54 protein-coding genes and 7 pseudogenes (2 of these 61 only partly in view) are annotated in these 57523 nt (G+C 49.4%); 31 read left to right on the top strand and 30 right to left on the bottom strand.

Annotated elements, in window-relative coordinates:
* A pseudogene (gene putA, locus O3W44_RS02200) lies at positions 1-1290 on the top strand (trifunctional transcriptional regulator/proline dehydrogenase/L-glutamate gamma-semialdehyde dehydrogenase) (it extends 2657 nt beyond the left edge of the window).
* 23 nt (positions 1291-1313) lie between these two features.
* Here putA and O3W44_RS02195 read toward each other — a convergent pair.
* From O3W44_RS02195 to O3W44_RS02130, 14 genes and pseudogenes are all read right to left on the bottom strand, one after another.
* Positions 1314-1706 (bottom strand): hypothetical protein, encoded by a 393-nt coding sequence (locus O3W44_RS02195; RefSeq protein ID WP_269291821.1) that lies wholly within the window; start codon positions 1704-1706, stop codon positions 1314-1316.
* A gap of 962 nt (positions 1707-2668) precedes the next feature.
* Positions 2669-3753: pseudogene (locus O3W44_RS02190) on the bottom strand (acyltransferase family protein).
* 623 nt (positions 3754-4376) lie between these two features.
* The gene (tcyN, locus tag O3W44_RS02185; protein WP_269291820.1) at positions 4377-5129 is read right to left on the bottom strand and encodes an L-cystine ABC transporter ATP-binding protein TcyN; all 753 of its coding nucleotides are present in this window, start codon (positions 5127-5129) and stop codon (positions 4377-4379) included.
* Complete coding sequence (gene tcyL, locus O3W44_RS02180) at positions 5126-5794, bottom strand: cystine ABC transporter permease (protein ID WP_269291819.1); 669 nt, start codon at positions 5792-5794, stop codon at positions 5126-5128. Before tcyL ends, tcyN begins: the two co-directional genes overlap by 4 nt.
* Positions 5794-6594 carry a cystine ABC transporter substrate-binding protein gene (tcyJ, locus tag O3W44_RS02175; RefSeq protein WP_269291818.1) on the bottom strand — a complete coding sequence of 267 codons (801 nt, stop codon included), beginning with the start codon at positions 6592-6594 and terminating at the stop codon, positions 5794-5796. The genes tcyL and tcyJ overlap by 1 nt, the downstream gene beginning before the upstream one ends.
* A 106-nt stretch (positions 6595-6700) precedes the next feature.
* On the bottom strand, positions 6701-7687 hold the full coding sequence (locus O3W44_RS02170; protein WP_269291817.1) for a D-cysteine desulfhydrase: 987 nt from the start codon (positions 7685-7687) through the stop codon (positions 6701-6703).
* A gap of 198 nt (positions 7688-7885) precedes the next feature.
* A complete protein-coding gene (gene fliZ, locus O3W44_RS02165) occupies positions 7886-8389 on the bottom strand; it encodes a flagella biosynthesis regulatory protein FliZ (protein ID WP_269291816.1) in 504 nt (167 codons plus the stop codon).
* A 50-nt stretch (positions 8390-8439) separates the two neighbouring features.
* Positions 8440-9162 carry an RNA polymerase sigma factor FliA gene (locus tag O3W44_RS02160; RefSeq protein ID WP_269291815.1) on the bottom strand — a complete coding sequence of 241 codons (723 nt, stop codon included), beginning with the start codon at positions 9160-9162 and terminating at the stop codon, positions 8440-8442.
* Between the two features lie 142 nt (positions 9163-9304).
* On the bottom strand, positions 9305-10276 hold the full coding sequence (locus O3W44_RS02155; RefSeq protein WP_269291814.1) for an HNH endonuclease signature motif containing protein: 972 nt from the start codon (positions 10274-10276) through the stop codon (positions 9305-9307).
* A gap of 1155 nt (positions 10277-11431) precedes the next feature.
* Positions 11432-15652 (bottom strand): FkbM family methyltransferase, encoded by a 4221-nt coding sequence (locus tag O3W44_RS02150; protein ID WP_269291813.1) that lies wholly within the window; start codon positions 15650-15652, stop codon positions 11432-11434.
* 151 nt (positions 15653-15803) lie between these two features.
* Entirely contained in the window at positions 15804-16754 is a 951-nt protein-coding gene (locus tag O3W44_RS02145; protein WP_269291812.1) for a flagellin N-terminal helical domain-containing protein, read from the bottom strand.
* A gap of 187 nt (positions 16755-16941) precedes the next feature.
* Positions 16942-17895: a flagellin N-terminal helical domain-containing protein gene (locus O3W44_RS02140; RefSeq protein WP_269291811.1), complete on the bottom strand. Its 954-nt coding sequence runs from the start codon at positions 17893-17895 to the stop codon at positions 16942-16944.
* A gap of 190 nt (positions 17896-18085) precedes the next feature.
* Positions 18086-19018, bottom strand: coding sequence for a flagellin N-terminal helical domain-containing protein (locus O3W44_RS02135; RefSeq protein ID WP_269291810.1), 933 nt, complete (start codon positions 19016-19018; stop codon positions 18086-18088).
* 469 nt (positions 19019-19487) lie between these two features.
* A complete protein-coding gene (locus O3W44_RS02130; protein ID WP_269291810.1) occupies positions 19488-20420 on the bottom strand; it encodes a flagellin N-terminal helical domain-containing protein in 933 nt (310 codons plus the stop codon).
* A gap of 871 nt (positions 20421-21291) precedes the next feature.
* Here O3W44_RS02130 and fliD point away from each other — a divergent pair.
* The 4 genes from fliD to amyA all read left to right on the top strand — a co-directional run bounded on the left by fliD (position 21292) and on the right by amyA (position 25057).
* Complete coding sequence (fliD, locus tag O3W44_RS02125) at positions 21292-22692, top strand: flagellar filament capping protein FliD (protein ID WP_269291809.1); 1401 nt, start codon at positions 21292-21294, stop codon at positions 22690-22692.
* 13 nt (positions 22693-22705) lie between these two features.
* Positions 22706-23116, top strand: coding sequence for a flagellar export chaperone FliS (gene fliS, locus O3W44_RS02120; RefSeq protein WP_269291808.1), 411 nt, complete (start codon positions 22706-22708; stop codon positions 23114-23116).
* A complete protein-coding gene (fliT, locus tag O3W44_RS02115; protein ID WP_269291807.1) occupies positions 23116-23475 on the top strand; it encodes a flagella biosynthesis regulatory protein FliT in 360 nt (119 codons plus the stop codon). Before fliS ends, fliT begins: the two co-directional genes overlap by 1 nt.
* Before the next feature lie 100 nt (positions 23476-23575).
* Positions 23576-25057, top strand: coding sequence for an alpha-amylase (amyA, locus tag O3W44_RS02110; protein ID WP_269291806.1), 1482 nt, complete (start codon positions 23576-23578; stop codon positions 25055-25057).
* A gap of 78 nt (positions 25058-25135) precedes the next feature.
* Here the strand turns inward: amyA and yedD are convergent, their stop codons facing one another.
* The gene (gene yedD / locus O3W44_RS02105; protein WP_269291805.1) at positions 25136-25606 is read right to left on the bottom strand and encodes a lipoprotein YedD; all 471 of its coding nucleotides are present in this window, start codon (positions 25604-25606) and stop codon (positions 25136-25138) included.
* Positions 25607-25795: 189 nt separating this feature from the next.
* On the opposite strand from yedD, the gene O3W44_RS02100 reads away from it, so the two are divergent.
* Positions 25796-26119 carry a DUF6388 family protein gene (locus tag O3W44_RS02100; protein WP_269291804.1) on the top strand — a complete coding sequence of 108 codons (324 nt, stop codon included), beginning with the start codon at positions 25796-25798 and terminating at the stop codon, positions 26117-26119.
* A 191-nt stretch (positions 26120-26310) separates the two neighbouring features.
* Here the strand turns inward: O3W44_RS02100 and iraP are convergent, their stop codons facing one another.
* Positions 26311-26604 (bottom strand): anti-adapter protein IraP, encoded by a 294-nt coding sequence (iraP, locus tag O3W44_RS02095; protein WP_269291803.1) that lies wholly within the window; start codon positions 26602-26604, stop codon positions 26311-26313.
* Positions 26605-26783: 179 nt separating this feature from the next.
* Between iraP and O3W44_RS02090 the strand changes: the two genes are divergently transcribed.
* Positions 26784-27023: a DinI-like family protein gene (locus tag O3W44_RS02090; protein ID WP_215846551.1), complete on the top strand. Its 240-nt coding sequence runs from the start codon at positions 26784-26786 to the stop codon at positions 27021-27023.
* Positions 27024-27058: 35 nt separating this feature from the next.
* Here O3W44_RS02090 and O3W44_RS02085 read toward each other — a convergent pair whose 3' ends face one another.
* The 3 genes from O3W44_RS02085 to O3W44_RS02075 form a co-directional block, all read right to left on the bottom strand.
* Positions 27059-27325: a hypothetical protein gene (locus O3W44_RS02085; protein WP_269291802.1), complete on the bottom strand. Its 267-nt coding sequence runs from the start codon at positions 27323-27325 to the stop codon at positions 27059-27061.
* A gap of 99 nt (positions 27326-27424) precedes the next feature.
* The gene (locus O3W44_RS02080; RefSeq protein ID WP_331283429.1) at positions 27425-27763 is read right to left on the bottom strand and encodes a hypothetical protein; all 339 of its coding nucleotides are present in this window, start codon (positions 27761-27763) and stop codon (positions 27425-27427) included.
* A complete protein-coding gene (locus O3W44_RS02075; protein WP_269291801.1) occupies positions 27744-28130 on the bottom strand; it encodes a hypothetical protein in 387 nt (128 codons plus the stop codon). The genes O3W44_RS02080 and O3W44_RS02075 overlap by 20 nt, the downstream gene beginning before the upstream one ends.
* Before the next feature lie 135 nt (positions 28131-28265).
* On the opposite strand from O3W44_RS02075, the gene O3W44_RS02070 reads away from it, so the two are divergent.
* Entirely contained in the window at positions 28266-28898 is a 633-nt protein-coding gene (locus O3W44_RS02070) for a helix-turn-helix domain-containing protein (RefSeq protein ID WP_269291800.1), read from the top strand.
* A gap of 135 nt (positions 28899-29033) precedes the next feature.
* Positions 29034-29267 (top strand): hypothetical protein, encoded by a 234-nt coding sequence (locus tag O3W44_RS02065; protein WP_269291799.1) that lies wholly within the window; start codon positions 29034-29036, stop codon positions 29265-29267.
* On the opposite strand, the gene O3W44_RS02060 is transcribed toward O3W44_RS02065, so the two are convergent.
* Both O3W44_RS02060 and fliE read right to left on the bottom strand, forming a co-directional pair.
* Positions 29264-29482: a hypothetical protein gene (locus O3W44_RS02060; RefSeq protein ID WP_269291798.1), complete on the bottom strand. Its 219-nt coding sequence runs from the start codon at positions 29480-29482 to the stop codon at positions 29264-29266. The genes O3W44_RS02065 and O3W44_RS02060 overlap by 4 nt on opposite strands.
* 63 nt (positions 29483-29545) lie before the next feature.
* Positions 29546-29857 (bottom strand): flagellar hook-basal body complex protein FliE, encoded by a 312-nt coding sequence (gene fliE, locus O3W44_RS02055; RefSeq protein ID WP_269291797.1) that lies wholly within the window; start codon positions 29855-29857, stop codon positions 29546-29548.
* 231 nt (positions 29858-30088) lie between these two features.
* Between fliE and fliF the strand changes: the two genes are divergently transcribed.
* The 15 genes from fliF (at position 30089) to O3W44_RS01980 (ending at position 43893) form a co-directional block, all read left to right on the top strand.
* Complete coding sequence (gene fliF, locus O3W44_RS02050) at positions 30089-31792, top strand: flagellar basal-body MS-ring/collar protein FliF (RefSeq protein ID WP_269291796.1); 1704 nt, start codon at positions 30089-30091, stop codon at positions 31790-31792.
* A complete protein-coding gene (gene fliG, locus O3W44_RS02045) occupies positions 31789-32781 on the top strand; it encodes a flagellar motor switch protein FliG (RefSeq protein ID WP_269291795.1) in 993 nt (330 codons plus the stop codon). The genes fliF and fliG overlap by 4 nt, the downstream gene beginning before the upstream one ends.
* Positions 32774-33466 (top strand): flagellar assembly protein FliH, encoded by a 693-nt coding sequence (gene fliH, locus O3W44_RS02040; protein ID WP_269291794.1) that lies wholly within the window; start codon positions 32774-32776, stop codon positions 33464-33466. The genes fliG and fliH overlap by 8 nt, the downstream gene beginning before the upstream one ends.
* On the top strand, positions 33466-34827 hold the full coding sequence (gene fliI, locus O3W44_RS02035) for a flagellar protein export ATPase FliI (RefSeq protein ID WP_269291793.1): 1362 nt from the start codon (positions 33466-33468) through the stop codon (positions 34825-34827). The genes fliH and fliI overlap by 1 nt, the downstream gene beginning before the upstream one ends.
* Positions 34828-34854: 27 nt before the next feature.
* Complete coding sequence (gene fliJ, locus O3W44_RS02030; RefSeq protein WP_269291792.1) at positions 34855-35298, top strand: flagellar export protein FliJ; 444 nt, start codon at positions 34855-34857, stop codon at positions 35296-35298.
* A complete protein-coding gene (locus O3W44_RS02025) occupies positions 35295-36560 on the top strand; it encodes a flagellar hook-length control protein FliK (protein ID WP_269291791.1) in 1266 nt (421 codons plus the stop codon). The genes fliJ and O3W44_RS02025 overlap by 4 nt, the downstream gene beginning before the upstream one ends.
* 129 nt (positions 36561-36689) lie before the next feature.
* Positions 36690-37175: a flagellar basal body-associated protein FliL gene (gene fliL / locus O3W44_RS02020; RefSeq protein WP_269291790.1), complete on the top strand. Its 486-nt coding sequence runs from the start codon at positions 36690-36692 to the stop codon at positions 37173-37175.
* A 4-nt stretch (positions 37176-37179) separates the two neighbouring features.
* Positions 37180-38187: a flagellar motor switch protein FliM gene (fliM, locus tag O3W44_RS02015; RefSeq protein ID WP_269291788.1), complete on the top strand. Its 1008-nt coding sequence runs from the start codon at positions 37180-37182 to the stop codon at positions 38185-38187.
* A complete protein-coding gene (gene fliN / locus O3W44_RS02010; protein WP_269291787.1) occupies positions 38180-38587 on the top strand; it encodes a flagellar motor switch protein FliN in 408 nt (135 codons plus the stop codon). The genes fliM and fliN overlap by 8 nt, the downstream gene beginning before the upstream one ends.
* Positions 38588-38589: 2 nt before the next feature.
* A complete protein-coding gene (gene fliO, locus O3W44_RS02005; RefSeq protein WP_269291786.1) occupies positions 38590-38988 on the top strand; it encodes a flagellar biosynthetic protein FliO in 399 nt (132 codons plus the stop codon).
* On the top strand, positions 38988-39719 hold the full coding sequence (fliP, locus tag O3W44_RS02000) for a flagellar type III secretion system pore protein FliP (RefSeq protein WP_269294344.1): 732 nt from the start codon (positions 38988-38990) through the stop codon (positions 39717-39719). Before fliO ends, fliP begins: the two co-directional genes overlap by 1 nt.
* 28 nt (positions 39720-39747) lie before the next feature.
* Positions 39748-40017, top strand: a complete 270-nt coding sequence (gene fliQ / locus O3W44_RS01995; RefSeq protein WP_269291785.1) for a flagellar biosynthesis protein FliQ — start codon at positions 39748-39750, stop codon at positions 40015-40017.
* Positions 40017-40802, top strand: a complete 786-nt coding sequence (fliR, locus tag O3W44_RS01990) for a flagellar biosynthetic protein FliR (RefSeq protein WP_269291784.1) — start codon at positions 40017-40019, stop codon at positions 40800-40802. The genes fliQ and fliR overlap by 1 nt, the downstream gene beginning before the upstream one ends.
* Before the next feature lie 615 nt (positions 40803-41417).
* Positions 41418-42053 (top strand): transcriptional regulator RcsA, encoded by a 636-nt coding sequence (gene rcsA, locus O3W44_RS01985; RefSeq protein WP_269291783.1) that lies wholly within the window; start codon positions 41418-41420, stop codon positions 42051-42053.
* A gap of 136 nt (positions 42054-42189) precedes the next feature.
* Entirely contained in the window at positions 42190-43893 is a 1704-nt protein-coding gene (locus O3W44_RS01980; protein WP_269291782.1) for a methyl-accepting chemotaxis protein, read from the top strand.
* Between the two features lie 92 nt (positions 43894-43985).
* Here the strand turns inward: O3W44_RS01980 and dsrB are convergent.
* Together dsrB and O3W44_RS01970 are read right to left on the bottom strand one after the other, a co-directional pair.
* A pseudogene (gene dsrB / locus O3W44_RS01975) lies at positions 43986-44179 on the bottom strand (protein DsrB).
* 61 nt (positions 44180-44240) lie between these two features.
* Positions 44241-44399, bottom strand: a complete 159-nt coding sequence (locus O3W44_RS01970) for a YqaE/Pmp3 family membrane protein (protein WP_014605562.1) — start codon at positions 44397-44399, stop codon at positions 44241-44243.
* A gap of 317 nt (positions 44400-44716) precedes the next feature.
* Here O3W44_RS01970 and O3W44_RS01965 point away from each other — a divergent pair, with 317 nt between their 5' ends.
* The 3 genes and pseudogenes from O3W44_RS01965 to O3W44_RS01955 all read left to right on the top strand — a co-directional run bounded on the left by O3W44_RS01965 (position 44717) and on the right by O3W44_RS01955 (position 47343).
* Positions 44717-44950, top strand: a complete 234-nt coding sequence (locus O3W44_RS01965) for a DUF2525 domain-containing protein (protein WP_269291781.1) — start codon at positions 44717-44719, stop codon at positions 44948-44950.
* A 348-nt stretch (positions 44951-45298) separates the two neighbouring features.
* On the top strand, positions 45299-46081 hold the full coding sequence (locus O3W44_RS01960; RefSeq protein ID WP_269294343.1) for a mannosyl-3-phosphoglycerate phosphatase-related protein: 783 nt from the start codon (positions 45299-45301) through the stop codon (positions 46079-46081).
* A 43-nt stretch (positions 46082-46124) separates the two neighbouring features.
* A pseudogene (locus O3W44_RS01955) lies at positions 46125-47343 on the top strand (glycosyl transferase).
* 118 nt (positions 47344-47461) lie between these two features.
* On the opposite strand, the gene O3W44_RS01950 reads toward O3W44_RS01955, so the two are convergent.
* From O3W44_RS01950 to O3W44_RS01930, 5 genes and pseudogenes are all read right to left on the bottom strand, one after another.
* Positions 47462-47641, bottom strand: a complete 180-nt coding sequence (locus tag O3W44_RS01950; protein ID WP_269291779.1) for a YodC family protein — start codon at positions 47639-47641, stop codon at positions 47462-47464.
* Between the two features lie 176 nt (positions 47642-47817).
* Positions 47818-47949 carry a hypothetical protein gene (locus tag O3W44_RS01945; RefSeq protein WP_269291778.1) on the bottom strand — a complete coding sequence of 44 codons (132 nt, stop codon included), beginning with the start codon at positions 47947-47949 and terminating at the stop codon, positions 47818-47820.
* A 76-nt stretch (positions 47950-48025) separates the two neighbouring features.
* Positions 48026-48935: pseudogene (locus O3W44_RS01940) on the bottom strand (DUF808 domain-containing protein).
* A gap of 21 nt (positions 48936-48956) precedes the next feature.
* Positions 48957-49232: a hypothetical protein gene (locus O3W44_RS01935; protein ID WP_269291777.1), complete on the bottom strand. Its 276-nt coding sequence runs from the start codon at positions 49230-49232 to the stop codon at positions 48957-48959.
* Between the two features lie 69 nt (positions 49233-49301).
* A complete protein-coding gene (locus tag O3W44_RS01930; RefSeq protein ID WP_269291776.1) occupies positions 49302-49778 on the bottom strand; it encodes a very short patch repair endonuclease in 477 nt (158 codons plus the stop codon).
* A 332-nt stretch (positions 49779-50110) separates the two neighbouring features.
* Here O3W44_RS01930 and O3W44_RS01925 point away from each other — a divergent pair, with 332 nt between their 5' ends.
* The 3 genes and pseudogenes from O3W44_RS01925 to O3W44_RS01915 all read left to right on the top strand — a co-directional run bounded on the left by O3W44_RS01925 (position 50111) and on the right by O3W44_RS01915 (position 55175).
* Positions 50111-51994 (top strand): hypothetical protein, encoded by a 1884-nt coding sequence (locus O3W44_RS01925; RefSeq protein ID WP_269291775.1) that lies wholly within the window; start codon positions 50111-50113, stop codon positions 51992-51994.
* Positions 51995-52067: 73 nt separating this feature from the next.
* Positions 52068-53455, top strand: a pseudogene (gene dcm / locus O3W44_RS01920) (DNA (cytosine-5-)-methyltransferase).
* A 121-nt stretch (positions 53456-53576) separates the two neighbouring features.
* A complete protein-coding gene (locus O3W44_RS01915) occupies positions 53577-55175 on the top strand; it encodes a methyl-accepting chemotaxis protein (protein ID WP_269291774.1) in 1599 nt (532 codons plus the stop codon).
* A gap of 46 nt (positions 55176-55221) precedes the next feature.
* On the opposite strand, the gene O3W44_RS01910 is transcribed toward O3W44_RS01915, so the two are convergent.
* A complete protein-coding gene (locus O3W44_RS01910) occupies positions 55222-55473 on the bottom strand; it encodes a hypothetical protein (protein WP_269291773.1) in 252 nt (83 codons plus the stop codon).
* A gap of 77 nt (positions 55474-55550) precedes the next feature.
* Positions 55551-56248, bottom strand: a pseudogene (locus O3W44_RS01905) (phosphohydrolase).
* A gap of 606 nt (positions 56249-56854) precedes the next feature.
* Between O3W44_RS01905 and O3W44_RS01900 the strand changes: the two are divergent.
* Positions 56855-57523, top strand: the 5' portion of a protein-coding gene (locus O3W44_RS01900; protein ID WP_269291772.1) for a hypothetical protein. It continues 9 nt past the right edge of the window; the window shows 669 of its 678 coding nt (coding positions 1-669); it begins with the start codon at positions 56855-56857; its stop codon lies off the right edge, out of view.

Genomic DNA, 57523 nt, shown 5'->3' with positions numbered 1-57523 from the left:
ATGATCGTAGATTCTTCTGCTCTGACCGAACAAGTCGTGGTGGATATTGTCGCCTCCGCCTTCGATAGCGCAGGACAACGCTGTTCAGCGTTACGTCTGTTGTGTGTGCAGGCTGACGTTGCCGATCACACTATCAAAATGCTGCGCGGCGCGATGGCAGAATGCCGCATGGGTAACCCAGAACGCCTGTCGACCGATATTGGTCCGGTAATTGATGCTGAAGCGAAAGAGAACATAGAGCGCCACATCCAGGCGATGCGTAATAAAGGCTTCAATGTCTATCAGGCGGTACAGGAAAACCCGCTCGACAGTAAAGAGTGGTCAACCGGCACCTTCATTAAACCCACGCTGATTGAGCTGGATCAGGTGAGCGATCTGGATAAAGAGGTGTTTGGTCCGGTGCTGCATGTGGTGCGCTTCACCCGTAACGAACTGCCCGAGTTGATTGCGCAGATCAATGCCTCTGGCTATGGTTTGACGCTGGGCGTACACACCCGCATTGATGAAACCATTGCGCAGGTCACTGCGAACGCCAAAGTCGGCAACCTGTACGTTAACCGCAATATGGTGGGCGCAGTGGTTGGTGTGCAGCCGTTTGGTGGTGAAGGGTTGTCGGGCACAGGGCCGAAAGCAGGTGGTCCGCTTTATCTCTATCGCCTGTTGGCTAACCGTCCTGATGGTGCATTACGCCTGACATTTGATCGTCAGGATGCGGAACGTCCGGTAGACAATTCGCTGCGTCAGGCGCTGCTTGAGCCGCATCAGGCGCTGAGCGAATGGGCGAAGGAGAAACCAGAGCTGGCTGCGCTGTGTCAGCAATATGCTGCAATGGGACAAGCCGGGACAGTGCGACTGTTACCTGGTCCGACGGGTGAGCGCAACACTTTCTCTCTGTTACCGCGTGAGCACGTGCTGTGTCTGGCCGATAATGAGCAGGATGCGTTAATCCAGCTTGCCGCTGTCACCAGCGTCGGCAGTAAAGCGTTGTGGCAGGATGATGAGCTGCACCGTTCGCTGCTGGCGAGCCTGCCGGCTGCGGTAAAAGCCCGCATTAGCCTGGCAAAAGATCCTCTCGTCGGTGAGTTTGATGCAGTGATTTATCACGGCGATGCAGATCAGTTACGCAACCTGTGTGAGCAGATTGCCACCCGTAACGGTGCCATTGTTTCCGTGCAGGGATTTGCTCGCGGTGAAACCAATTTGCTGCTGGAGCGTTTATTGATTGAGCGTTCATTAAGTGTCAATACCGCAGCAGCAGGCGGTAACGCCAGCCTGATGACCATTGGTTAAGTGCCTTCGGTAGATTGAGCGGGTTAACGGGTTGCGGCCCGTTTATCCGCTTTTTTTCTGCTGTTCAGTGAGGGTTTTGTTCGCTGCGCGAACCGGGCGCTGATTTCGTTCGCTGCGCGAACCGGGCGCTGAGAAGGTTTCGTTCGCTGCGCCAACTGGCGCTGATTTCGTTCGCTGCGCGAACCGGGCACGGAGAAGGTTTCGTTCGCTGCGCCAACGGACGCTGATTTCGTTCGCTGCGCGAACCGGGCGCTGAGAAGGTTTCGTTCGCTGCGCCAACGGACGCTGATTTCGTTCGCTGCGCGAACCGGGCGCTGAGAAGGTTTCGTTCGCTGCGCCAACGGACGCTGATTTCGTTCGCTGCGCGAACCGGGCGCTGAGAAGGTTTCGTTCGCCCGGCAGCCGGGCAGTTTCATTTTCCCCGCTGCAGGCGACCGACAAGGGTTGCTGAGCGGCAACCCTTGACCCGCGCTTCCGGCCTGCCCGCCCGCCGCTCCGCGGTCCCTTCGCTCTTTCTGGATTTCTGACGGAACGGCTGAATTCACCCTCCGTGGTTCATTCCAGCCTCTTCGCGGCATCCATGCCGCTCGTCCTGAAATCCCTCATCCGCTCAGCGTGCAGGAAGGCCTCTGACAACCCCCGCTGCACCCGCAGCTTCCGTTCTTTACAGACTTCATGGCGGTGAGTTTTGAGTTTTGAGTTTTGCGTTTTGCGTTTTGCGTTTTGCGTTTCACAATCTCAGACAACACCTTGTTAAGGCATTAATTCAGAAATCACAGGCGGGGGTTGGTGGAGGCATCCGGCGCGCTGAGGAAAGAGCGCAGGCCAGGATGAGCCGACAGGACGTCGGCGAGAGGCCGGAACGCGCCAGGGACTGGCAAGTCCGGGCGGTCCGTCAGGCCGCAGCGAGAGACGAAGGTACAGCAGAGGCTGCCGGGCGCGGGGATTGTCAAGGGGGCCGCGACGCCCCCTTGACACGTCCGCCTGCACGGAGGTGCTGAAACTGCCGCACGCCTGGCGGGCGGAACCTGCACGGAGCGTGTTTACCCGCACGGAGTGTGTTTACCCGCACGGCGGGCGGAACCTGCCCAGAGTGTATTTACCCGCACGGCGGGCGGAACCCGCACAAAGTGTGTTTACCCGCACGGCGGGCGGAACCTGCCCAGAGTGTGTTTACCCGCCTGGCGTGCGGAACCTGCACGGAGCGTGTTTACCCGCACGGCGGGCGGAACCTGCCCAGAGTGTGTTTACCCGCACGGCGGGCGGAACCCTCACGGAGTGTGTTTCCCCGCCTGGCGGTCGGAACCTGCACGGAGTGCAGGCGACAGGCGCCCGTCCTGGGCGCACTTTAGCGGTTGTCGGCCGCATACCGACTCGTCTACACCGTCGGCGTACGGCTTCGTTTCATCGCGATAAGCGTCGGGAATATAAACAGTGATTGCCCCAACCCGCGATTGGTCAAAGACCACACCGCGATGGAACAAAGAGAACAGATCCCGACAATGACCAGCGGATAGAAACAGGCCCACATAAAGGAAAACCAGGCTTGCTCAAACAGATGATGACGCTGAGCAAACAGAATGGCGGACATGCCAAAAAACTCAATAAAGATGCGATGAATAACATATATTTGCAGCGTGTTACGGCCAATCCAGTTCATAAAAGACATATTAAAATGCTCATTCAACCAGCGGCAGGCGGCAACACTGACTAATACAGCAATAATGCACATGAAAAGACTTCTGTCGAGGCCAAATATGACATGAATGCCTGCCAATGCCACTAGCATTGCCCAGGGACAGCATTCTCACGACGCCATTCACTTAACCGGAGCATGGTGGTGCTGAAAAAAGCCCCCAGCAAGAAGAACAGGAAATATTGCGCTACACTTTGCGGCCCCCAGTAAGGAATGATTTTTTCTACAGCCAGATAATTCAGGACGACTGCTGCAATGATTAACGCCATTTTATATTGGCGGAAAAACTTCGCACACAGAAAATAGAGGGCTAATCCATATAAATACCATGACGTACTCATAGCCATAAAAGTCAATTTCAGAAATTCAAACAGCGAGCCAGCATAAGCTGCATTTAAGTTTTGTGAAATACGCTGCCCCGTAATTTCAGTTGATATGCCGACTATCGACCACCACTGAATGAATCCCCATAAAATATAGAGATAAAACAGGTTAGTAATGCGACTGGTAAACACTTGTTTCCAGGGTTTATTCAGAATACCGTTAGCCGCCAGCAGGCCTGAAACAAAGAAAAATGCTGGCATTCTCAGTGGCGACAGAACCGTATTGAATTGCACCCAAATTTCAGCAGGGATCCATCCCGCAGAGAGATATTTTAGCGTTCCTTCAAATCCAGGCAGCACAGTGTGATAGAGTACCACCAGTAATATACAGGCGCCTTTCAGGGTGTTAACCCATAATATTTCATCTGACTTGGTATTATTCATTAGTCGACTCCCGCTGTGTAGGTCACATTTTTTAACAGGCAAATGCGAGGAAATTAATCTGGCTTTTATGGTTATCAATCGATTATTCGCCTTTGAATGACATCTGAATGTAGCGAAAATCTTAAAACACTTAGCCTGGCCCTGTAACAGACATTTATTTACCTCAGCAGGATTTTCTTTACATTTAAAAAAAAAAAAAGATGTGACTGTTAATTAGACGATAAAATCAAAATGCCGGCGTGACTTATTGAGCAACAGCGCAAATTAAATAAGATAATGCTAAGGCCTGCGTGACCAGAATAAAGTTGACTAAAAAGAAAAATATTGTCAAATGTGGCAAAACGTTTAACGCGTCAGATAAATATGTGTTAAATGACCATTAGTTAATTTAATTTGATAAACAAACGAAAATTAATGGTGCTGATAATAATCCTGACGCGGCGCTATTATCATTTTTTATTACTGTTTTTAGCCGGTATCGGCAAATAAGCCCTGCATAACCTGTACCACAGGTGAGCAGTGAGTTCGCGATAAGTGATGGAAAATGCTAATCGTTACAGCCCTGACTGGCAAAAACAGCGCAGTTTTAAAGAAAAACGCCTTCAGCGATGAAGGCGAGAGGATTACTGATTGAGGAATTTTTCAAGGAACTGACGGGTGCGGGCCTGCTGTGGATTACTGAACAACGCTTTGGCTGCGCCCTGTTCAACAATGCGTCCCTGATCCATGAAAATAGCCCGATCGGCGACATCGCGAGCAAAGCTCATCTCATGGGTAACGATCACCATGGTGCGTTTCTCTTCAGCCAGTGCGCGAATCGTATTCAGCACTTCACCGACTAATTCAGGATCCAGCGCAGAAGTAGGTTCATCAAACAGAATGACTTCAGGACGCATAGCCAGTGCGCGAGCAATAGCGACACGCTGCTGCTGCCCGCCCGAAAGACGACGCGGATAGCTCTCTTCTTTACCCTGCAATCCCACTTTTTCCAGCAATTCACGGGCACGGGCTATCGCTTCTGCTTTCGGCTCGCCTTTAACAATCACCGGGCCTTCAATGATATTTTCCAGCACCGAGCGATGCGGGAACAGATTGAAGCTCTGGAAAACAAAGCCAACCTGCTGTCGCAAGCGACGCACCTGCTCTTTTTGTTTGCCCTGCGCCAGTGTGGCGTCGATGGTGATATCACCGACTTTAATCTGGCCGCTGTCGGGTACTTCGAGTAAGTTTATGCTACGCAGTAAGGTGGTTTTACCTGAGCCGCTGGGACCAATAATGGCGACCACTTCACCTGAGGCAACCTCAAGATCAATGCCGTGCAACACGGTTTGTCCGTTGAAGGCTTTAACCAGTTTGCTCACTTCAATGGCGCTCATTTCGACTCCCGATCCTGACGATTAACGTGATTTTCCAGGCGATTTTGCAGTGCTGACAACACGGTTGCCATTACCCAGTAAATCAGTGAAGCCGCCAGATACATCGTAAAAACCTCCAGCGTACGTGAGGTAATCAGCTGCGCCTGACGAAACAGTTCCGGCACCTGAATGGTTGCCGCCAGCGATGTATCTTTGACCAGGCTGATAAAACTGTTTCCCAGCGGCGGCAAGGCGGTGCGTGCTGCCTGCGGTAAAATGACCCGACGCAGCGTTTGCCAGCGTGTCATACCGATACTGGCGGCAGCTTCCCATTGTCCGCGTTCAATGGCTGATATCGCGCCACGCAGCGATTCCGACGCGTAGGCCGCGGTATTAAGCGACAGGCCAATCATTGCGGAAGGAATCGGATCCAGCTCAATACCAAACTGAGGCAGGCCGTAATAGATCATGAACAGTTGAGCAATCAGCGGCGTGCCGCGAAAAATCGAGACATAGATACGCGACAGCCAGCTAACCGGCCAAAAATGCGACAGACGCATTAATGCCAGGATGAAGCCCAGCACCAGGCCGAAAAACATCCCGCCGATGCTGAGCTGCAACGTAAACAACGCGCCTTTAAGTAAAAAAGGTGCTGAATCCAGCACCAGTTGGAGGCTTTCCTGCATTATTTAGTTACGTCCGCGCCAAACCATTTTTCAGACAGCTTGCTGAGCGAACCGTCTTTCTGCATATCCGCGATGGCCTGATTAATTGCCTTCAGCAAATCGTCATTGCCTTTACGCAGCGCCACCCCGGATTCCAGACGGGAAAAGGCATTGCCTGCCACCGCCATGGTATTGCCGGTTTTTTTCACCAGATCCAGCGCAGCCAGTCGATCAACTAAAATGGCATCGAGACGGCCTGAGCGCAGATCCTGATATTTAGTAGGATCGTCGTCATAAGTACGGATATCGACGCCCTTCACGTTGTCACGTAACCATTGCTCGTAGTTAGAACCCAGCCCTACACCCACTTTTTTGCCTGATAAATCTTCGGGCTTAGTGATGGCGCCGGCTTTGGCTTTCATGGTCAGCGCCTGAACCCCAGAAATGGTGTATGGCGTTGAGAAATCATATTTCTTTTTACGTTCATCGGAGATGGTGACCTGATTGATCACAACATCGATACGTTTTGAATCCAGTGAGGCCAGCATGCCGTCCCATTTAGTGGGTTTCAGATTCGCTTTCACCCCTAAATGTTGTGCTAACTGCTGAGCAAACTCCACTTCGAAGCCGGTAAGTTTGCCGTTTTCGTCCTGATAGCTAAATGGCGGATAAGTGCCTTCCAGTCCCACCAGCAGTGTGCCGCGCTCTTTCACTTTGCTCAAAAGATTTTCAGCAGCGAATGTTTTAACGTTAAAACCCGCGATCAGTGCCATCGCCATAACGCCCATCGCCAGCTGGCGACGTACACGAGAAAAGACCATATTCACCCCAATTTTTAGTGTCTGTTGTGTTTGCGACTGCGACGCTAAACCGCAGCCGTGTGTAGCGTAATAACTGATGAATTATAAACTGTTTTTTAACGACCTATCAGACCGAAGGATGATAAGCAAATAATGCCGGCGCACCGCCGGTATGAATAAACAACAATGGACCTTCACGGCGAAAACGGTGTTGACTGATACCGTCCAGCAATCCTGCCATCGCTTTGCCGGTATAAACCGGATCAAGGAAGATACCTTCAAGGCGAGCCAGCAGTTTGACCGCTTCCATGCCCTCTTCATTTGGTTCGCCATAGCGCGGCGCAAAGTAGTCATCCCACAGCGTAACGGGTGCCGTTGCACTGACTTCCAGCTGCGAGGCCAGTGACGTACGAATCCGTTCAACGACAGGCAACTGGGCATCGGCCTTACGCGAAACGGTTACGCCAATAAGGTCGGTATCAGGAAGAAGCTGCTCCAGCCCGACCGCCAGGCCAGCATGAGTTCCGGCACTTCCGGAGGCCACAATCACGGCGGCAAAATCTACAACCCCTTCACTTTGGTGCGCAATTTCCTGGGCGCACTCTACGTAGCCCAGCGCACCGAGTGCATTAGAGCCGCCAACGGGCACAACATAGGGGCGAAATCCCTGCGCTTCAAGGCGTGTTGCCTGTTCAGCCAGTTGCTCAGCAGGATTGTTTAAGGCATCAACCATGATGATTTCAACATCCATATAATCCAGTAACAGGCGATTGCCGTTGCTGAGATAATTTTCTGATGCAGTGCCAAGAGGATTTTCTAACAGCGCAACGCACTTCAGGCCAAGTTTCGCTGCAACAGCTGCCGTCTGGCGGACATGGTTTGACTGAATGGCACCGGCAGTAAGCAGTACATCTGCACCTTCTCGCAGCGCATCAGCGGCCAGAAATTCCAGTTTGCGTAGCTTGTTTCCGCCCATAGCAACTGGCGTGACATCGTCACGTTTTATAAAAATATCCCGGCCAAGAAAATCGGAAAGACGAGGAAGATGCTCAAGCGGGGTTGGTGCGCCCAGCAATTCCAGACGAGGAAACTGATGCAAGAGATGTAAAGACAATGCTGCCTCCAGGGCAATTCACAATTATCTTTATAGTGTTGCAGAAGATAGGAAAAGGATCACCTGGATTTCCTTTTATGGGGTTGTGCCTTGCCTGACGTTAATGCCCGCTGTCCCCGACCACGGTCTTCCCCCATAAAGGGAAAAGCTGAGGTGGGGGACAGCGCGCACTCAATCAAACGGCCTGCTTCCCACTTTTCAGTTTTGCTGCCAACCTAAAAACTGATCGTACTTACGCAGCGCGATGCGGTAGTTATTATTTCCCGCATCCGGCAAATCATCTTCCAGACAAGCGTGCCAGCTATTGCCACGCAACCTGTCTGCCGGAAAATTCTTTGCTTTCAGCATGTCGTCCAGTCGACGCAGCCGCACCACATATTCACGAATCGTGCTGGGGCTCATCTCAGTCTGTTCGAACAAATACTGTTTAAACGCCATAATGTCGAAATAATTTGGATGAGTATTGCAAAAAATGTCGCTACAAAAACGACATAACGCGGTCAGTTCGGGCTGAAGTTTCAGCCACAATTGCTCATCAATCATTTGGTCCATCCGTGCGATGGCCTCTTTATTGATGATCTGGCCGCGAAAAACGAGCGCCATACGATCTAATACCTTGCCACAATGCGAACAGTTGCTTTGGCTGTGTTTGTAGTCTTTAAGGTAACGACTTAACGGTCTGGCTTTGGTTTTGGCTCCCATTGCTGAGTCCCCGGTTTTTTATATTTTTGGATCGCCAGGAACTGAGTCTGTCAGCGCGCTCCCGTTAACCGGGCACGCAAGCGTTTAATCGCCTGACTGTGCAGCTGGCTGACCCGGGATTCTCCCACGTCTAGCACCGCGCCAATCTCTTTCAGGTTCAGTTCTTCCTGGTAGTACAGTGTCAACACCATCTTTTCACGATCGGGTAACGCTTCGATCGCTTCAATGACGCGTTCACGCAGACTCCCTTCCATCAACTGATGAAGCGGGTTAGCCTCTTCATGGCCTTCCGTCACCAGCTCCGCACTGTCGCCGTGTTCTTCCCGATACTCGTCGTAGGAGAAAAGCTGGCTGTTATTGGTGTCCAGCAAAATCTGCCGGTACTCTTCCATCGAAACATTCAACTGCTGAGCCACTTCCTGCTCAGTGGCAGCACGCCCCAACGTCTGTTCCACTCGATGCATAGCACCAGCCACTTCGCGTGCGTTACGACGAACGCTGCGTGGTGCCCAGTCTCTGCTACGAAGCTCATCCAGCATTGCGCCACGAATGCGCTGCACAGCGTAAGTAGTAAAGGCAGTACCCTGAAGCGCATCGTAACGCTCCACAGCATTTAACAAACCAATGCCACCTGCTTGCAGCAAGTCATCAAGCTCAACGCTGGCTGGCAAACGTACCTGTAGACGCAGCGCCTCATGCCGCACCAGAGGAACGTAACGTTGCCAGAGCGAATGCTTGTCCATCACGCCATCGGCGGTATAGAGATCGTTCACGTTGACTACCCTGCGTTAATGAAGTTATCGGCATGATTATCCGATTCTGTAGGGTTATCGATTGGCAGAATAGGCGGGGTAAATCGAGGTTATTTCAAATTTGTCATGTCAGAGAGCGCAACAATCTGCTCCCTGACATCCATCATTTATGCCGGTCCAGCAGCCTTTGCCGCGTGGCTGGTGGCACTTTGTCCCACAATGCACAGACCTCTCCATCCAGGGCCTGATAAAAGGAACTCACGCTTTCCTGAGTCTCACTATCGGGATGAAATAACACCCGTCCCGATTCTCCATCAATATTTATCAAGCGGTTAATGAATAAACGCTGCAGATCGCTTCGCAAGAACAGGCCATTATCGGCGCTGTTGTCCGCTAAAAAACCCTCTTCGTTTTCACGTAAATCGATATGACAGGCCTCTACCCATGGCCAGTTATGACGATCGGTAAGGCGCGTTCCGGTGATAACACAGCCGCCATATCGCGCGGTGAGAGCTGCAATAAACTCTGCCTGGCTGGCGCGTTGCAATACATTTATTTTCACGCGGCGCCCCACTTGCGTGCCCGCCATAACCGCGGTAGGGACTTTGAGCTGAGGCGTACTTAACACCACGATATATTGAATACGCCGCGACTGGGCAAAGCAAGGATGAGATTGCGGATCAAACAGTTGCCAGTATTCCTGCTCTTGATCCTGGCGCATTAACACCAGCTTGTAGCCGCGACTGCTCAGCAGATTTTGTGCCGCAGCGGAATGCGGGTCGATCATTGCATACACCCGACTCTCTCCCACGACCTGCCAGGTATTCTCTTTTTTATTCCGCTGACTGCGGCGAAAATAGAGGAAGGTTTGCTGTTTTTCGAGGTAATGCTCGAAACGACGCAAATAGTTTTTACGTTCATTGTCGTTAGCAATGAACAGCAAATCCTCCAGCGGGCTGTTGCTCTCTTCATGCGCGAATACCGCGCGGATTTTTAACGTGCGAAAGCTGGTACTGGGGCTTAACAGCGCACGCGCCGTTAACTCCTTATCCTCGGGATATTTTTGTGCATAACGTGAGGCTATCTCTTCAAAGGTCAGCTGCTCACCCGGTAACAAGTCATAATTGAAGCGCATAGACACTCCATAAATGGATCAAATGTAAAGTTGTTCTGAATAGGTTATCGGCAGGGGGAAAAAGAACTGTAACGGGCGAGTTACTTTTTTGAGGTATAGGGTAGCAGGCGGAACGCTCATTTTCGCCAGTATGCAATTTCAATTAATCTGAGAAAGGAACACCGACTGCGTGAATATTATATATATGGCAGTAATAGCAATAGTTACCCATTATGTGCAGATGCACTGAGGGCCATAACATACTTTTTCCTGCCACGAAACATTCACCCCCTCGCATAAATTTCAATGAAGCATTTTAACCCCTCGCTTTAATATAAGAAAAATTATGAATACAGTTAATTATTGCAACCCAATTAAATTGGTACACTTCTGCGCCTTGATAGTTCTGCAAGCACAAAAACAATAGCTATCTTAGGCTTAATGGTATAATTATTAATGACTCTTTTTCAGTTAGGTAGTAACATCATAAAGTAGCACCTAAACCTTTATACTTACAGCAATATAATTTTTCATGGTATCGAAATATTGAAAAACCATTAAATTTTTCATTTAATATCTTTTCCATTACTATGGGTAAAGTTAGTACAAGTCAAATTCATGAGTCGCAACCCTTAATGGAGAGTTTCTCGGAATTTTATGAGCCCGCATTATTATTTCATTCATTAGCATGAGGTAAGATTCAGATAGTAATAAAAACGTGGCCTCTGGTCGATGTAAAATTAAAGTGTTTAAGATTTGATACGGACTTTTTCCAAACGCAGTTGCGTAAAACAGGCAATGCTCAATGATGCCCGATTCGACCGTAGTACAGAGGATATAAAATGATCTTCATTTATGAAAGCAAGCTTTTATGTCATTGAACTTACCAAGGCTTAATGAAATATAGTTATTATACAGTATATTCATAACTATTGGATAAAATATCTAAATCCATTCAACTTACGATTACGATCTACTTTTTTCAAATAATTACCCCTACACGGCACCTCTGTGATTTTCTTGCAAATAAACATCCAATTTCTAAAAGAATAGTTTTTATTTTTCCGACACTAGAGTGTGCGTATAGTCCAGTTCTATGCTACGAAATAAACCATAATAAATGCCCTTTAAATATATTAAAGAGCATATGGTTAATAGCCTTACTGATTATTACTCTTATGCACTTCTTTCAAAAAGATATGTTGCTGTTGCGTTAAAACGTTTCGTTGCGGCATAACGAAATTTTGCTAAAAAATGAGACACCTCATCAAACTCTAATTTTGAAGCAGCTTCCACATATATTACAGGGCTATGCTGTTCAAGTGTCTTTATTGCCCCGCGCAAAACTTCCATTTCCATCCCTTCAACGTCAATTTTGATGACAGATATTGAATTCTTCGGCTCATTTTCCATTAGAGAATCTAATGTAGATATTTTTATCTCGCCACCTGCATTAATTTCCAACTTAGTCATGCCGATGTTTTTATGATCTACCACACCGAGACTTGCCATGGTTTCATAACTACCCAACCCCATTTTGAATGCTGTAACCTTTTCATTTAAATTATTTAAAGAAATATTTTTGCAGAGCGTATCATATACTTCAGTTTGGGGTTCAAAAGACAGTACCTTTCCAGCCCCACAAAACAAACCAAAATAAACGGAGTGATTGCCAATATTTGCACCTATGTCAATGATAGTAGAGCCAAGCTTAGACCGTGTCGCGATATCTGATAACATTTCTGGCTCATAAAAACATTTATTTCCTTTAATTACATTTTGGATAAAATCGAGTTCGTTAGGCAAATACATACAGACCAATTTATCGGTATAAGAAAAGGAGAAAAGATTGTCAATTGAGAATACTTTATTAACTGATTCATTGCCTTCCTCAAAGTTGAAGCCATAATGTGAAATCATCTTCCTGATATTATTATCATTCCCTCCGCTTAATAAATTTTCGCGCCATAGAGCATTCTCTGCCGTTCCTTCCCACTCGAGAATCTCCATTTTCTCTCCAACAACTTTAAATCTAACTCCCTTCAAACGGCACATCCAGAAAAGCCAAATATCATCAGTATTAGGAGATAGCTCCGCAAAAATATTTTCGTTAATCACATCGTGATGAAAGCAATGTGGTGGATATAATGTCCCAGCCCCCGATGTGGGGAAATTCATTCCAGAAATATCTGATGCGTTAGTATATTGCCAATTCCATTTTTTATAGGGAATTGGCATTGAATCTTTACCAAGAAGAATTTTATGCGCCCGGTGCGCAACTACTGTTTTATAATCACCATCCCACGCGGTTATCAATTTCTCTAACCAATCGGATCGATAATATAAATCATCGTCTGCAGTTACAATAAAAGCGTTTGGCTCTTCAATTAACATAGGAACGATTTTCTTATACGATTTTATATCCTTGAAATATTTTATTTCCACCCCTTTCGTTTTGAACAAAAGAACGCTTTCAGGAACTAAAGAACGTTCAGAATCAGCAAGCCATAGGACAATCCTATCGGCTTTAATCGACTGATTTAACAAACAATCCAATGTTAAATGAAGCGTCGAAAAACGCTTATGATAAGATGTTAAGCTAATAATTAGTTTTTGCGGCAAAGGATGTTTTTTTACTTTGTTAGCATTTAAAATAGCACCACTATGACCCGTCACACATTGACTAGCATAAAATTTAGCACGTGCTGTTGAACTTCTTTGCAAAACATCCGTAGCGGCATCATGCAAGCAATATCCAGCATGGAGAATAAACGCTAACTTCTCACGTTGTGCTGCACTCAACTCAGCCCTGCGCTCTTTTCCAATTATAAATAGCGCCTGAGCGGCTATCATTTGCGACGATGGCAATGATTTACCACCCTCAATTTCAATGGGGTTGGCATATTCAATATTGATGAATGAGTGAAACTCCAGGCCAAACTTGCTCAACTGGAGGCTAATGTCGCTAAATGAAAGCTGCCCGAGATGTGTTTCGATAAATCGATAATATACGTCTACAAATAAACATGAGCTTAAGGTTCTGCTGCCATAGGCAAACAGATCGCTAAGATTAAATCTGTTATCTAATACTAACCATTCAAGGCTATTGAGACCGTGTATTTCATCCAGCTTAATTGAAGGTGCTGAAAGTGTAGTTAATACTTTTTGAGGATACCAATCCTTTTCATGCGAAGTAAGCCTAAGTGCAGGTAAATCACTGCTGTATTCTGAGCCTAAACACATATACAGTTGGCGGTCGTTTCCGTCACCCAGCATTTGCATTTGGATATGTTGTAGCGAATTTCTTTTTAAGGGTAAATGTTTATCTTCAACAATACCAAGCGGATCGAAAATTATGGCAAATGTGCCATTCATCGCTATTAATGACTTAAAACGTTCGTTACGTGCGAGATGGCCACCATAATCGACCATCATTACTTTACCCTCAAGGTTAAAAGCAAAATCGGCGCTATAGTCGCTTGTCGTTACTGCATCCCCTACAGGGGGAATATCAAGAAGAACAGCATCATCTTCATCCTTGAAATAAAGAGATCCTTCTTCGTTAAAAGATAAAGACTGTGGTAACTTTCCTTCACAATAACGCTGCCATACTGCCCGCATTGCATCTGAGAAATGACGGGCGAAACGTTCGCCATCACAAACAGGAGAAGCGAGCAAAATTTCGCGTAAATGTTGACGAATTAACGAAAGACTCGCCAGATCTTGCGTAAGATCAAAAGCAATTTTGCGATAATGCGTCCAGTCGTCAGCAACCAGCTCAGGCATTCCGGCATGTACAAGGTGAGAAGCAGAGTGACGACCAGCAAACGTTGGGCCTGGCAGTGTTATGACAGGTACGCCCATTACCATCGCTTCACACGTGGTTAAACCGCCAGAATAAGGCCAGGGGTCCAAAGCAATGTCAACTCTATTATAGCTTTCCAGCAGCTCCTTATGCGGTGAAGCGCCTTCCAGAATAACCCTTTCGCGCGCTACGCCGTGGTGTTCTAAGGTGCTTAACACACGCTCGCAGAGTGAGGCATCTTTGAAATTGAAGCTTTTCAAAAACAGGTGTGAATTTGGTACGTCATTTAGTAAAACAGCCCATTGCGACAATAATTCATCGCTGATTTTTGACGCATTATTAAAGCAGCCAAAAGTGATGTAACCATTTTTTTCTGATGGCAGCGAACTTACTAATGGCAGATATCCAGGCGGATCATAGCAAATATAGTCCACCGGTAAGCGAATCAGCTTTTCCGTATAGAGATTATCGACATCAAGCGGTGTTTCAATAGTATCACTCAGTAGATAATCCATACCCTCTAATCCCGTACTACTGATCAGTCCGCCCACCCATTTAATCATAACAGGTGCGGGCTGAAGTCGTAATGTTTGCATTCGACTGTTGGAATTGTAACCGTTTAAATCAAAAAGAATGTCAATTTCATCTTCACGTATCATCATGTTCAGCTCTGTATCCGAAAGCTCCTCAACCTGAGTCCACTTTTCGGTTATTCGCTGAATACGTTGTGTAATCTGATCACTTATTGCCGTTGTACTGTAAGCATAAAATTCAATTTCTGAAGGGACAACATGAGATAACCCAATAGAGATCATCATGCCCACAGGATGCGACCTGAAACCATCGGATATCATGCCGATACGTATTTTTTTATTTTTAGCCTTGTTTAAAGCTGATGCACGTTCAATGGGAAGAAGTGGTTTGAATACGCGTTGCCACTCAGTGCAGCGTTCTTTAATTATTTGCGCCGTAGTTGCTGGATCATAATGTGAGCTAACAATATGGTTAAAATAAGGCAAAGGATTATGATTGGTTAATTTTTTTGCCTGTGAATAAGCTTCATGCATTTTATCAAACAGAGCCAGTTCTTGGTAAATGAGAGCCAGATGATTTCTGTAAGACCATTTTTTTGGCTCGATCGCGATAAGCTCTTCAAAGCATGCTATCGACTCAGTATATTTTTTTTGTTTATGTAAGATATTGGCGAGCAGTAATTTTACAGGTAAAGCATGTGTAGGGTTTAATGATGAAATTGCCTGTCTGGCAAAAATTTCAGCTTCATCAAAACGTTCCTGCGCGTAAAACAACCCTGCTTTGGAATATAGCGATTTACGATGGTTAGCATGTAAACTTAACGCCTTATCGAAATTTTTCTCTGCCGAGATAAAATCTCCAAGCTTATGATGAGCGCGACCAGCTAATTCCCATAAATCCGCATTAGAAGGATCTTTATCGATGAGTTTACTGACTTCTGCTAAAGCAGCTCGTGGCTTCTTATCAAGAAGTTCAAGAAGCTGTTTACTGAGCTGATCGCCTGTATTTTGGCGGAGATGAGATTGTGCGATTCTGGAACGGGCAGATGTTTTTTTCATATTTGTACTTTTCCTCAATGAAATACGATAGCCGCACTGCACTCAGAACGCAGCTACTGTCAGTTATCATCATTCTAAAAAATACAAAAAAAAATAACGGGCAAAGTACCCGTTATTTTTACTGCTAATTGTCAGGATTAACGCGTTAAGATTAACGCAGCAGAGACAACATCGCCTGTGGAACCTGGTTGGCCTGCGCCAGTACCGAGGTACCCGCCTGCTGCAGGATCTGCGCGCGTGACATATTTGACACTTCAGTCGCGTAGTCAGAGTCCTGAATACGGCTGCGTGCTGATGACAGGTTGTCAACGGTGTTGTTCAGGTTCGTAATGGTTGACTCGAAACGGTTCTGCGACGCACCCAGCGAGCTACGTTGCGTATCAACAGCTTTAATCGCAGCATCGATATCTTCTAAAGGCTTGCCAGCACCTGCTGTCGAGCCTGAAACCTGGCCGCTCAGTACATCAAAGCCAACTGCATCTACTGTACGGTCTTCACCGTCTACTGCATCCAGGCTGGAAGCAGCAACGGTGTTAGCGTAAACACCACTCGCAGCAGCAGAAGTCGTGCCGTCTGTACCGGCAGAAGCCAGGTTCCAGCCCGCTGCGCTGTTGATTTTGATTGAAATGGTTTCACCATCTTTTGCACCCACCTGGAAATCATAAGATTTCGCCGCTGAGCCAGAGTTGTTCAGGATTTTCTTGCCATTGAAATCGGTCTGCGTGGTGACACGGTCGATTTCTTCCATACGCTGGTTAACTTCAGACTGGATGGAGTCGATGTCGGATGCTGAGTTTGAGCTGTTCTGCGCCTGTACGGTCAGGTCACGGATACGCTGTAAGTTGTTGTTGATTTCGCTCAGCGCGCCTTCAGCGGTCTGCGCCAGAGAGATACCGTCGTTGGCGTTACGTGACGCAACGGTCAGGCCGTTGATGTTAGAGGTAAAGCGGTTAGCAATTGCCTGGCCCGCAGCGTCATCTTTGGCGCTGTTAATACGCAGGCCAGAAGAGAGGCGCTCAATCGCCGTACCCAGAGAAGACTGTGATTTGCTCAGGTTGTTCTGAGTGGTCAGGGACAGGGTGTTGGTATTAATAACTGCCATGATGGTATTCCTTAAAGTCTGATTAACATTAGGCTTCCGGCTCATGGCCTTATCACCTTTCAATAACATTATCGACAACGCAGCAACATGCTTTAGCGTTTTTTATATAAAAATAACGTTATTTTTATATAAAAAAAGCGTCCATAAATGGACGCTTTGGTAATTAAGAGCAGAATTAAAGTCAGGATTAACGCAGCAGCGACAGCATCGCCTGTGGAACCTGGTTGGCCTGCGCCAGTACCGAGGTACCCGCCTGCTGCAGGATCTGCGCGCGTGACATATTTGACACTTCAGTCGCGTAGTCAGAGTCCTGAATACGGCTGCGTGCTGATGACAGGTTGTCAACGGTGTTGTTCAGGTTCGTAATGGTTGACTCGAAACGGTTCTGCGACGCACCCAGTGCACTACGCTGCGTGTCAACAGCCTTGATTGCTGCGTCAATGTCTGCCAGTGGCTCTGTACCAGACGGAGCTGCAGTTCCGCTTACTTTACCTGCGATGACATCAAAGCCAACTGCATCTACTGTACGGGCTTCATCATCTACTGTCGCCAGGCTGGAAGCAGCAGCGGTGTTAGCGTAAACACCACTCGCAGCAGCAGAAGTCGTGCCGTCTGTACCGGCAGAAGCCAGGTTCCAGCCCGCTGCGCTGTTGATTTTGATTGAAATGGTTTCACCATCTTTTGCACCCACCTGGAAATCATAAGATTTCGCCGCTGAGCCAGAGTTGTTCAGGATTTTCTTGCCATTGAAATCGGTCTGCGTGGTAACACGGTCGATTTCTTCCATACGCTGGTTAACTTCAGACTGGATGGAGTCGATGTCGGATGCTGAGTTTGAGCTGTTCTGCGCCTGTACGGTCAGGTCACGGATACGCTGTAAGTTGTTGTTGATTTCGCTCAGCGCGCCTTCAGCGGTCTGCGCCAGAGAGATACCGTCGTTGGCGTTACGTGACGCAACGGTCAGACCGTTGATGTTAGAGGTAAAGCGGTTAGCAATTGCCTGGCCCGCTGCATCATCTTTGGCGCTGTTAATACGCAGGCCAGAAGAGAGGCGCTCAATCGCCGTACCCAGAGAAGACTGTGATTTGCTCAGGTTGTTCTGAGTGGTCAGGGACAGGGTGTTGGTATTAATAACTGCCATGATTAAATTCCTTAAAAGTTGAGTAACATTAGGCTTCCGGCTCATGGCCTTACCGCCTTCCCCTACCATTATCGTCAGCAGGGTAACTTGCTTTAGATCAACTTTTAAGAAATTTTAAATATCATTTAAATTCAAAAGATAAATAAAAAAAGCGCCGAGTCTTCGGCGCTGTTTTAAAACTGTTTTGGAATTAACGCAGCAGCGACAGCATCGCCTGTGGAACCTGGTTGGCCTGTGCCAGTACCGAGGTTCCCGCCTGCTGCAGGATCTGCGCGCGCGACATGTTAGAGACTTCAGTCGCGTAGTCAGAGTCCTGAATACGGCTGCGTGCAGCAGACAGGTTGTTCACCGTGTTATTCAGGTTAGTAATGGTGGACTCGAAGCGGTTCTGCGACGCACCCAGCAGGCTGCGCTGTGAGTCTACCGACTTGATGGCTTTATCAATATCTGCCAGCGGCGTGGTACCGGTAGCATCGCCCGCTGCACCGCCGGTCACCGCACCTTTCAGGACGTCAAAGCCGGTTGCTTCCGTGGTGCGGTCGGCACCATTCACCGTGTCGGTACCTGCTACCATTGCACGGGTATTCAGATCAGTCGCTGAGCCTGCTTTTGCCAGGTTAAAACTGTCGCTGGCACCGATAGTAATGCCAATCTGCTCACCATCTTTAGCACCAACCTGGAAGCTGTAATCTTTTGAACCCGCCGCAGTGTTCAGAATTTTGATGCCGTTAAAGTCGGTCTGCTCGGTTACGCGGTTGATCTCTTCCATACGCTGGTTAACTTCAGCCTGGATGGAGTCGATGTCTGACGCTGAGTTTGAGCTGTTCTGCGCCTGTACGGTCAGGTCACGGACGCGCTGTAAGTTGTTGTTGATTTCTCCCAGCGCGCCTTCAGCGGTCTGCGCCAGAGAGATACCGTCGTTGGCGTTACGTGACGCAACGGTCAGGCCGTTGATGTTAGAGGTGAAGCGGTTGGCAATCGCCTGACCTGCCGCATCGTCTTTTGCACTGTTAATACGCAGACCTGAAGAGAGGCGCTCAATAGCAGAGCCCAGAGCAGACTGAGATCTGGTCAGGTTATTCTGGGTAGTCAGAGATAAAGCATTGGTATTAATAACTGCCATAATATTATTCCTCTTAAATAAATCACTGGGTTCAGGTTTAATTTCACTGGCCACTTTGCCGTCATGAAAATTATCGACACCCGCTCAGCAACCTTTAGCTTAAATAAGGGAAAATCAGGAAAAATAATATATTTAACAAGTAATTTCAATTCTGGTAATTTTATTTAAAAGCAAAACAATCAACTCACTAAATTTTCGCTATAAATTTAACAACACATAAAAATTAAAAATATTTTAAATAATGCAAACCACTTTTTTTTTGCAAAAAAACAGAAAACGTTAAAAATAATCTCACGGCATTAACAGCCTGCATTCTTAAAGGTAAGGTTAACACCAGGCATATCACAACCAGAGTCAGCGAAATTAATTAAGGCAGACCCACACATGATACTTGTATGAAAATGATCTAAGGCCGCATAAAACGAAAAAACGGAGCCACAAGGCTCCGTTTGTAAAATTATTTTTAATATTAACGCAGCAGCGACAGCATCGCCTGTGGAACCTGGTTGGCCTGTGCCAGTACCGAGGTTCCCGCCTGCTGCAGGATCTGCGCGCGAGACATGTTAGAGACTTCAGTCGCGTAGTCAGAGTCCTGAATACGGCTGCGTGCAGCAGACAGGTTGTTCACCGTGTTATTCAGGTTAGTAATGGTGGACTCGAAGCGGTTCTGCGAGGCACCCAGCAGGCTGCGCTGTGAGTCTACCGACTTGATGGCTTTATCAATATCTGCCAGCGGCGTGGTACCGGTAGCATCGCCCGCTGCACCGCCGGTCACCGCACCTTTCAGGACGTCAAAGCCGGTTGCTTCCGTGGTGCGGTCGGCACCATTCACCGTGTCGGTACCTGCTACCATTGCACGGGTATTCAGATCAGTCGCTGAGCCTGCTTTTGCCAGGTTAAAACTGTCGCTGGCGCCGATAGTAATGCCAATTTGCTCACCATCTTTAGCACCAACCTGGAAGCTGTAATCTTTTGAACCCGCCGCAGTGTTCAGAATTTTGATGCCGTTAAAGTCGGTCTGCTCGGTTACGCGGTTGATCTCTTCCATACGCTGGTTAACTTCAGCCTGAATGGAGTCGATGTCGGATGCTGAGTTTGAGCTGTTCTGCGCCTGCACGGTCAGGTCACGGACGCGCTGTAAGTTGTTGTTGATTTCGCCCAGCGCGCCTTCAGCGGTCTGCGCCAGAGAGATACCGTCGTTGGCGTTACGTGACGCAACGGTCAGGCCGTTGATGTTAGAGGTGAAGCGGTTGGCAATCGCCTGACCTGCCGCATCGTCTTTTGCACTGTTAATACGCAGACCTGAAGAGAGGCGCTCAATAGCAGAGCCCAGAGCAGACTGAGATCTGGTCAGGTTATTCTGGGTAGTCAGAGATAAAGCATTGGTATTAATAACTGCCATAATATTATTTCCTTAATTTAATGATTGGGTTCAAATTTAATGCCCCTGGCTATTCCGCCGTCATGAAAATTATCGACGACGGTGCAACAACCTTTAATTTAAATAAGAGAAAATTAGAAAAATAAAATATAATTAACAAAAATGCTTATCGCCAGAAACACTGCATAAATACAAGTAATCACCTGCAATTTCTTGCCAGTCGAAATTTTCACACACTTTATACAACCGAGACATTTCATTAAAATAATCCACACTATTTTTAACCCCACCTGACATTAAAAAAGAGAGAGCTGACCGGGTGCGGCAAGGGGGAAACTATTATTTCTTCGCATAATCAATAAAGACAGTGGCACTGGTATCTTCTGCAGCCTGACCGTAAAAGAAATAGTTTATCAGCTAAAATCTTCAGCAACTTTTGGTGACTTTGCCTGACATACCCGGCAAATAATAAATTATGATTTAAACCAGCCGAATGAAACTTCAAACGAAAAAACGCCGCAACAAGGCTCAGGATTAAGGATCAAGTAAGATTTAACACAGCAGTGGCAGCATCGCGGGTGAAATCTGGTTACATAGTATCATCACTACGATACCTGTCTGCCCCAGGCTCTGCGTACGTGACTGATAAGTCCCCGGTCTCGTAACAGAGTATTGAACAGGGCCGGGTGCAGCTGACAGGTTGTTCGGGATCTGGCCCGAGGCCATACACCCTGCATTGTTTATCACCCACTATCAGAACTTTTGCAAAGAGCAGAAACAGGCCGTTCTGCCCGCTTTATTTGAGCCATTGTTTTTTATTTTTATCTCTAATATTTACCGCATCGCTGCCGATACTTCCCCCAGTGATTGACGACAAAATAAGGATGAAACTATGGCAAGTGTAAGCTCACTGGGCGCGGGTACGGATCTGGATCTCTCTACTTTATATGACAGTCTTGAATCAGCAGAACAATCGCGTCTGACGCCGATTACTACCCAACAGACCTCTTATAAAGCCAAGCTGACCGCCTGGGGCGTGGTGCAAACAGCCTTAGAAAAGGTACAGACGGCTGCGGCTGCGTTAAAAGATACGTCAGCGATTGCTTCTACCAAAGTCAGCAGTACGAACTCCGCGTTTAGCGCCACGTTAGCCAATGACGCCGCAGCGGGTAGTTTCTCCATTGAAGTAACACAGCTGGCCAAAGCACAGTCGCTGCTTTCACAAGCTGCCACCAGCAAAGATACTGACTTAGGTGACAGTAGCCTGGCTTCGCGCACCATTACCATTGCGCAAAGTGGCCAGGACACGCCAATGACCGTCACGCTAAGTCAGGATCAAACCAGCCTGGCGGATATCCGTGATGCCATCAACAAACAGCAAGGCAGCGTGACCGCAAGTATCATCAAATCTGATGATGATACTTATTATCTGGCGTTGACTTCACGTGATACCGGTACGGCCAATGAGATGACGATCACTACTGATGACTCGGCGCTGGCGCAGTACATCAGCTATGACAAGTCAGGTAGCAGCAATGGCATGACAGAGCAGGTAGCTGCGGCTGATGCCATGCTCAAGATCAACAGCATTGAGATTACCCGCAGCAGCAATACCGTGACGGATGCGCCAGAAGGCGTAACCCTGACGCTGACCAAAACCAACGTCGGCAGCCCTGAAACGCTGACGGTGGATAAAGATAATCAGCCGATGGTGGATGCAGTACAGGCCTATGTTGATGCCTATAACTCGCTGCAGACCACTATTTCTAACCAGACCAAATATACCTCTGTCGATCAAGGTAGCACCACGCAGGATACCAGTAACGGTGACTTGTTAGGTGACGGTACGCTACGCAACATCCAGACGCGTCTGCGATCCACGCTTTCATCGTCACAATCGGGCGGAAGTTACTCGCTGCTGTCTCAAATCGGCATTACCCAGGACGTCAACGGTAAGCTAACGGTTGACAGCACTAAGCTGAACAAAGCCCTGAATGAAAAGTCAGCCGACGTGGTGACCTTTTTATCAGGTGACGGTAAAACCACCGGTTTTGCTACTCAGACCAGCAATTTACTGGATGATATTCTTGCCTCTGATGGTTCATTACAAAATGCCACCGACGGTATCAATCAGTCCCTGAAAAAGCTTTCTGATGATTACGATCGTGTGAACGCATCCATTACCGCCACCATGGCGCGTTACAAAACACAGTTCACCAGCTTGAGCACCCTGGTTGCATCCATGAATTCAACATCGAGCTATCTGACACAGCAATTCGAAGCGATGAGTTAGTAGGAGCAATACTATGTACGCTAAATCAGGCATTCAGGCCTATGCACAGGTCGGCGTTGAAAGTGCCGTGATGAGCGCCAGCCCGCATCAACTCGTGGTTTTACTTTTTGATGGCGCACTGAGCGCCATGAAAAAAGCCACTATTTTGATTGAGCAGGGAGATATTCCCGGTAAAGGGCAGGCAATTTCAAAAGCAATTAATATCATCACCAATGGCTTACGTGCCGGCCTGAACCATGAGGCTGGTGGTGAAATCTCTGCCAATTTAGACAACCTTTATGACTATATGATCCGGCGTCTTTTACAGGCAAATTTGCACAACGATCCCGCTGTCATCGCAGAGGTTGAAGGGTTGTTGACCAATATTGCTGACGCCTGGAAACAAATCGGCCCTCATTATCAACAAGAGCAGGACTCGTATTAATGAACACGCACCTCGATCTGCTACAGGGGTATCAGCAGTTACTTAAGCTGAGCAACGCTATGCTGGCGCAAGCCAAACAGGGACAATGGGATGATCTGATTGCTTGTGAAATGACCTATCTTCGCAGCGTTGAGAGTGTCGCACGCGATCAAGATATCAGTGGCTTTACATCGAAGCAGCAAATGCAAATTCGCCCGCTTTTAAAGCAGGTGCTGGATAATGAAAATGAATTAAAAGGTCTGCTTTTTGGCCGCATGGATGAACTGCGATCGTTAGTCCAAACGACAACGCAACAACAGAAAGTGACTTCGGCTTATGGACGTCTTTCAGGAAATATTCTCTACCCTTCCGACCACTAAAAACTGCTTTTTTGCGGGTGAGAACAATATTTTTTCTCACCCGCGTAATTTCCCACTCTTGTCTCATACTTCCACTTCCTTTGGTTGCTGGAAACCTGTCATGCAAAACCCAACCTTATTGCAGTTTTTCCATTGGTATTACCCGGACGGCGGCAAGCTGTGGCCGGAAGCTGCGGAGAAAGCGGCCTGGCTTAATGAAATTGGCATAACCATGGTATGGCTGCCGCCTTGCTATAAGGGCGATTCAGGCGAAAATTCGGTGGGTTATGATGCCTACGATCTGTTTGATCTCGGTGAGTTTAACCAAAAAGGCAGCGTTGCCACTAAATATGGTAATAAGCAGCAATTATTAGCGGCTGTTGATACGCTACGCAGCCATAACGTCGGGGTTTTAGTTGACGTGGTGCTTAATCATAAAATGGGCGCGGACGAAAAAGAGCGGATCAGCGTTAATCGGGTTAATCCAGATAACCGTGAAGAGATCAGTAGTGACGTGATCGAATGCGAAGCCTGGACGCGCTTTAATTTCCCGGTTCGGGCAGGCCAGTATTCAGCATTCGTTTGGGATCATAAATGCTTTAGCGGTGTCGATCATATCGAGAACCCCGATGAGAACGGCGTATTTAAAGTCATTAATGACTACACAGCCGAGGGCTGGAGCGATCAGGTTGATGATGAGTTAGGCAATTTTGATTATCTGATGGGTGCCAATATCGACTTTCGCAACAAGGCGGTAAGCGAAGAGTTAAAATACTGGGCGCGCTGGATGATGCAACAACTCCCCTGCTCCGGTTTTCGGCTGGATGCGGTGAAACATATTCCCGCATGGTTTTACAAATCCTGGATCGATCATATTCAGGAGGTTGCAAAAGAACCGATGTTTATCGTTGCGGAGTACTGGTCGCATGAAATCGACAAGTTGCAGCAGTACATCCATCAGGTCGAAGGCAAAACCATGTTGTTTGATGCGCCGCTGCATATGAATTTTCATTACGCATCCCAGCAAGGTAGTGATTACGATCTCAGCCAGATCTTTGCCGATTCGCTGGTCGTAGCCGATCCCTGGCATGCAGTCACGATCGTGGCCAATCACGATACCCAACCGTTGCAATCACTGGAAGCACCAGTAGAAGCCTGGTTTAAGCCTCTCGCCTACGCGCTTATTTTGCTACGTGAACAAGGGGTGCCAACAGTGTTTTATCCCGATCTGTTTGGTGCCAGTTATGAAGACGAAGGCGGCGATGGTGAAGTTTATAAAATTGACATGCCAGTGATTCCTGAACTTGAGGGTTTGATACGTGCGCGACAGCTTTATGGCTGGGGAATGCAAACTGACTACTTTGATCATCCCAACTGCGTTGCATTCAGCCGCAGCGGGACGGAAGAACATCCGGGCTGCGTAGTAATTATGTCTAATGGCGATGAGGGCGAGAAAACGGTTGGCATGGGTGACGGTTATGCTGGTAAGTCATGGCGGGATTATTTAGGACATCGCGAAGAGATAATAACCGCAGATGAAGATGGCAATGCCGTGTTTATTTGTAATGGCGGCAGCGTCAGCGTTTGGGTGCTGGCGGAATAATGCCCCAGAGCATCGCCCTCTCTCTGTGGGAGAGGGCTGAGATAAAGGCATTAAATTGCAAAGGTATAATTAAACGCCTTACTGCTCACTATTTTGCGAAATCACTGTGCGCATCACTTCCGGCTCAATATTTTGAATCACCGCCGCATCGGGTTGTTTTGCCACGGCAGCCTCGGCTTTCTGGCAGTCAACCGTGGGTCGATCAACTTTACGCAGCATTAAGCCATCATATTTCAGTTCATTATCTTCAACCGTCAGCGGCATGACGCGCAGCTGGCGCGTCACGTTCACATAATCACCACTGAGTAAGGTCAACTTTCCTGGCTTTGCGATAATACGTTGCCACTGGCGGCAATCTAAGGTACTGCCATCCGCGTTAATTATCAGGCTGGCGATCGCCTCATTGCTGACCAGATCCGCCTGCGGGCCGACAGTTTGCCAGTTGCCCTGTAAATGAGCCGGTGCCGGTGTTTTTACCGCACTTTCATAATTGTTAATCTGGGCACAGCCACTCAACGCCAGCGCGGCGATTAGCATCCACTTTTTCATCTTCAATCCCTAAGCTCGCTTCAATGGCGGCTACGTTATAATTTTTCCAGTGAGTCGCGCAAGGTCTCTGCGTAACAGCCAGCGGCTTCAGGTTCAGTTTTTATCCTTCAGCCTGGCCGCACCCTGCCTGACAACAGGATGACAACAGGTTACACTGGCGAGCTGCAACACACATTCAGGAACCCAATTATGAAAACGCCAGAAGCCTACTATGCTCAGGCACGCGAAATGTTTTTCGCCGCGCATGCTGATTTCCAGGCTGCACTTGATGAACTGACCGAAAGTGATGCGCGGGCGGCGAATTTATCACTGCGTCAACTGCGTGAATGGCACGCTGAGCGAATTTACGCCGCATTTTTACGCCAAAAAAATCTTGATGGCATGATATTTTCTATTCAGCTTGCAGAGCCTGATAAAGCTGTCGCTGCGGAAGCGATCGAGACGTATCTCAAATCACATGCAGAATCGTTGGGCATGACGTGGGAAGAATTTTGCATCAAAAATGAGCTGTAACGGAGATTATAGAAAAAGTGCATTTGACTTACACCTCCAACCAGACAAAATTCGCAGGATAAAGTTGTACAATGAATTAAAAGTTGTATAACTATGTCGCACGACTTCGGTCGTGATTGTCCTTGAACGAATGGTGCTTTTGCACTGCCTCTGGAGGTGTTGCTGGATTTCCACCTCCAGAGGCGATTTTTTTATCCATCTTCGACTTTTCCTTGTACCTCAACATATTTCGCCACCGCCAGCAGACGATTGATATGCGTCAGCAGCAAATCCACATCCGATTGTAAAAATTCTGACGATGAACGTGAAGCCGTGACGATCGCATCCTGCACGGTTTCGGTAATCGTTAACGAATTGTCTCTTTTCGCCTGTATCAGCAATGCGGCAATTAACAGTGATTGCGCTTCGGTTTGTGCCGTAAGCTCTTTAGCGTCAACATCCATTTTTGCCATCTTAAGTAGAATATCAATAACCAGTTGTCGCATTGCATCTCTCCTGATGAATGTAAGTCCAATATGTCGTTATGTCCTGTTCACATTACTCCAGACAGGCATCATTTACTCAACGACATAAAAATTTTTGTGATAAGCAAACTTAGCGCCTTGCTACTGTTTTTATTTACAGTATCATGTGCGGGCGATTTTGCCCTGAACGGATAGCTACTATGTTTGTAGAATTGATTTACGATAAGCGTAACGTTGCCGGCTTGCCTGGCGCTCGCGAAATGATTTTGCAAGAGCTGGAAAAACGGGTGCACCGTGTTTTTCCTGACCTGGAAGTCAAGGTCAAGCCGATGGAGCGTAACGCGATTGATACCGATTTGAGTAAGAACGATAAAGCAACCATTGCCCGTATTGTCGAAGAAATGTTTGATGAAGCGGAAATGTGGCTAGTGGCCGAGTAATCCCTTCTCAGCCACCGTAGCGTCAGCAGGAGAAATTAGCTCTCCTGCTCGCTATGGTTGATTTCAATCTCGATATCCTGAATGGCCTTATCGAGATCGTCTAATAACGTACCTTGTTTATTCAGCAGCGCATCAATGCGTGCAGCATTTTCTTTATCTTTATATTCCCCGGCATCAAAAGCTAACCAATGGCTGGAGAGTGTTTCGGTATTGGTTTGCGCATAGTGACGCATCTCTTTTAACTGAGAGGTGACGTCGCGCAGATAATCCGTTTTGCTTTTAGTTTCAGCTGAATCACTCATGCTATGTTTCCTTTTGGTTATCTATCAAATGAAAATTCCGCCTGAAGATTTAAAGTTAGTTGAAAATATTGTTATTGCCTTAAGAATAATCGGAAGATGCTACTTTTCCCCTGACGCAGCGATACCGGCTTCATCCGCCTGCACCACCTGCTTGACTTTGTCAGCCGTTTTACTGGCAGTGCGATCCGGTATCGCATCAAGCTTACGCTGTAAGGCGCTTACCTGAGCACTGAGCTGATCGACCTGCGCATCGCGTCGTGCTGCAACATCGCGATAATCCCGGCGGATCTCTGCTACCCGCTGGTTTGCCGTATTGCTGACATATAAAAAAAGAATAGTCAGAACAACACACAGCATTGAAAGCCCAAGTAACAGCCCGCCCAGAATCAATTTGCGCTTATTACTTACCACGCTAACTTCACTTATCTGTGACATCATTGCGATCCTCCAGAGTGGAAATGAGTCGATCAACTTCTTTGCGAAATTTATCGTTGTGATCGGCCTCAGTCATTGCCAGTAAGATACCCAGCGCGTTTTTAATAAGGCGCAGATCGGTTTCAAGCATTGAAATGCGACGCAGGTTTCTGTCGTGTCGTTCGCGCAGTTCATCATTCTCCAGACGCAACAAGTGATTACTCTCCTTTAGCAGGACAACCTGCTCTTTATAACTGGTAATGATTTCACCACCTGCGCGATTACTGGTTACGATAGAAGCGATCCCTGCCAACAACGGCTTCCAAAATAGCGCAGCTGCCCCACCACCTAAAACGAGCGCGCCAACACTGGTAATCAGGCTACTCTCCATGCTCCACCTCTCTGTAAATAAGGTGCCTTAAGCAATACAACCGGTACGCACAGACACATTGGATCATGAGTTTAAGATTGCTTAAAATTTCAATTTAAGTATACTTAAGTACCACTGATAAGAAAAGTCAAGAGTATGAAAAACGAAACGCTGGGCAAGCGCATTTATTGTCGACGTAAATCGCTTCAACTGACGCAAAAACAACTCGCGGAGCAGGTAAATGTTTCGCATGTGGCCATTTCACAATGGGAGAAAGATGAGACCTTACCGCGTGGAGAAAATCTCTTACGGCTGGCAGAGGCGCTCGGCTGCGCGCCAGCCTTTTTAATTGATGGTGAAGGCCCGGTATTTACCTCTGCGCCGGTTATTGCAGGTTTTCATTCAGTTCCTCTGATTTCACGAACGCAGCTTGATCAATGGTTGGGTGAAAAGAAAGCGCACATTGATGAAATTTTACACACCTCTCTGGCCCTGTCTGACGAAGCTTTTGCACTGCGTATTGAAGATCATGCGATGACGCCCGCGTACTGTTCACAGGATGTTGTAATTATTGATCCCCAGATTAAGCCGCTTCCGGGCGATGCTGTTCTCGCCTTACAGCAAGATGAGGCACTAATACGCACCTATCGCCCGCGTGAAAGACATGAAGGTATGACTCAATTCGAGCTGGCAGCCGTGAATATTGATTATCCCCTGTTGCACTCACGTCTGGATAACCTGAGTTTGATCGGCACCGTTTTAGAGCTGCGTCGTTATCGTCAGCGTTAAATAAAGGTCTGCGCGCCAGAAAAATTCTGGCCCGTTTGCGCGGTTTTTAAGGATTTTTAATGCGAAAAGGCTGCAGATTACGCTTAGCATCCAATGCTCGTCTAAACTTGGATCACTGGACAAAAGGAGCAGCTAATGCATAAACATCAAACAAATGAAGAGCGTAAGCACGAAGGCGATGTGAGTAAAAGCCTACCGGAAGGTGCACCTAACGTAGGGAATGCCTACGAAGAGGATGATCATCCGGCGACAGATGCACCGAAAGATCATGGTGAAGTGCCGCGCAAAAACGACGACAGCGAGGACGATAAAAAGATCCTTATCAAGCGCAATAGCAAATACGCCCCGAAGCCGGGGCGTAATTTTTAGAGTGAAGCCTGATAGTTTTCAGGAAACGGCACACCAGACGCTTCGAGGCGCGAGAGTTTTTGCAAGATATCATTGCGCACCGTCTCATCCCCATCCTGCCAGTAAGGTTTGACGACCGCTAATATCCGCTCCGCGGTCTCTGCGTTGTAGTCCGACGGTTTATTACCGCCCAGCGTCTCATGAATTTTTTCGTTCATCTCTTTTAGTTCGGCCATCTCATCCTCCTTTGTTGTCAGAATGAGTATAGCAGCGTGCTGTTTCGGTCTGCGGCGGGAGAGTTATACCTGCATATTCATTATATCGGTATAAGCTGAGACCAGTTTGTTCCTGACCTGAATTCCCATTTGCATTGAAATTGACGATTTCTGCAAATCGACCATCACATCATTTAGCGCGACCCCCGGTTTACCCAGTTCAAAATCCCGAGCCTGTGCGCGCGCAGTGGTCTGCGTCTCACTGATTTTATCTAACGCCGCTTTCATTGTTGCGCCGAAATCGATCTGATTGCTGGCTTCGCTGCTTCTGTTGCTGGCTTGCAGCGAGGTCATCTGCAACTGCTGCAAAACGCCGTCGATTGCCTGAATGGTCATTACGATACCTCTAAAGGAGAGTAGGATTTTTCCAACGTTCGCAAAATTAGCACATTGTCAATGAGACAAAGGCGCTAAATAACAGCAAAAAACCCAGCTTATCCAGCCATCGAATTTCAGGTTTCATCAAATAATGCCAGGTATTGAAGTGGAAATTCTATTTACGCAGGTCAGGGAGTCTGTTTTGTCATTACAACTAACCCGGTCAATTACGTCAGGCAGGAATCGGTCATGAATGCGAGTGCAGCCGCTACACAAGATCAAAACAATAAAGGTTTCAGCGATCTTCTCGCCCGCCTGCGCGCTAATCCGCGTATCCCATTAATCATTGCTGCCGCCGCAGTTATCGCGGTGGTTTTTGCATTGGTGTTGTGGGCTAAAGCGCCGAGCTACAGTGTGCTGTACAACAACCTCTCGGATGAAGACGGAGGGGCGATTGTAACGCAACTTACTCAGATGAATATCCCTTATCGCTTCGCCGACAATGGCGGTGCCTTAATGGTACCGCAAGAACAGGTGCATGAACTGCGCTTACGTCTGGCCCAGCAAGGTCTGCCAAAAGGCGGCTCTGTTGGCTTTGAGTTAATGGATAAAGAGAAGTTTGGCATTAGCCAGTTCAGCGAGCAGGTCAACTACCAGCGCGCGCTGGAAGGTGAACTGGCACGCACCATTGAAACCCTCGGTCCGGTAAAAGCCGTTCGCGTGCATCTGGCGATGCCAAAACCAACCCTGTTCGTGCGTGAGCAGAAAGCGCCCTCCGCGTCCGTGACGCTGACGCTGCAACCAGGGCGCGCCCTGGATGAAGGTCAGATTCAGGCCATTGTTCACATGGTTTCCAGCAGCGTGGCTGGCTTACCGCCTGGTAATGTCACTGTTGTTGATCAGGCGGGCCGCCTGCTGACTCGCTCAGACGCCGCTGGCCGCGATCTGAATGATGCGCAGCTCAAGTATGCCGCTGAAGTAGAAGCGCGTTATAAGCAGCGTATCGAAGACATTCTGAACCCTATTCTGGGCCAGGGTAACGTCCACGCTCAGGTTACTGCGCAAATCAACTTCGATAGCAGCGAGCAAACTGACGAAAAGTACCAGCCAAATGGTCAACCGGATAAGTCTGCGATTCGCTCGCGCCAAACCAGCACCAGCGACCAGTCGGGTAGCCCTTATCCGGGCGGCGTGCCGGGCGCGCTGTCAAACCAGCCTGCGCCAGCCAATACCGCGCCGGTGACTAACCCGAATAACAACGCAGCTAACGGTCAGAATAACGCGGCGAATAACGGGACAACCACCAGCACTGCTGCCAGCACCGTGCCGACCAACTCGCGTCGTGACGATACCGTCAACTACGAGCTGGATCGCACCATTCGTCATACCAAGATAAACGTAGGTGACGTTCAGCGTCTGTCGGTTGCGGTTGTGGTGAATTATCGCGAGGACGATAAAGGCAAAGCCGTTGCGTTGAATGAACAACAACTGAAACAGATTGAAGATCTGACGCGTGAAGCGATGGGTTACTCGCAAACACGTGGTGACAGCATCAATGTGGTGAACTCGCAGTTCAACACCACCGAACCTGCAGATATCGAATTGCCTTTCTGGAAACAGCAAGCCTTCTTCGATCAGCTGATGAGTGGTGGTCGCTGGTTACTGATTGCGCTGGTTGCCTTCTTCCTCTATCGCAAGCTGGTCAGACCGCAGCTGTTACGCAAGCAGGAAGCAGAGAAAGCCGCCGCTGAAGCTGCCGCCGCCCGTGCTGCTGCACAGAAAGATGAACAAGCCTACAGCGTTCAGCTCAGCAAAGACGAGCTGGATCAGGAACGTAAATCAAACAACCGCATGAGTGCGGAAGTCATGAGCCAGCGTATCCGTGACATGTCTGAAAACGATCCGCGCGTCGTCGCGCTGGTTATTCGCGAATGGATGAGTAAAGAGCTATGAGTCTGACCGGTACTGAAAAAAGCGCCATTTTAATGATGACGATTGGTGAAGAGCGCGCTGCGGAAGTGTTTAAGCACCTGAACCAGCGTGAGGTACAACATCTCAGCACCGCGATGGCCAGCATGCGTCAGGTGTCGCATAAACAACTGACTGAAGTGTTACGTGAGTTTGAAATTGATGCCGAGCAGTTTGCGGCGCTCAGCCTTAACTCCAATGACTACCTGCGCTCGGTGTTGACCAAAGCCCTGGGCGAAGAGCGTGCTGCCAGCCTGCTGGAAGACATTCTTGAAACTCGCGAAACCACCGGCGGCATAGAAACGCTCAACTTAATGGAGCCGCAAGCGGCTGCCGACATTATTCGCGACGAACATCCGCAGATCATTGCGACGATACTGGTCCACCTCAAACGTGGCCAGGCCGCCGATATTCTGGCGCTGTTCGACGAGCGTCTGCGTCACGATGTGATGTTACGTATCGCCACCTTCGGCGGTGTCCAGCCAGCGGCGCTGGCAGAACTGACCGAAGTGCTCAACGGCCTGCTGGATGGGACCAACCTCAAGCGTGCGAAGATGGGCGGCGTGAGAACCGCAGCCGAAATCATCAACCTGATGAAAACGCAGCAGGAAGAAGCGGTTATCGAAGCGGTTCGCGATTTCGATGGCGAACTGGCGCAGAAGATCATCGACGAAATGTTCCTGTTCGAAAACCTGGTGGAAGTGGACGATCGCAGCATCCAGCGTTTGTTGCAGGAAGTGGAATCCGAGCAGTTGCTGATCGCCCTGAAGGGTGCCGAGCAGCCGCTGCGCGAGAAATTCCTCAAAAACATGTCAGCACGTGCGGCCGATATCCTGCGCGACGACCTTGCCAACCGTGGCCCGGTACGTATGTCAGCGGTAGAGAACGAACAGAAAGCGATTCTGCTGGTGGTTCGTCGTCTGGCCGAAGCGGGCGAGATGGTAATTGGTGGTGGCGAGGAAACCTATGTCTGATGCATTTTCCGCCCGTCCATGGCAACTCTGGCAACCGATGGATTTAGGCCGCATTGACGAGCCTGCCCCCGCCCCGCTGCCGGAAACCGACTTATTCGATGAAGCGGTGGACGAAGAGCAGGATGAACTCGAACGTCTGAAACAGCAGGCGCGCAAAGAAGCGCAGGGTCAGGGGTATAACGACGGCCACCAGCAAGGTTTTGCCGAAGGCCAGAAAACCGGTTATGACGCCGGTTTCCAGCAGGGCCTGGCTGATGCCCAGCAGCAGCAGGCGCCGTTACAGGCGCGTATGCAGCAGCTGGTGACTGAATTTCAGAGCACGCTGGAGTCGCTGGATAGCGTGATTGCCGCGCGTTTGATGCAGCTGGCACTGGAAGCGGCACGCTCGGTGATTGGCCAGGCGACCACCGTTGATGGCAGCGCCCTGCTCCGTCAAATCCAGCAGTTATTACAGCAGGAACCGATGTTCAGCGGCAAACCGCAACTGCGTGTGCACCCTGACGATTTACAACGCATTGAGCAGACGCTCGGCCCGACGCTTGATCTGCACGGCTGGCGCCTGCTGGCTGACAACACGCTACATCCGGGTGGCTGCAAACTGAGCGCAGAAGATGGCGATCTTGATGCCAGCGTGGCAACGCGCTGGCAGGAATTGTGCCGTCTCGCCGCGCCAGGAGAACTGTAATGACCACTCGCCTTAATCGCTGGCTTGGCGCACTGGACGCATTTGAAAACCGCATTGCTCAGGTCCAGACAGTACGCCGTTATGGTCGCTTAACCCGCGCCACGGGGTTGGTGCTGGAAGCGACTGGCTTGCAGTTGCCGCTGGGTGCGACCTGCGTTATTGAACGTAACGACGGTAAAGGTATCACTGAAGTTGAAAGTGAAGTGGTGGGCTTTAACGGACAAAAACTGTTTTTGATGCCGCTGGAAGAAGTGGATGGCATTTTGCCTGGCGCGCGCGTCTATGCCCGCCAGACGGGTGAGAATCCACAGGCTGGCAAGCAGTTGCTCCTCGGCCCACAACTGCTGGGCCGCGTACTGGACGGCAGCGGTCGTCCACTGGACGGTCTGCCTTCTCCGGATACGGGTTATCGTGCTCCTTTAATAACACCTCCGTTTAACCCGCTGCAGCGTACGCCGATTACCGACGTGCTGGATACCGGTGTGCGGGCGATTAACGCCCTGCTCACGGTCGGACGCGGTCAGCGTATGGGGCTGTTTGCCGGTTCCGGCGTGGGGAAAAGTGTGCTGCTCGGCATGATGGCACGTTATACCGAAGCCGATGTGATCGTAGTGGGTCTGATCGGTGAGCGTGGTCGTGAAGTAAAAGACTTTATCGAAAATATTCTCGGTGCAGAAGGTCGCGCCCGCTCAGTTGTGATTGCTGCGCCCGCTGACGTCTCGCCCTTATTGCGCATGCAGGGTGCCGCTTACGCTACTCGCATCGCTGAAGACTTTCGCGACCGGGGTAAGCATGTCCTGCTGATCATGGATTCGCTGACGCGTTACGCCATGGCGCAGCGTGAGATCGCGCTGGCCATCGGCGAGCCGCCCGCCACCAAAGGTTATCCCCCTTCGGTGTTTGCCAAACTGCCTGCACTGGTTGAACGCGCCGGTAATGGCATTGACGGCGGTGGCTCCATTACCGCGTTTTATACCGTGTTAACCGAAGGCGACGATCAGCAAGACCCGATTGCCGACTCAGCCCGCGCTATTCTGGATGGGCACATCGTATTATCGCGTCGCCTGGCCGAAGCGGGTCACTATCCGGCAATTGATATTGAAGCATCCATCAGTCGCGCCATGACCTCGTTGATTGATGAAAACCATTACGCCCGGGTGCGCCAGTTTAAACAATTACTCTCCAGCTTCCAGCGCAACCGTGACTTAGTGAGCGTCGGCGCCTATGCGGCCGGTAGCGATCCGATGCTGGATAAAGCCATCAAGCTCTATCCACAAATGGAAGCCTTCCTGCAACAAGGTATTTTTGAACGCAGCGACTACGACGATGCCTGCCTGCATTTACACGCATTGTTTGGCTAGTTAGGGCGTTAACCTGAGGTAAGCGCAATGAAAACGGCAAGTGCCATCGATACGCTGCGCGATTTAGCGGAGCAAGAACTCGAAAGAGCCGCCATCTATTTAGGCGATATGCGTCGCGGCCAGCAGGCTGCCGATCAGCAGCTAACCATGCTGCTGGATTATCAGGACGAATACCGCAACAAACTCAACGACGATATGTCGAGCGGCATTGCCAGCACCCGCTGGACTAACTATCACCAGTTTATCCAGACGCTGGAAAAAGCGATTGAGCAGCACCGCGCGCAATTACAGCACTGGAACCAGCGACTGGAGCAGGCATTAGCGAGCTGGCGTGAAAAGCAACAGCGTTTGAATGCTTATCAAACCCTTATTACGCGCGCAGCTGAAAATGCATTAAGACAAGAAAACCGTCTCGACCAGAAACGGATGGATGAATTTGCCCAACGGGCTGCATTGAGGAGAGGCGAATGATTACGCTGCCAAATAGTGTCACCCCAACCGCGACGCGCGGTGAAGGTGAAACGTTAGCGTCCACGGATGTTTTATCGGGTAACGATGCGCTGCCACAGAATTTTTTGACTGAATTAGGCAACCAGTTGTTAACGCTGGCAAAACATCAGGGTAAAGCGGTACAAACCGCTGAGCAAACTGAAGAAAAAGAAGCCGGTAAGTCAGCCTCCAGCCCGTTGAATGCGCTGCTGGCTGCACTGGAAAATCCCGACGCGCTTAATGCACTTTTAAAGCCGGAAAACACTAAAGCCGGCACAAAATCAGCCGATGATAAAGATAAGCAAGAAACAGCAATGTTGAGTGCCAGTGAGGTACAAAACGTGCAGGCGCTGTTTGCCATGTTACCAGCAGCCGTGAGCAACAGCGCAACCGTCAGCACCGCTGATGGCGAGTTAATGGCGCAGGGTGAATTACGTCGCTCAACGGCTTCTCTGACGCAGGCATTGACCGGTGCCGTGACTGCCGAAGAGGAGCAACCTGATGCTAAAAACAGTGCATTGCCCGATACCCGCTTACTGAGCCGGGGTATCGACGCCGCCGTCAGCGACAGCAGTAACGATACGGTAACCCAAACCAATGACGGCAGTAAGCTGATGCTGAATAACAGTTTTCAGCAGCTGATAAGCAGCGTAAGCGTGCATGATGAGCAATTCACGGCAAACAACAGTACCCCTGAAAGTTTGCCTGTCGCCAGCACCACGTTTACCAGCACCAGCCCGCTTGCCGCACCGCTGAATGCCGCCGCGACGGTCAATACGCCGTCAACGCCAATGTTGAATGCCCAGCTGGGCAGCGAGCAGTGGCAACAGGCGCTGAGCCAGCAGGTTGTGATGTTCAGCCGTAACGGACAGCAAAATGCCGAGCTGCGTTTGCATCCGGAAGATCTGGGCGCGATCCAGATCAGCCTGAAGCTGGATCATGACACGGCACATTTAAATTTAGTTTCTGGTCACAGCCTCGTCAGGGCTGCACTGGAAGCCGCGCTACCTCAGCTGCGCAACGCGCTGGCTGAAAGCGGAATTAACCTGGGTGAGAGTCAGGTGAGCAGTGACAGTTTCGCGCAAGGCCAGAGCTTCCGGCAGCAACAGGAGGCGCGTCGCGACGGACAGCACGGCAGCTTCTCCCTCTCCCAGGATAGCGATAACGACATAACGCCGATTGCTGTACCTGCGTCCCTCCAGGCCCAGGTAAAGGGTAACGGCGCCGTCGACACTTTTGCCTGATAGCGACAAACGCTGAAGGTAAGCGTAAAACTCGCGTCTTTTCTTCCCATTGTTTGACTTAAGACGCGGGATAATCTGTCCAGGCGAGCCGAGAGGCTTGCCCATAATTCACAGGAAGTAACTGCAAAAATGTCTGATAACGCGAAAGCTAAAGGCCGCAAACGTTCAATCTTAATTCCAGTGTTACTTGTTGTAACACTGGCTGCTTGTAGCGTGGCAGGCTATGCAGTCTGGCGAATGATGAATAAACACGAGGGTGATAAGCCGGAAGTCGCGAAAGTCGAACCGCCTCCCGCCCCGGTCTTTTTTGCACTTGATACATTTACGGTTAACCTGGTCAATCCCGACAACGATCCTGACCGCGTGCTGTACGTAGGATTTACCCTGCGTCTGCCGGATGAAGATACTCGTCGTCGGCTGAATGACTATCTGCCTGAGGTGCGCAGCCGTCTGCTGCTGCTGCTCTCACGTCAGAGCGCAACTGCGCTCGCGTCAGAGCAAGGCAAGCAAGCACTTGTTGAGCAGATCAAACAGGTGCTGGCACCGCCGCTGGTGAAGGGTCAACCTTCGCAGGCCGTAAACGACGTGCTGTTTACCGCCTTCATTTTGAGGTGAATCAATGGGCGATAGCATTCTCTCCCAGGCTGAAATTGACGCGCTACTGAACGGCGACAGTGACAGCACGGTAGAAGAAAAGAAACAGAAAGGGCCGGAAGGCGATGTCCGTCCCTACGACCCGAATACCCAGCGTCGCGTAGTTCGCGAGCGTCTGCAGGCGCTGGAAATTATTAACGAGCGTTTTGCCCGTCAGTTCCGTATGGCGCTGTTTAACCTGCTGCGCCGTAGCCCGGATGTGACAGTGGGTGCGATTAAGATTCAGCCTTATCATGAGTTTGCCCGCAACTTGCCGGTGCCAACGAACCTGAATCTTATCCATTTAAAACCGCTGCGTGGCACTGCGCTGGTGGTGTTTTCACCCAGCCTGGTATTTATTGCGGTAGATAACCTGTTTGGTGGTGATGGTCGCTTCCCGACGAAAGTGGAAGGCCGTGAATTTACCCACACTGAACAGCGCGTTATCCAACGCATGCTGAAGCTGGCACTGGATGGTTACAGCGACGCCTGGAAAGCGATTTATCCGCTTGAGGTTGAGTATGTGCGTTCAGAAATGCAGGTGAAATTCACTAACATCACGACGTCGCCAAACGACATCGTGGTTAATACGCCGTTTCAGGTAGAAATCGGTAACCTGGTGGGTGAATTTAACATCTGCATACCGTTTTCGATGATTGAGCCGCTGCGCGAGTTACTGGTGAACCCGCCGCTGGAAAACTCACGTCAGGAAGATACGCACTGGCGCGATAATCTGGTCAAGCAGGTCCAGCACTCTGAGCTGGAGCTGATAGCGCATTTTGCTGAGACATCGCTGCGTCTGTCACGCATTTTGCAGTTGAAGCCAGGCGATGTGCTGCCGATTGATAAACCCGATCGCATCATCGCCCATGTGGATGGCGTGCCGGTATTAACCAGCCAATATGGCACGCTGAATGGTCAGTATGCTTTGCGTGTCGAACACTTGATTAACCCGATTTTGAATTCGCTTAACGAGGAACAGCCCAATGAGTGACAGCAAGAAACCGTCCGATGACACTATCTCTGCGGACGATCTGTGGGCTGAGGCAATGAACGAGCAAACAGGCAGCAGCGCGCCACAGAGTGACGAAGTGTTTAAATCATTCGAAAGCGGTAACGTTTCTGGCTCTCTGCAGGACATTGACCTGATCATGGATATCCCGGTGAAACTCACCGTGGAACTGGGACGCACAAAAATGACTATCAAAGAACTGCTGCGTCTGACGCAGGGTTCGGTGGTGGCGCTGGATGGCCTGGCGGGCGAACCCCTGGACATCCTGATTAACGGTTATCTGATTGCTCAGGGTGAAGTGGTTGTGGTCAATGACAAATATGGCGTGCGCATTACCGACATCATTACCCCGTCTGAACGTATGCGTCGTGTGAGCCGTTGATAATGAATACCCAGTCTCAAACACTGCACACTGCCGCGCCGCAAACACAGGCGATCTCTACCGGTTCGGTGTTGACCCAGGTTAGCAGCGTGTTAGCGGTTATTGTGTTATTGATTCTGGCTTGTGCCTGGCTGGCGCGTCGACTCGGTTTTGCACCGAAGAAAGTCAGCAGCCAGGAACTTAAAATGACCGCCAGCGTGTCGGTTGGTCAGCGTGAGCGCGTGGTGATTGTGGATACTGCCGATGCCCGTTTGGTGCTCGGCGTCACCGCACAACAGATTACCCATTTGCATACGCTGCCGCCCGCCGCGCCGGAAGAAGATGCACCGGCTCAGGCCGCGCCGCAAGATTTTCGTCAGCTGTTACAGCACCTGGTTAAACGTCCCGGAAAACCTCAATGATACGTCGTCTGCTCCCTCTTCTGCCGCTGCTGTTGCTGGCACCGGTTGCCCATGCCCAGTTACCGGGCCTGGTGAGTCATCCGTTACCGAACGGCGGGCAAAGCTGGTCGTTGCCGGTGCAAACGCTGGTGTTTATCACCGCGCTGACGTTTATTCCGGCTGTATTGCTGATGATGACCAGCTTCACCCGAATCATCATTGTGTTTGGTTTGTTGCGTAATGCGCTCGGTACGCCATCAGCTCCACCGAACCAGGTTTTGCTGGGGCTGTCGCTGTTTCTGACTTTTTTCATCATGGCACCGACTTTCGATAAAATTTATCAGGACGCTTATCTGCCGTTCAGTCAGGATAAAATCAGTATGGACGTCGCGATTGAGAAAGGGGCGCAACCGCTGCGCGACTTCATGCTGCGTCAAACACGTGAAGCCGATTTAGCCCTGTTTGCCCGACTGGCAAACACCCCACCTATTGCCGGGCCAGAAGCCGTACCGATGCGTATTTTGCTGCCCGCTTACGTGACCAGTGAGCTAAAAACGGCTTTCCAGATTGGTTTTACCGTCTTTATCCCTTTCCTGATCATCGACCTGGTGGTTGCCAGTGTGCTGATGGCGCTGGGCATGATGATGGTGCCGCCAGCGACCATTGCGCTGCCGTTTAAGTTAATGCTGTTTGTCTTAGTGGATGGCTGGCAGTTGCTGGTGGGTTCACTGGCACAAAGCTTTTATTCCTGATCTCTGAATCTGCTAACTGGAGCGAAACATGACACCCGAATCGGTAATGATGATGGGACAGGAAGCGATGCGCGTTGCGCTAATGCTGGCTGCCCCACTGCTGCTCACTGCACTGGTCAGCGGTTTGCTGATCAGCCTGCTTCAGGCCGCCACGCAGATCAACGAACAGACCCTGTCGTTTATCCCAAAAATCCTGGCCGTCGCCACAACCGGTATCATTGCTGGCCCGTGGATGTTAAATTTTGCTCTGGATTATATTCGTACCGTCTTCACTAACCTGCCTTATATCATCGGCTAATGGTTACCCTCGACAGCAGTCAACTTGTTCACTGGGTGAGTCAGTTTTACTGGCCACTGGTGCGTATGCTGGCGCTGTTTGCCACCGCGCCGCTGCTCAGCGAACGTGCAATCAGCCATCGAGTTAAAATTGGCCTGGCGGTGATGATCACCTGGTTGCTGATGCCGCTGTTGCCGCCGGTCGAGGTAACGCTGTTTTCACCGGCAGGATTCTGGCTGCTTATCCAGCAAATTTTGATTGGCGTTGCCCTCGGTTTCACCATGCAGTTCGCTTTTGCAGCCGTTCGCACTGCGGGTGAAGTGATTGGATTACAGATGGGTTTGTCGTTCGCGACCTTTTTTGATCCCGGAAGCCGTCTTAACATGCCGGTGCTTGCGCGTTTTCTCGACATGCTGGCGATGTTGTTGTTCCTGACTTTTAACGGCCATTTGTGGTTAATCTCACTGCTGGCGGACAGTTTTCATACATTGCCGATTGGTGGACAGCCGCTAAACGCTAATGCTTTTATGGCATTGGTAAAATCAGGCGGATTGATTTTCCTTAATGGCATGATGTTAGCGTTACCACTTATCGTTTTGCTACTCATGCTTAATCTGGTACTAGGTTTGTTAAACCGTGTTTCACCACAGTTATCCGTTTTCGCGATTGGCTTTCCCGTTACCTTATCAGTGGGTATCCTCACCCCGGGGCTCTTGATGCCTCTCCTGGCCCCCTTTTGCGAGCATCTTTTCAGCGAAGTGTTTGATTTACTCGCGCTGTTCCTCACAGAACTATCCCATCCCTAAACATTAAGTATCTAACGATTTCGCTAAAGTGATACTTAAGCAAAATAAATTCTTTTGTGCATTTTTCGAACCAATTTTCTCAGAAATCAACTAAGGAAATTCTGATAAATGTACCGAAAGTCTGAAAATAATTCTTATTAAACCGCGCTTCGCGTATTTTAGCTGGGCGGTTTACAGAATATGTAACACTGTGGTTTTGTTGATAAATTCGGCAATGTCTTGAAATTGAACAAAAAAATCTTTCGATGATTTTTCTTGTCAGAATTTGTTTTTTCCGGCATTGTCAACACTCGTTGAGACATCACACTTTCGTAAAACAAATGTTTTTAAGATTTGTCCTATCAGAGAAGTCTTGGTTTTCAGCGATAGTGACAACGCTCTCAAAACAGCGTTTTGCCCCTACTCCAGCAATTCCCACTATTGCTGGGGATGTGTGACGTCAAGGCAGCATAAAATATTTGCAGAACGGGTCAGGGATGAAGACTTTTACAGGCGCTTGCCTGTTACCACACTGCATATGAGCAGAATAAAAAGTGCCTTAGAAATCTCTCTCGTACCGCAACGCGTAATTCATCGTTGATTTAAACGGATAACAAATTGGTGAGGGTCGCTAACATGCCAACGATTATTATGGATTCCTGCAACTACACACGCCTGGGATTATCGGACTATATGTCCTCTAAAGGAGTTAAGAGGAAAAATATTACTTCCGTATCTGATATTGAGCAATTACAGCAACGTTGTGAACAGTTACAACCTGGTGTCGTTTTTATTAATGAAGATTGTTTCATTCATGAAGCTGATTCCAGTGATCGTATTCGCAGCATTATTATGCAGCATCCTGAAACCCTGTTTTTTATTTTTATGGCGATCAGTAATATCCATTTTGAGGAATACCTCTATGTTCGTAAGAACTTGATTATTACGTCAAAATCGATAAAAACGTCTACTCTGGACTCGTTACTGAGCACCTATTTGCAGAAGAAACTGAATCAGTCTCCGCGTATTTCCTCTGCACTTGATATTCATCCTTTGACGCTGAGTCAGACTGAGTCAAATATGCTGAAAATGTGGATGTCAGGTCATGACACCATTCAGATTTCTGACAAGATGCAAATAAAGGCGAAAACGGTTTCGTCACATAAGGGTAATATTAAGCGGAAAATCAAAACGCATAATAAACAAGTGATTTATCACGTGGTGCGATTAACTGATAATGTTACCTCTGGCATTTATGTCAATGTGAGATAATCCCCTTCTCAATAACCGGCCTCTCTGGCCGGTTTTTTTATGCCAAACTGAGAGTCAGATCTCATTTCCCCACCTAATCCTTTCTCGTGAACTGCCGATGTTTGATTTCAATCAATCAATCATGAGAACCCTCGCTATGAGCACCGCACGGATCACTGATGGGCAGTACAAGCCAGGTATTTGGCAGAACCTTCGTCTCGTTCCGCTGTTTAGTATGATCTTCAGTGGCATTCTGCTGCTGTTCGCACTTTGCATTGGTCTCGCCAGCTATTTTCTTATCCAGAGTAACCACTCACTTGAGCAAGCCACAGAAGAGATCCAGGTACGCATGGGGATCTCAAACAGTTCTAACCATCTGCGTACTGCACGCTTAACCATTATCCAGGCTGGCGCAGCTGCGCGTATCGGAGAAATGGACACGTTTCGCGCTAACGTCGCTGAGACCGAAAAGCGGATTAAGCAGGCTAAAGACGGCTTCGCAGTTTACCTGAACCGGCAGGTTAAATCCGCGGCCGATACGGAACTGGATGGTGCGTTGCAGTCGCGGTTTAATGATTACGTCGAAAAAGGGCTGCTGCCGATGATTGAATCCGGAAAGCAAGGCAGCTTTGAGGGGATTATCGCTCATGAAACTGACGTGACGCGCAAACTGGATGCCGCCTATAACGAAGTTTTGCTGAAAGCAATAAAGATCCGTACCGCGCGCGCTCAGACAATCAATGAAGACGCAGCGTATCAGTCACGTATCGGCTTTATCGCCATGGCGGTGGCCTTTGCTGCGGCGCTGCTGCTGGTATTGCTGACGTTTGTATTTCTGCGCCGGATCGTCATCAATCCGCTGCGCCAGTCCGTTTCGCACATTGAGCGTATCGCCCAGGGTGATTTGACCACCCCTTACCGCCCTTATGGCCGCAGCGAAATCGGCACACTTATTCATAATCTGCAACTGATGCAGGAATCCCTGGTTAAAACCGTGGGCACTGTTCGCGAAGGCGCTGTGGCAATTTATCAGGGCTCCGGTGAGATTTCAGCAGGCAATACCGATCTCTCCTCCCGTACAGAACAGCAGGCTGCCGCACTGGAACAGACGGCCGCCAGCATGGAACAGTTAACCGCGACGGTGAAACAGAACGCGGATAATGCTCATCATGCCAGTCAACTGGCAGCAGATGCGTCAGGAAAAGCGCGCAGCGGCGGCGAGCTGGTCAGTGGCGTGGTCAAAACCATGAACAATATTTCGGGCAGCTCGAAGAAAATCGCTGAGATCACAAATGTGATTAACAGTATCGCTTTTCAGACCAATATTCTGGCGCTGAACGCGGCAGTAGAAGCGGCTCGTGCCGGTGAACAAGGCCGCGGCTTTGCCGTCGTCGCCAGTGAAGTTCGTAATCTGGCGCAGCGCAGCGCGCAGGCAGCGAAAGAGATAGAGGCGTTGATCGCTGAATCGGTAACGCTCATTAATGATGGTTCCCATCAGGTGGGTGAAGCGGGTTCAACCATGAGTGAAATTGTGGAAGCGGTTCGCCGTGTGACAGACATTATGGCCGAAATCGCGGCGGCCTCGGATGAGCAGAGTCGCGGTATTCAGCAGGTGAGCCAGGCTGTGACAGAAATGGATAATGTGACGCAGCAGAATGCATCGCTGGTCGAAGAAGCATCGGCAGCCGCTGCTTCACTGGAAGATCAGGCAGGCAAACTGACTCAGGCGGTTTCAACATTCCGTTTGCACAGCACACCAGTGAAGCCGGTGGTGAGCGCAGCACCGCCCGCCTTAGCGGCGGCACGCACATTACCGCGTCCGGCGTTAGCAACGACAAATGACAACTGGGAAACCTTTTGATGTGAATTTTTCTACTGATTATGCCTTTACTTCAGCCCTGCTCCTCCCCGCACGGGGGAGGATTGAAACAGAGCAGCGGACCTGGTCTGACCTCATGCCGACTCGTATGGCTCGACGAAAATCCCTTCAGCATCATCAGTCTCATTAAAGAACCAAATCCCTAACGGATAGTCTTCAAGGGCCACCAGATACATTGTGCCTTCATTAAAGGGTTCGACGGCTAAAAGGGTGCCAATACGGCGCGGTCCCCTTCTGTTTTTACCGTGACACGGTCATTAACCTTCATTTCATCTCTCCTGATCATTTCCTGTGTCACAGTTTAAACGAACGGCAGCGGTTATGCAGGGCTAGCGGCGTGCAATAACCCATACCGCATGAATAATACCGGGGATGTAGCCGCATAATGTAAGCAGGATATTCAACCAGAACGCACCGCCAAAACCGACCTGCATAAAAACACCCAGCGGTGGCAATAAAATAGCGATAAGAATACGAAGTAAGTCCATGATCTCTCCTTGAGGTGTTGAAAAGAAAAAGCTTTATCTTTAAATATAGCTGATTCTGCTAAAAATAAAGTCAAAAACAGGTAAAACTAAGTAAGCCGTAAGATTTTCACTTCCTTAACGTTTCATGACAAGACTTCTGACGCGATGAACTCTTACACTTCTTCCACTGCACCAACCCCAAAGGCGCAGTCAACCTAAAAGTAACAAGGATTTTTGCCCGCGCAGCGCGGGCTTTTTTTGCCTGCGATTTACCCCACGGCGCTTTTCTTTCTGCGATCTATACTCACTCTATTCATCTCGCTCTTAAGAGGCAGATCATGGCCAGCCCAAACAAATACAGCGACGACGTGCAGCAAGAAATGCAGGTCAATGTGGAAGCGTTGCTTGAGGCGATTCAGGCTAAAACGTCTGGAGACGTGCGTGAGTATATGGAGACTGAACATGCGTACCGCGTTGCCGTCGATGGTCAGCATTTTGAGAGTTATAGTGAACTGGCTGAAGCCTTCGAACTGGATATCCGCGATTACACCTCATGCGAAGTTAACCGCTGACGACATAAAAAAACCCGGCGGGATGGCCGGGTAAAAAAACATTCGTTACACCAGGGAATTCTTAACACCCTTGCAGCCTACGCCTTCTCTGACTTAAGACAAGTCTCAACTGTGCACGTTTATCCAGCCAGGCGGCCTGAAAAATCGTCTTTTGTTACCGAAAACACCGCTCACAGCAGGCTGCAACGCGGTGCACGAACCGTGCATCAGGCTCACATTTGCGGCTGTGTTTTAAGACAATTCCTGGATATCCACTTTATCGGCATATCAGAAAAGTGTGACTAAGATTCAACTATAATATTGAAAATTTGTTGCTTTAGCTTCGAACTTGACGACAGGAGCCTAATGATGCCGACTCTGCAACAGCCGCTTATGATTGTGACCGACCTCGACGGCTCACTGCTGGATCATCACAGTTATCGCTGGGATGCCGCCGTTGACTGGCTTGATCAGCTACAACAGCATCAGATTCCGTTGGTCATTTGTACCAGTAAAACCGCTGCTGAGATTTTACCCCTGCAGAAAAAACTGGGCATTTCTGGCGCGCCTTTTATTGCTGAAAATGGCGCGCTGGTACAGCTGAATGCTTCAGAGCGGGTGCGCATCCCGCCAGAAAGCCTCTCTTATGAAGCCCTGCATCAACTGCTGCTTCCCCTGAAAAAAACCTATCGGTTTAGCACGTTTTATGACTTCACCGATCGTGAAGTTTCAGCAATGACAGGCCTGACTGAAACCGATTCCGCCTTGTCCCGCCAGCGAGACGCCACTGAAGTGCTGGTCTGGCGTGACAGCGATGATGCATTTGATGCTTTCCGCAACGATCTGCTTCAGCACAATCTCGATCTTACGCAGGGCGGCCGATTCTGGCACGTTATGCCGGCTGGTAGCGGTAAAGGCGAAGCCTTGCGCTGGCTGCTTAGCCAACAGCAGGAAACAGGACGGATCACCATTGGCCTTGGCGATGGCCCCAATGATGCTCCCATGCTGGATGCGGTGGATTATGCGGTGGTGATCAAAGGTTACAGTAAAACGCCGGTCAGGCTGACACGTCAGGATCAGCAACATATCTTTCACACCGCCCATTACGGACCGGAAGGCTGGTGTGAAGGCCTGGATTATTTTCTCACTTAGCCCTAATTAGCGGCTGGCGCTGCAAAACAGTAAGGATGAAGCGATGAGTGATTTTTATCAAAATGGCGTGATTACCAATTTTCATAACCTTACCCACCGCAGCGTGGAATCGCTTGAAAAAGAGATGGTGCGCTTTGCGCGCAAGCGCAAAATGGGCTTGATTTTGCCCTCCTTGTTTTCAGAACTGGAAGGCCCGGCACTGAGCCACATTGTTGATGAGTTGGCTAAAGTGCCCTACCTGAACGAAATTGTCATTGGGCTGGATCGTGCCGATCGCGATCAGTTTCTTTATGCTCGCGAATTTTTTTCCCGCCTGCCCCAGCGGCATCGCATCCTGTGGAATGACGGGCCACGTTTAAAAGCCATCGATGCGGAGCTGGATAAAGAAGGTTTATCGCCTACTCAACCGGGTAAAGGGCGTAACGTCTGGTTTTGTACTGGCTTTACGCTGGCATCGGATCGCACCAGCTGCGTGGCTTTGCACGATTGCGACATCGTGACGTATGAGCGCGGTATGCTGGCGCGTTTGCTTTATCCGCTGGCTAATCCCTCTTTCCAGTATGAATTTTGTAAAGGCTTTTATGCCCGCGTTGCGGACGGCAAACTTAACGGTCGCGTAGGGCGTTTGCTGGTTGGCCCGCTATTGCGCTCGCTGCAAAAAGTCTACGGCCACTCCGAATATCTCGATTATCTCGCCAGCTTCCGCTATCCGCTGTCGGGAGAGTTCGCCATGCGCACACACGTACTCAATAACATCAAAATTCCCGGTGACTGGGGACTGGAAATTGGCGTGCTGTCTGAGATCTATCGTAATTACACTACCCGGCAAACCTGTCAGGTCGAAATTGCTGATAACTACGATCACAAGCATCAGCCGCTGGCGGAAGAGGATGGCACGGGGGGCTGAAGCGCATGAGCAACGACATTGTGCAATCGCTGCTGCGCAAACTTGCCACTATGGGGGTGCCGCTGACCAGTGATTCATTTCGGGTGTTGAAAGCCACCTATTACCGAAACGCGCTGGATATGATGGAAATTTATAACCACGAAGCGGCGATGAACGGCCTTAAGTTTGACCAGCATGTGGAAGAAGCTGCAGTAGAAATGTTCACGCAATCGATTCTCGATGCGGGACAATCTTTATCGAGCGCCCCAATGAAAAACCGTTTATACCAAGCTGGAGCCGCGTGCAGTCAGCTTTCCCCGATATTCTTCAGCGTATCTATCAGGCGGTAGAAGACGATAACGAAGGCGATGTTTAATTAATACAGGTAAAACACGTCCGCCGCAGGGAAGCGGCGGAAGGGTGTTAATCAACGGTTGTTTACTGGCTGCCTTTCAGCGTCATGTGCGCTGGCTCTGAACAGGCAGCACGCCTGATTAACTGGCCATTTGCTGCGACGGTGTCGAAGGGTTCAACTCATCGGAACGGAAAGCCTCGTTTCGTACGGCGTAGCCATCATACCAACGGCACTCGACCATACCGCTGGCGTAGCCAGTTACCACCATTGTCTGTCCATTTTCCTTGTGCTGAACCTCTTCACTGATTGCAAAAACCATGCTGTGCCCTCCCGATTGTTAATTGAACAGTTTTCTTTATAGCAGCCGAAAGGGGTTCTTGCCTGTTAAGGCGCGCATAAAATTGGCAAATTCAGATTTAATCAGACAGATATATTGAAAATAAAAAAAGCGGATAAAATTTATTATCCGCTTTGAGGCCTGATGACAGCCAGGAATCAGATTTTGCAGCCTTCGCAATCGGCTTCATCACCGAGATCGTCAGGCACTTCGCTAGCTTTCTTCTCAGCGTTAGCTTCGGCCTGCTCCAGTTGCGCATCAATATCAAATTCAAACATGTCGTCACTCATTTTATTCTCCTTTTTCCCTTTCATCGGGCCTGTAGCGCAGCGAGATGAAAAGAAATTGTGTTAATCATGGTGCGCTTTATACCGATTTGCCGCGCAGTTTAGCAATCAGATTCACGCCTAACAGCACGATCGACCCAATGATGAAGCCCAGCACCAAATTGGCTCCGTTGCTCAGTAAGGCTGAGATCAGCCCACCGAAATCAGCGGTAATCTCTTCGATCAGATGATGCAGCGGCGTAATACCATGCACAACGATGCCGCCGCCCACTAAAAACATTGCAATGGTTCCCACCACTGACAAAATTTTCATCAGCCAGGGGCCATTGCCAGCAGGAAGCCACCGAAAGCCTGCGCCAGGCGCGACGTTTTTTCGCGCAGCCAGTAGCCCAAATCATCGAGTTTTACGATCGCCGCAACGATGCCATACACCCCTACCGTGACTACAATCGCAATACCGGACAAAATCAGGACCTGACTCAACAGCGGCGCATCGGAAACAATACCCAGCGTAATGGCGACGATCTCAGCGGATAAAATGAAGTCAGTGCGCACGGCGCCTTTGATCTTCTTTTGCTCAAACTCACGAGGATCCTGCTTCGACAACTTTTCCAGGCGCTGCTGGCGCGCTTCAGGGAGTTTTGCTGCTTGTCGTGTTGCAGGCTGTGCATCACTTTCTCAACCCCTTCATAGCAAAGGTAGGCACCGCCAATCATCAACAGCGGTGTAATCAGCCACGGAGCAAATGCTGAAATCACCAGCGCCAGCGGCACCAGGATCAGCTTGTTGATAAAAGAGCCTTTTGCAACGCCCCACACCACCGGCAGCTCGCGATTGGCTTTGACTCCCGTCACCTGCTGCGCATTCAACGAGAGATCGTCGCCTAACACGCCCGCGGTTTTTTTCGCGGCGATCTTTCCCATGACGGAAATATCGTCCAGAAGTGTTGAAATATCATCAAGTAAGGTCAGTAAACTTGTTCCTGCCAAAATGGTTTCCTTATGCCGGTTCTATTCCGGTTCGTTATGCTGACAACATGGGCAACGCTCAACTTCAGCAACTGTCATCTCGGCGATGCCCTCACAATCCCACTCTACGCGCACCGCTTGCCCAGGCGCTGTCCCGGCATGCAGATACTTACTCACCGGGCTTTCCGTTAGCCCCGTCACCTCTTCCGTGGCCACCAGCCTGTCGCCAGCGTAGACACGTACGGTTGCTTTTGTGTTCACCATGCGCTCATCACGAATTTGATAAAGGCGTTTCACAGTGAGTTTAATACTGCTCATGACGGGCTCCCGGTCGCGAAGAAAGCAGGGATCTAACCAATTATGTTGCTGATTGGCAAGGCTGCAAGTTCAGGGTGCGCGGTAATGATGAATTCCCTGATGATCGATTTCAGCACTTTTCGTCATCACCAACAACCACTCCTCCAGCCGTTCAAGCAGCGCATCATCCCCTAACCGCAGTTTGCCGCGCAGCGCGCATTCCCAGACTATCAATACCTTCCAGCCACTTTCCTGTAACTGATGGACATAGCGCCGGTCGCGCTCGACGTTACTGTTTATTTTGCCTGTCCAGAATTCGGTTCGCGTGGCGGGCACTTTAAACAGATAGCAGTGATGACGATGCCAAAAACAGCCGTGTACAAAAATTATGGCTTGCTGTTCAGGCAATACGAAATCGGGCCGTCCGGGTAGATTTTTATCCTGTACCCGATAGCTAAAACCGCGATCCTTTAGTAACAGCGCAATGCGCTGTTCGATAGCGGTATCCTGCTGGCGAATCGCGCGCATATTCTTGCTGCGTATTTCACTGGAGTGAACATCGGCCATGGCGTCTCCTTGTTAGCTGCTCTTTCAACTTTAGCCTGCGTCACTGAAAGCGAAAGCCGTCAGAGAAACAGTGAATAAAATAATCTGGCCGCTGGCGGGTAAAAGAAATATTTCATTCCGGGCCAGCTACAGGCAGAAACAAACTGAAGATAATCTTAAAATACGAACATGCTTTTTATCTCTTAAAACCCTGTCAGTGATTTAGCGTTACGCTTATTTACGCTTGCCTGATTTACTTTTTTATACGCTGGTGCGAGCCGCCTGATTTTTTGTGCTCCGCTTATACTCAATTATCCCTTCAGTTTCATTTAACCTTTATTGAGACGCTAACCATGGCAACCCCATCCCGTGACGGAATAACCCGCACTGAAAGCCTGCCTGAAACGCCTTCCCTGAAGGTTTTAGACTCATCGGGCAATCCCCTTGATTTTGCGAGAGTGGTGATTGAACTGGCAAATCTGAGCAGCAGTGCCATTACTCAGTTGCGTTCTGTTGAACAGCTTCGTGCAACAGAACCCACGCAGTCAGGACAAATTGCTTCCGTGCTTGAATATTCCAGCGGCAGTAAAGTGGGTGGCGGGATCTTTGTTTATGACGCGCTGGACAAAAGCACAAAAGAAGATTTTGGTTTGAATATCGTTACGGCCAATGGTGCACGCTGGAAACGCATCGTGCTGGATTATAATAACGTCACCGTGGTTGAATTTGGCGCTATCCCTGACGGTACAACGGATTGTCTGGAGGCCGTTACGCGAATGCACAACTGGTCACAGGCAAATTATCCGGCAATAGGTATTCGTTTTACGGCCGGAAACTTTATGCTGTCTAAATTTGATATCTCCGCTACCGAGATCAATTTATTTAAATTGTCCGGTGCGCCAGTCAGCTTTGGATTTTTTGCCTCAACAACGCTTTATTCTGATAAGAAAAATGATGAAGTGATGTTTTTAGTTAAGGCGCGCCACGTTGAAATAGCGGGTTTAATCATTGAAGGCCAAAGTAACAGCAGTGACAGCAGCGCCTCTAACAGTAAGGGTTTTTATAAGAATATTGATCCTGGCGGTCAGTTCTTGCGCGTCAGCTGCACGAAGTTTAGCTACCTCGGCGGACGGGCGTTGGATGTGCTGGATACGCTCGACTGCAAATTAGATCAGTTCTATGCCAGCCATTGCCAAAACGCCATTGTTTATGCGCGCTGGTCTGGGCAGCAACAGGGCGTGTGGGATCACTCGACAGCCATCGAGATGTCGAATTTTAATATTCAATATAATTCGCAGCATCCTGCATTTGATATGCCGCGCTGCACCCAGTCACTTATTCGTAACGGCTGGATTGAACATACGGAATATCCCGGCGATCTCTCCAATGGCCAGTGGATCATTGAAGCCCTGTCGATTGAAGATTGTGAGAATCCGCTCAAGCTCGCCTTTTCCCGCATCATTATGATGCAGAAGAACCTGCAAAGCGGCAGCACACTTGATTATTCGCCGGAGGGTGAACGCTGGCTGTCAGAATATGAAGAAGGCAATATTGAGCTGGCTAACTTTGGTGTCGTGGTGGAAGGCTCGCTTAATTATGATTACGTCACATCGCCCTACAGAATGGATAATCGCAGCGATAAAGAGGTGTGGTTTTATATAGGTGAAGTGGCGCTACCTGCTGAATCAGGCCAGCTCAACATTAAAATTGTTGGCTCCGGAGGCTACAGTTCAATCAAAGGAACCCAAACCGATTTCACGCAAAATACCCCGCAAGGGGCAACTTATATTGCTGTACAGGCCACCACAGGCGGACCCTATGCCACCTGGCATTCTGAAGGATCTGCGCCCGTCAAACAGGTTTATATCGAAGGAAAAAGCTCCGCCTGCAAACTGTACATAAAGATCGGGACTTATACAGGTCACGCCATTGCTCTGCTGGAAACCAACGGTGTAGACCGGTTTGGTGCGGGCGTTCATTTTCTGTTTCGCAAAAGTTTCACCCGTTGCGATGAACTCAAAAGTGCTGAACTCGATGCCGCTGACGTGAAATGCTTTGAACAACACTGGACAGGAAATAAAGATATCGGCTTTGGTTATAACAATGACCGGGAATTGATTATGCGTGGCCCGACGCGCGCGCTGGCTGATTTTGATGAAGCCAGTAACTGCTTAACCCTGCGCATTAACGGCCAGGTTTATGGTATCGAACTGAAAAAATTAAAAAGCAAAAAGTAGCGGGCACGTCCCGCTAATTTCTTCACGGGTTAAGGAGTGATAGCATAGGCGCCTCACTGTTAAGGAAAAATACATGCACGCCGATGACGCCGCCGCGATCGCTGAACCGCCGCTTACTGCTTCCTCATTAACCGACGACGCCACCCTGTTGATGCAGGTCCTGGCGATCTATTCAGTACGCGATCTTGTGGCACGTCTGCAGGCTAACGGGTATCGGGACTGGACAGCACAACAGCTTAATCGCTTTCGTCAGGGAAATTGCCCCTTCCGGCGCTCTCAACGGGAGAAGTCAACCTGTTGCAAGGTTTACTGCCGACGCGCCCGGCCCATTACGATGCCCCGGAATTTCGTTTTATCGATCTGTTTGCCGGCATTGGTGGCATCCGCCGCGGTTTTGAAGCCATTGGCGGCAAGTGTGTTTTCACCAGTGAATGGAACAAAGAGGCGGTGCGCACTTATAAAGCCAATCACTACAGCGATCCGCACGAGCACCTTTTCAACAGCGATATTCGCCAGGTGACGCAACCGGCGGGCCTGAGCGACGATACGGCGATTTATCAATACATTGACGCAGCAATTCCCGATCACCAGGTTTTACTGGCCGGTTTTCCCTGCCAGCCTTTCTCGCTGGCGGGTGTGAGTAAAAAGAATGCCTTAGGCCGCGCGCACGGCTTTGAATGTCAGGCACAAGGCACGCTGTTTTTCGACGTCGCACGCATTCTCGCCGCCAAAAAACCGCCCTTTTTTGTGCTGGAGAATGTAAAAAATCTCAAAAGCCATGATAAAGGCCGCACCTTCGCCATCATTATGGAAACGCTGGATGAGCTGGGCTATGACGTAGCGGATGCCGATGCAACAACCCCCGATGCCAAGATTATTGATGCGCGCCATTTTCTGCCCCAGCACCGTGAACGCATTGTCCTGGTTGGCATTCGTCGTGACATTGCAGGCAGCCAGTCATTAACGCTGCGTGATATTCGCCGTTTTTATCCTGCGCAGGTGCCCGACCTGCAAAGCCTGCTGGAAACGCAGCCGGATGAAAAATATATCCTTTCGCCCCACTTATGGCGTTACCTTTACCAGTACGCTAAAAAGCACAAGGCGAAAGGCAATGGGTTTGGTTTTGGCCTGAACGATCCGCGTAATAGTCAGTGCTGCGTACGCACCCTATCAGCGCGCTATTACAAAGATGGTTCGGAGATCCTCATCGATCGTGGCTGGGACAGTGCGCTGGGAGAAGCCGATTTTCAAAACGTCGAGAATATGGCCCGCCGTCCTCGTCGTTTGTCGCCGCGCGAATGTGCGCGTCTGATGGGTTTTGATGTGCCAGGGAGCGAGCCGTTCCGCATTCCGGTTTCAGATACGCAAGCGTATAAACAGTTTGGCAATTCGGTCGTCGTGCCGGTGTTTGCTGCTGTGGCCCAGCTGTTACTTCCCTTTATTCGCACGCTAAAGCCTTAATTCAGGTCCACAATTTACGTTAAGAAAAGCGATTCTGCTGTTTTCCTCACGGAGCGGCAGATTGTCACAACGTTGTCATACAACCGCCCAATACTGCTGTTTTTTCATTTTGGGTAGCGCAATGTCTATTCTCACTTTTTTACCGCTGCGTGGTCGCAAACGGCTGAGTTTACCCTCCTTTCCCGCCTGGCTGACCAGCCTGCGCGGCAACTTTATCCTGTTTGTTGTGCTGTTTTGTCTGTTTCAGTCGGTTGGCATAGTGCTGCTGACTGCACAGGTTAGCCACACTAAAACCAGCCTGGCTCAGGCCAGTGCGCTACGCGATCGGCTGGCACTGTTAGACCGGGCGCGAATCGATCTTCTCACTGCCAGCGATAACAGCCATCGCGCTGGCATCTACTTAATGCAGGATCAGCAAAGCGGCTCCGTTGACAGCTGGAAAAGTCTGGCGGAAACGGCAAAAGCCTCCCTGATGCAGGCGGAAAAACGCTTCTCCGGTTATCACGCAGACGCAAAAAGCGATTTACAGCAAAGTTTTACATTACTGACGCAGGGGCTGGATGAGCAGTTAAAGGGGTTAGCAGCGAACAATATCGATGCTTTCTTTATGGTGCCTATGCAGGCGTATCAGCAACAATTTAACGACGCATGGTTCAGTGAGATCACTCAGGCCAATAAACAGCTTGGCGCAGTTAATCACACCACACTGACCACCTTAACTGACAGCCGCAACCTTTCTCTGGTGGTCGCTGCCCTGCTGTTCAGCCTGCTGCTGGCAGGCGGCAGTCTGCTGTTTCGCGGCGTGATTAGCCCGCTGCGCCTGGCAAGCCGCCAGTTGCAGGCTATCGCAACCGGTAATTTATTGCCGTCGGCGACGCCGCCGCGCCTGCAATCGCGTGAAACGCTGCAGTTATTTAATGCGATGGAAGAGATGCGTCAGGGTTTGCGCCATATTGTAAATGAAATCAATACTATAGCGGCCGGTGTTGCTGCTGGTGCCAGTGAAATGCAGCAGCATAATTTGCAGGCCAGTGAACAGCACAAAGCGCAGAATGCCAGCTTCAGCCACCTTTCCCAGCGCCTGCATCGCGTCTCAGAAGAGGTGGAAAACAGTGCTCACTTCTCGCTGCAGGCCACGCAACAGGCGCAATCAGCAGACAGGTTAATGCAACAGTGCGCCCGCCAGGTTGATGAGATGGAAATCCAGATGGGTAAAATTGTCGATGCGTCAGGTGACATTGCCGGTATCGTTGAAATGCTGGATGGGTTGTCACTGCAAACGCGCCTGCTGGCGTTGAATGCCGCCATTGAATCCGCGCATGCTGGCGTATATGGCCGTAGTTTTTCAGTTGTTGCGAAGGAAATTGGATTGCTGTCGAATAAAAGCGGACATTCTACGCGCCAGATTGATGGCTTGATTCAGCATACTCAGCAGCACGTGCATCAGGGCTTCAATAAAGTTAAATCCCTTGAAACGCTGTTCAGCCAGATTAGCCAGGCAGTGAGTGCGGTGGTAACACAGCTCAATGATTTGCAGCACAATGCAAAGGCGCAGAGCAATCGCGTCACGCATATTGCGGCTGAAGTGGTCGCACTGGATCAACAACTGCACGCTAATGAAGGCATCAGTCAACAGCAAGGCCGCGCTGCCGATGCGCTACAGCATCAGGCTTCGCGTCTGGCGCAAAGCGTGCAACAGTTCCAAATCAACGTGGCGTAAGGCGTAAAGCCGCAATAAAAAAACCCGTCTTTTGACGGGTTTTTTACTATTTCTTCTTCTTGCTCTGCTTTTTCAGCAGGGACCGAAGCTGCTTCACTTCTGCTGAGGTTAGCGGAGCGGGCACATCCTCTTCAATATCCTGACTATCAACAGACGGATGTGGGTGTGTTTGCAGGCTGGTCTGAAGACGCTGAACAATCTCCTGACTCATTGAAATTTGATTTTCAAGCGCCAGTTGTTTGATGTGCTCTTTTAGCGCAGGATCGATTTTAATTGTCAAATTAACAGTTTCGGTCATATCGTCACTCCCTTTTGTTATAGCTACACGCTACCGGATGACCGTTTCGATTAACATACTGTCATAAAAATTTAATATTAGGCGCGTAAAGGAGTGAAATCGCGGATCACCGATTCATCCATGCTCACCAGGTTACCTTGTAATTCTGCGCACAGTTTCGCCATATAACGCACCAGAAAATCAGCGTTATGCTCGGCGAGCGCCCGCCCCGCTGCGGTTTGCATACTTTCAGGCAGGCGCAGCAGTTTCTTTGAAAATGGTCGAGCGTCCAGTGCACATCATTTAACTCACGCTCTTTACCTAAAGGATCTTCACTGTCAAACAGCGGACGATTCAACGCACCCGCAGTATAGAAGACACGTGCCAGGCCGATGGCACCCAGGGATTCCAGTCGATCTGCATCCTGCACGACTTTAGCTTCAAGCGTTTCTGGCGCAATGGCTGCACTAAAACTGTGCGCTTTCACTGCATGTGCCACTGCATCGATCAGTTCAGCGGGAAAGTCGATAAAATCCTGCTGCAATATACGCTGCGTTTCACTGGCAGCGTAGGTAGAAGCGAGATGCCGTTCAGGATGGTTTTTCGGCAGATTGACCACATCGTGAAAATAACATGCTGTCAACACCACCAGCGGGTTAGCCTCGCTGCCTGCCATAATGCGTTGCGCGCTGGTCCATACGCGGCGTAAGTGTGCAATGTCATGGGCTTTATCATCGTGAACCCAGTTAAGTTGAAACCAGCTTTCAAAGCGGGATTGCCAAAGTGTGAGTGACATAATCCATCTCCCTGTAATGATTTATGCGCGGGTTCTCTAAAAGAACGTCGCGAACGGCAAGCCATCATAGCGACTGGCTAATGACACTTTTTTTACAGTGCTGTGGAAATGCGCGTTGCTGCCAGGCCTTTCAGGCATAAAAATGAGATCTTGATCATTGATATAGCATTTTTGGCGGGTTTTAACTGCGCATTGCGCCATTTTCAGTTTTTCCTTAAAGAATTTAAGTTACGCAAATAAGTTTAATAATGGTAATGTTTTTTGCCGGGTGCTGTTATTTTATACGCAACGCTTACCGGCATTAAAAAACAACCTGGTAAATAAATTTTTCACAAAAAAACAGGTGCAAAAATCTGAAAAGGTTTCACTCTTTGCCGATATAACGTACTGTATCTGGGCTGTTCACCCCAGCACAACGTTGAAAAAAATTTATTTGGTTCGGTTTTTGCATTTTAGCTATTTTTAAGATCACAATATGCAGCCGTCGTCTGATAATAAGTCGGCAAATTATTAAGAAAAAATGATTTATCGTTTTTATGTTATTGCCTGTAAGGCACAGATTGTTAACAGCAGTAACCGGGTTCTACTAATAAAAAGAGGTACTCCATGAAAGAACGGCCGATTCTTTTTTCCGAACAGCGGGTTCGTGCCCTGTTGGTTGGCCAGCAAACGCAAACCCGGCGCATAATGAAAACACAGGCGTTTGGTCCAGGTCAGGACCATCATGAAGGGGTGCATGCTTTTGACGTGAGCGCAAACCATCTTCATGGCTATAAAATGATGTCAATGACTGACATCAGCTATCACTGCCCGTATGGGAAACCCGGCGATATCTTGTGGGTGAGAGAGACCTGGCGCGGACCGATAGTGCCTGAAAACGCCCTGGCCGATTACGAGCGTGATCCCACGCCGTTTCGCCTGCCTGAATTTTGCCAGTATCGTGCCGACAGCAATGAACTGGGCCATCACACCCTGAGCGATCCTGAAGCTGAGCAATTTGGCTGGCAAACGGCGATTCACATGCCGCGCTGGGCAAGTCGCATCAACCTTGAAATTACCGGTGTCCGTGCCGAGAAAATTCAGGATATCAGTGAAGATGACATCATGGCGGAGGGGGTGCAAACTGACTCGCACTTTCTCAATAACTTCTTCACCATGAATATGCACTCTGAATCCCCTAAAGAAGCGTATCGCAAAGCGTGGCAAAAACAGTACGGTGCCACGAGTTGGGAAGTGAATCCGTGGGTTTGGGTCATTGAATTTCAGCGTGTCGCG

It is taken from the genome of Pantoea sp. LMR881 (assembly GCF_027157825.1).
Taxonomy (GTDB): domain Bacteria; phylum Pseudomonadota; class Gammaproteobacteria; order Enterobacterales; family Enterobacteriaceae; genus Pantoea; species Pantoea haifensis.
The sequence above is the reverse complement of the archived record's forward strand: the minus strand, read 5'-3'. Positions and strand labels throughout refer to the sequence as shown.

Bases quoted from the DNA above. Each gene is read 5' to 3' on its own strand.
- fliN (WP_269291787.1), top strand. From the start codon at position 38,180: ATGAGTGACAGCAAGAAACCGTCCGATGACACTATCTCTGCGGACGAT.
- O3W44_RS02070 (WP_269291800.1), top strand. From the start codon at position 28,266: ATGAAAAACGAAACGCTGGGCAAGCGCATTTATTGTCGACGTAAATCG.
- O3W44_RS01950 (WP_269291779.1), bottom strand. From the start codon at position 47,641: ATGGTTTTTGCAATCAGTGAAGAGGTTCAGCACAAGGAAAATGGACAG.
- O3W44_RS01965 (WP_269291781.1), top strand. From the start codon at position 44,717: ATGGCCAGCCCAAACAAATACAGCGACGACGTGCAGCAAGAAATGCAG.
- O3W44_RS02130 (WP_269291810.1), bottom strand. From the start codon at position 20,420: ATGGCAGTTATTAATACCAATGCTTTATCTCTGACTACCCAGAATAAC.
- fliF (WP_269291796.1), top strand. From the start codon at position 30,089: ATGAATGCGAGTGCAGCCGCTACACAAGATCAAAACAATAAAGGTTTC.
- O3W44_RS01925 (WP_269291775.1), top strand. From the start codon at position 50,111: ATGGCAACCCCATCCCGTGACGGAATAACCCGCACTGAAAGCCTGCCT.
- fliQ (WP_269291785.1), top strand. From the start codon at position 39,748: ATGACACCCGAATCGGTAATGATGATGGGACAGGAAGCGATGCGCGTT.
- fliI (WP_269291793.1), top strand. From the start codon at position 33,466: ATGACCACTCGCCTTAATCGCTGGCTTGGCGCACTGGACGCATTTGAA.
- tcyJ (WP_269291818.1), bottom strand. From the start codon at position 6,594: ATGGTCTTTTCTCGTGTACGTCGCCAGCTGGCGATGGGCGTTATGGCG.
- tcyN (WP_269291820.1), bottom strand. From the start codon at position 5,129: ATGAGCGCCATTGAAGTGAGCAAACTGGTTAAAGCCTTCAACGGACAA.
- iraP (WP_269291803.1), bottom strand. From the start codon at position 26,604: ATGCGACAACTGGTTATTGATATTCTACTTAAGATGGCAAAAATGGAT.
- fliZ (WP_269291816.1), bottom strand. From the start codon at position 8,389: ATGGGAGCCAAAACCAAAGCCAGACCGTTAAGTCGTTACCTTAAAGAC.
- O3W44_RS01915 (WP_269291774.1), top strand. From the start codon at position 53,577: ATGTCTATTCTCACTTTTTTACCGCTGCGTGGTCGCAAACGGCTGAGT.
- fliH (WP_269291794.1), top strand. From the start codon at position 32,774: ATGTCTGATGCATTTTCCGCCCGTCCATGGCAACTCTGGCAACCGATG.
- yedD (WP_269291805.1), bottom strand. From the start codon at position 25,606: ATGAAAAAGTGGATGCTAATCGCCGCGCTGGCGTTGAGTGGCTGTGCC.
- O3W44_RS01945 (WP_269291778.1), bottom strand. From the start codon at position 47,949: ATGAGTGACGACATGTTTGAATTTGATATTGATGCGCAACTGGAGCAG.
- O3W44_RS02080 (WP_331283429.1), bottom strand. From the start codon at position 27,763: ATGATGTCACAGATAAGTGAAGTTAGCGTGGTAAGTAATAAGCGCAAA.
- O3W44_RS01980 (WP_269291782.1), top strand. From the start codon at position 42,190: ATGAGCACCGCACGGATCACTGATGGGCAGTACAAGCCAGGTATTTGG.
- O3W44_RS02135 (WP_269291810.1), bottom strand. From the start codon at position 19,018: ATGGCAGTTATTAATACCAATGCTTTATCTCTGACTACCCAGAATAAC.
- O3W44_RS02065 (WP_269291799.1), top strand. From the start codon at position 29,034: ATGCATAAACATCAAACAAATGAAGAGCGTAAGCACGAAGGCGATGTG.
- fliE (WP_269291797.1), bottom strand. From the start codon at position 29,857: ATGACCATTCAGGCAATCGACGGCGTTTTGCAGCAGTTGCAGATGACC.
- tcyL (WP_269291819.1), bottom strand. From the start codon at position 5,794: ATGCAGGAAAGCCTCCAACTGGTGCTGGATTCAGCACCTTTTTTACTT.
- fliM (WP_269291788.1), top strand. From the start codon at position 37,180: ATGGGCGATAGCATTCTCTCCCAGGCTGAAATTGACGCGCTACTGAAC.
- fliS (WP_269291808.1), top strand. From the start codon at position 22,706: ATGTACGCTAAATCAGGCATTCAGGCCTATGCACAGGTCGGCGTTGAA.
- O3W44_RS02075 (WP_269291801.1), bottom strand. From the start codon at position 28,130: ATGGAGAGTAGCCTGATTACCAGTGTTGGCGCGCTCGTTTTAGGTGGT.
- fliL (WP_269291790.1), top strand. From the start codon at position 36,690: ATGTCTGATAACGCGAAAGCTAAAGGCCGCAAACGTTCAATCTTAATT.
- O3W44_RS02090 (WP_215846551.1), top strand. From the start codon at position 26,784: ATGTTTGTAGAATTGATTTACGATAAGCGTAACGTTGCCGGCTTGCCT.
- fliD (WP_269291809.1), top strand. From the start codon at position 21,292: ATGGCAAGTGTAAGCTCACTGGGCGCGGGTACGGATCTGGATCTCTCT.
- fliT (WP_269291807.1), top strand. From the start codon at position 23,116: ATGAACACGCACCTCGATCTGCTACAGGGGTATCAGCAGTTACTTAAG.
- rcsA (WP_269291783.1), top strand. From the start codon at position 41,418: ATGCCAACGATTATTATGGATTCCTGCAACTACACACGCCTGGGATTA.
- O3W44_RS01930 (WP_269291776.1), bottom strand. From the start codon at position 49,778: ATGGCCGATGTTCACTCCAGTGAAATACGCAGCAAGAATATGCGCGCG.
- O3W44_RS01935 (WP_269291777.1), bottom strand. From the start codon at position 49,232: ATGAGCAGTATTAAACTCACTGTGAAACGCCTTTATCAAATTCGTGAT.
- O3W44_RS02155 (WP_269291814.1), bottom strand. From the start codon at position 10,276: ATGCGCTTCAATTATGACTTGTTACCGGGTGAGCAGCTGACCTTTGAA.
- fliR (WP_269291784.1), top strand. From the start codon at position 40,017: ATGGTTACCCTCGACAGCAGTCAACTTGTTCACTGGGTGAGTCAGTTT.
- fliO (WP_269291786.1), top strand. From the start codon at position 38,590: ATGAATACCCAGTCTCAAACACTGCACACTGCCGCGCCGCAAACACAG.
- O3W44_RS02060 (WP_269291798.1), bottom strand. From the start codon at position 29,482: ATGGCCGAACTAAAAGAGATGAACGAAAAAATTCATGAGACGCTGGGC.
- O3W44_RS02085 (WP_269291802.1), bottom strand. From the start codon at position 27,325: ATGAGTGATTCAGCTGAAACTAAAAGCAAAACGGATTATCTGCGCGAC.
- O3W44_RS01960 (WP_269294343.1), top strand. From the start codon at position 45,299: ATGCCGACTCTGCAACAGCCGCTTATGATTGTGACCGACCTCGACGGC.
- O3W44_RS01910 (WP_269291773.1), bottom strand. From the start codon at position 55,473: ATGACCGAAACTGTTAATTTGACAATTAAAATCGATCCTGCGCTAAAA.
- fliJ (WP_269291792.1), top strand. From the start codon at position 34,855: ATGAAAACGGCAAGTGCCATCGATACGCTGCGCGATTTAGCGGAGCAA.
- O3W44_RS02195 (WP_269291821.1), bottom strand. From the start codon at position 1,706: ATGAAACTGCCCGGCTGCCGGGCGAACGAAACCTTCTCAGCGCCCGGT.
- O3W44_RS02145 (WP_269291812.1), bottom strand. From the start codon at position 16,754: ATGGCAGTTATTAATACCAACACCCTGTCCCTGACCACTCAGAACAAC.
- O3W44_RS02140 (WP_269291811.1), bottom strand. From the start codon at position 17,895: ATGGCAGTTATTAATACCAACACCCTGTCCCTGACCACTCAGAACAAC.
- O3W44_RS02150 (WP_269291813.1), bottom strand. From the start codon at position 15,652: ATGAAAAAAACATCTGCCCGTTCCAGAATCGCACAATCTCATCTCCGC.
- fliG (WP_269291795.1), top strand. From the start codon at position 31,789: ATGAGTCTGACCGGTACTGAAAAAAGCGCCATTTTAATGATGACGATT.
- O3W44_RS02025 (WP_269291791.1), top strand. From the start codon at position 35,295: ATGATTACGCTGCCAAATAGTGTCACCCCAACCGCGACGCGCGGTGAA.
- O3W44_RS01970 (WP_014605562.1), bottom strand. From the start codon at position 44,399: ATGGACTTACTTCGTATTCTTATCGCTATTTTATTGCCACCGCTGGGT.
- O3W44_RS02100 (WP_269291804.1), top strand. From the start codon at position 25,796: ATGAAAACGCCAGAAGCCTACTATGCTCAGGCACGCGAAATGTTTTTC.
- amyA (WP_269291806.1), top strand. From the start codon at position 23,576: ATGCAAAACCCAACCTTATTGCAGTTTTTCCATTGGTATTACCCGGAC.